Source organism: Salipaludibacillus keqinensis, assembly GCF_003226325.1.
Lineage (GTDB): Bacteria > Bacillota > Bacilli > Bacillales > Salisediminibacteriaceae > Salipaludibacillus > Salipaludibacillus keqinensis.
This window is the reverse complement of the sequence record NZ_PDOD01000001.1, coordinates 519,045-576,715: the sequence shown is the minus strand read 5'-3', so window position 1 is coordinate 576,715 and position 57,671 is coordinate 519,045. Positions and strand designations below refer to the sequence as shown.

The following is a 57,671-nucleotide window of genomic DNA, read 5'->3' as shown; positions in this document are numbered from 1 at the left end:
CTGCTTGCACATACGCGACTTCTTGATCTAGGACAATTGTTCGAATCGCAATACAAGAATCGATGACTTCGTTGTATCCGCAATAGGCAATCGCACCAGCATAAACTCCTCTTCTACTCTGCTCTAACTGTTGAATGATTTCTACCGCTCGAACTTTAGGTGCTCCCGACACAGTACCGGCCGGATGCGTAGAAAACAATGCTTCAAATGGGTGTGCTTTCTTCTTAAGTTGTCCTGTCACTTTTGTCGTTAAATGCATCACATGTGAAAAATATGACACATGCATCATATCTTTAACAGCTACAGAACCATACTCACTGACTCTGCCAATATCATTTCTAGCTAAATCTACCAACATCAAATGTTCTGCCCGTTCTTTTTCATCTGCCAATAGATCAGCTGCCAACGCTTGATCCTCTTTATCATCTTTGCCTCTTTTTCTTGTTCCGGCAATTGGATGAATCTCCAACTCCTTGTCTTCATCTACTTTTACAAGGCGTTCAGGTGAACTTCCGATGATTTCTTGTCCATTGCACCGAATATAATAAAGATATGGAGAAGGGTTGATTTTTCTTAATACGCGATAAAGAGATAAGCCATCTGATTGAACAGGTAGTTCGAATCTTTGTGACAATACAGCTTGAAAAATATCCCCTGCAGCAATGTATTCTTTAATTTTATTAACATCTTCCATATAAGATACTTTTGAGTAATTAGATGTGACATGTTCAAATAAGTCTTCGTCCAATGAATCACTTAATGGTGTCATCGTAACAGGATCAGCTACTTCTTGTTCAATTTTAAGTAAAATCTCATGAATTCTCTTTTTACCGATTTCATAAGCTTCATCAGGTTCTACATCTTGTAAATGAACCACTGTTAATTCTTCTTTCTCATGATGATAAGCCAAGATTGTCTCGCAAAACATAAAGAAAACATCATTATCATTAGTGTTCTGTGAGGCTACTCTAGGCTCATAAAAATGATAAGCTTCAAAACCAAGATAACCAACTGCTCCCCCAGGAAAAGGAAGATCAGGAGTCTTAGGTGAAACATTGATATAGGCTAAAGCTTTCTCCCAAGCTTGTTGGAAGATATTTTCTCTACAGATGATTTCTTTTTGTTGGTTTTTGAAGACAAAGGCTTCGTCTTCATCTTCAATAAAATATTTCGGGTTTAAACCGATGAAAGAATAATTCGACCATGGTGAAAGAGGATCTTTACTTTCCAGTAAAAAAGCGGCCTCTTCGTTAAATAAATGAAAAAGTTGTATAGGGGTTTTTGTATCCGCAAATACTTTTGCAGACATGGAAATTGTATGAAATGCTCTTGCTTCAGCGTCAAACTCTTCTCGTGACATGGTTATCATTTGCTCATCACCTCTCAGTAAAATGAGGAAGACTGAAGTATGAGGAAGAAGGGGGCAAAAAAAGGAATGGAGTCGTTGCTTCGGATAAAAGCAACCTTCATAATATTCCTTCACTAAAAAATCTAAACGTATTCTTGCAACGTCAGTAGAGATCATTAAAATTAAAACGCCTGCCCAAGGGACAGACGTATCCTAATTTTAGATACACTCTTCTCTGCTCTCCTCAACTCCAACTCTTCTCTACTCATCTTTTATTTTCAAAATTTCACGTATACTCAGCTAATGGCTCTACTCTAAACTTATTGAATATACTAACGTGACTTTTGCTCTTTTGTCAAGGATAAGTCGGGGCGAAGGTGAACCGCTCCTTTTAAATAAACATGTTGGATGTCTTTTGGCTTTTTTGATGTATTTACTGTAACCATAAGTCGTATACATTTTGCTAAACTATCTGGTACAGCAATTTCCTGAGCACACATGACAGGAACAAATTGATAACCTGGTAATTCTCTTAAAGCTCTCGCAGGAAACGTGGCATTTAAATCATCGGTCATCGTTATAATAATATGCGAGATATCATCAGGATGAAGACTATTGACCTCTTGAATTTCCTTCATCACTTCAATTGTTGCTTGAAAAATCCGCTCTTTTTCATTTTTATCAACAGTGGTGGCCCCTCTAACTCCTCTAATCATTTATTTCCCACCCCTCCGGTTAGTAATTGTAAAATTACGTGATCATCTACAGGGACAAGCTCAGGCCTTCCTAACTCCTTAAGAAGAACATAATGAACTTTTTGATTATGCGTTTTTTTATCTATTTTCATCCGATTTAATAATTCATGACTGTCGCATTGATTTGGTATCGAAAGATGATACCCAAGGCTTTCCATATAACGGATTGTATCTGCATATTGAAGGTCAATATCATAAACTTGTTCACTCAGCTTCAAAGCAAAGACCATTCCAATAGCTACCGCTTCTCCATGAGTAATCGTACCATAGCCTGATTCAGCTTCAATGCTGTGAGCTAACGTATGACCAAAATTCAGATAAGCACGAACTCCTTGTTCCCTCTCGTCTTCTTGGACAATTTTTGCTTTAACAGCTATAGATCTTTTCAATAACTCATTTATTGTATCTAAAGAGCAGGATGAAAAAGATGGTACATTCTCTTGAAGCCACTGTAAGAATGGAGGGTCAGCAATAAAACCATGCTTTACCACTTCTGCAAATCCAGAGCGCCACTCTTTCTCAGGCATCGTCATCAACATCTCCGAGTCATAAACGACTGCTGACGGTGGATGGAAAGCACCTATTAAATTTTTCCCTAACGGATGGTTAATTCCCGTTTTCCCCCCCACACTGCTGTCATGAGCCAAAAGTGTAGATGGTAGTTGGACAAATCGAATGCCACGCATGTAACTGGCTGCAACAAATCCTGCTAAATCACCTGTCACTCCGCCACCTAAAGCAATAATGACTGATTGACGATCCAACCGTGCTTCAAGAGTTTTTGTAAGAAGCTCTTCATATTTATCAAGCGATTTGGATGCTTCACCACTAGGAACTAAAGCAACTGAAGGTTTCCTATTATCAGGAAAGGACGCCAGCACGTCACGTAAATACAAGTCAGCAACCGTTTCGTCAGCAATAATCATATAAGCACTTGCTGGTTTCATTAAGGACTGCTCAATCAACTCGTATGTGCTGTGACGAAGACCTTGATGAATATAAACTGGATAAGCATGAGATTCACTTGTGATCGTTAAGCTAGGCTTCATGATTAAAACGTTCTCGCTTCTTCAAGATATGCTTCATAATGCTTTTTAATATCTTCCATCGTATCTGAACCAAATTTATCTAAAAAAGCATCGGCTATTTCCCAAGCCACCGCTGCTTCACATACAACAGCAGCTGCTGGGACCGCACAGCTATCTGATCGTTCAATGCTAGCTGTAAATGGTTCTTTAGAGTCTATATCCACACTTTGAAGTGGTTTGTACAACGTAGGGATCGGTTTCATCGCACCATGCACGACTACTGGCATCCCGTTTGTCATCCCACCTTCAAAACCACCTAGCCGGTTAGACTGTCTGTAAAAACCTCGCTCCTCATTATGAGCAATTTCGTCATGGACTTGGCTACCTTTCATTCGAGCAGCCTCAAAACCTAGACCAATTTCCACACCTTTAAATGCATTAATACTTAATACGGATTGAGCTATTTTCCCATCCAATTTACGATCATAATGTACAAAGCTTCCTAATCCTATTGGAACATTTTCAACAATCACTTCGACAATACCACCGATCGAATCTCCATTTTCTTTAGCATGATCGATCGCTTGCTTCATTTTTTCTGAAGCAGCCTTGTCAGCACATCGAACTTCTGATGATTCTGTCACCTCTTTTAAAGCTTTAATAGAATCGAAGGGTTCTTGTTCACTAACGACATCTCCTATTTCAAGGACATGCCCGCATAATTCTATGTTAAATTGTTTTAATAGCGTTTGGGCTACTGCGCCGACTGCCACTCTCACAGTCGTTTCTCTCGCGGAGGACCGCTCTAATACATTTCGCATGTCCCGGTGGCGATACTTGATCGCTCCATTTAAATCTGCGTGACCAGGGCGTGGACGAGTCAGCTTTCTTTTCACTTCTTGCTCTTCGTCTTCTGAAAGCGGTTCTGCTCCCATAATTTTGGTCCAATGAGTCCAATCTTTATTTTCTACATGTAACGTAATGGGTGCACCTGTCGTTCTTCCGTGTCGCACTCCACTTGTAATCCGAACTTGGTCTTTCTCAATTTGCATTCGGCGACCTCTTCCGTAGCCTTTTTGTCTTCTTGCTAGATGTTCGTTTATATCCTCAACCGTTAAAGGAAGTTGACTTGGAACACCTTCTATAATTGCTGTTAATTCCGGACCATGTGACTCTCCAGCTGTCAAAAATCGCATTATCTATCTACCTCAACTTTCTTTATCGCTTTTATGTGTTAAAAAGTTATTAGTTCTATTGTTGATGATTTTTGCTCATTTTTCAAGGGAAATGAGCGAATTTTTACTTTTTAATCGATATTTTTTGTTTTTCTCATTATACACTGATATATCAAACATCGAAAATTTGCTTTTCGATCAACGGTTAGCAGTATATAAAAAAGGCTAATCCTAAGGGATTAACCTTTTTACTTATTGTAGATTTATGAAAATTTGTTGTTCATTTAAAAATAAACCAAGTCATTTTTCCAAGAGGAGTCTCTTTCATTTTCCATATTATCGTGATTCATTAATTTTCTTATAGAAAAAAGTATCTTCCGTCTCAAATCCATATCTTTGTGGATTAAAGATTTGCTCTGTGCTTCCCACAAAAAGGACCCCACCCGGTTTCAAGGCATTGCTAAATTTTTGATAGAGCTCATCTTTCGCTTGTTCCGTAAAATATATCATCACATTCCGACAAATAATTAGATCGAATCCCTTATCAAACGGTTCAGCAAGCAAATTATGGCGTCTAAAAGTAATTGTTTTCTTTAATTCTTCTTTTGCACGATAGCCTACTTGTTCATTTATAAAATACTGTTTAAGCATGTTTGAGTTGACTTCTTTTAATGATCTTTCCGGATAGAACCCTTTCATAGCACGATCCAAAATTGATTGATCCAAATCAGTCGCTAATAAATCAATCTGACGAGGACTTAAATATTTCAAGAGCATCATCATTAATGAATAAGGCTCTTCTCCAGTAGAACAAGCTGCACTCCACGTCTTGATCTTGGTCTGATTGGCTAATAATCTCGGTAAAATTTTTTCTTCGAGCACACTCCACCTTTGTGGATTGCGATAAAACTCCGATACATTGATGGTCATTCTTTGTAAGAATTCTTCGAAAAGGGTCTGATCATTCGTTAGTGCTTTAAAGTAATCATCGAAATTAGAAAATCCTCGTTTTTCCCTTAAAGATGTTAACCGTCTTTTCATTTGAGCTTCTTTATACAGAAACAAATCTATCCCCGTTTTTCTTTTTACTTTATCAATAAATTGCTGATAATCTTCCATTTCCACTTATCTCCTCATTAGGATCACCACGTAATATATGTATATAATTACTTTTACCACACTTTTGTTATTTAGACTAGATGTTAAATAGAAGGCTCATATCTTAAGACATGATTTCATGCATTCTCCCATAAGCCTCAACGATTTCTTTACTTTGACTTAGTGAAAGTAAAGAAAAAGCTGCCAATCATGGCAGCTTTTTAATCATATCCATTTCGTCATTGTTTTTTCGTACGATATTAACTGATCTTCATTAAAGAATAAGTCAATCTCCCTTTTCGCACTTTCTTCTGAATCTGAGCCATGAATGATGTTCATAGAGACTTGAACTCCAAAATCTCCACGAATTGTTCCAGGATCAGCTTCTTTCGGATTCGTTTTTCCCATCATTTTCCTTGCTTCACTAATGACACCGTCACCTTCCCATACCATAGCAAATACAGGACCTGAAGTGATAAAATCCACTAAATCCCCAAAGAATGGGCGTTCTTTATGCTCGCCATAATGGGTTTCGGCTAACTCTTTAGATATGTGCATGATTTTAGCACCTGACAATGTAAACCCTTTCATTTCAAAGCGTGAAATAATCTCCCCAATTAAATTACGTTGAACTCCGTCTGGCTTTACCATTAAAAATGTACGTTGCATGCTGTTTACCCCCAAAATTATGTAGTGTAATAACAAACCTTCATTATTATAGCAAAATTTTGAACTTTTAACAAATAGAATTCCCTGAAAATAACATTGATAGCTTATCCTGTTATGTGAACATCCCCATTCACCAATATATGAGCCTAATTAAAAAACAGATTCTCCCAATATCTAAGAAAATCTGTTTCACACTTCTCTATTCTCTATTAAAATTTTCTGTCTCCGATATAATCAGCTATTTGGATAAGGGCTTTTTTAGCTTGAATATCAGGAAGTGATTCTAGTGCTCCTAAGGCTTTCTTTAAATATTGATCAGCTATTTTTTTAGAATAATCAATAGCTCCTGTTTTTTTAATTCGATCTATAATCTCGGTCATATCTTTTTGTTCTACCCTATCGTCTTTTAAGAGAGAAATAATTTCCTGTTTTAATTTAGGATCTTGATCCATTGCATATAATGCAGGTAACGTCACATTCCCTTGAGCCAAATCGCTTCCAGCCGGCTTACCTAGTTCTTTTTCCGTTCCAACAAAATCTAAAATGTCATCTGTAATTTGAAAAGCCATGCCTACATAATAACCATATCTCTTCAAATGTTCTTGTTCTCTCTTGGGTACATCTGCTATCAAAGCGCCCAATTGGCAGCTTACCGCTATTAATAGGGCTGTTTTACGCTTAATTCTTCGTAAATAAATTCTAAAGTTTTGATACCAATTATATTGATCGCGAATCTGCTCTACTTCGCCTATACACATCTCCACCATGGCATCAGACAATATTCTGTGCAGTTCAGGTTTATCACTGTATGTTGCCATTTCAATTGCCCTGGCAAAAATGTAATCCCCTGTATACATAGCTACACGATTATCCCATTTAGATTTTATCGTCTTTTTACCCCGTCTCAATTCCGCATCGTCTATCACATCGTCATGAACTAACGATCCCATATGTATTAATTCGAGCGGCACAGCCACATGTTTGATATTCTTTAGGTTGTAATCACCAAACTGTGCTGAGAGCAATACAAAAACAGGTCGAATGCGCTTTCCACCTGCTTTTAAAAGATGAGAAGAGGCTTCTTGTAAAATTGGATGATTGGCGTTAATGTTTTTTTCAATGTCTTTTTCTATTTTAATAATATCTGACCTTAAATGCCAGTAAATGTCAGTAAGTTTCATACTAGTCCACCTTGCTAAACAGAGTGAAATTGGCCGGTAGGCTTCCAGATAGATATTTCTCTCACCGGTTCATCTAACAGTTTGAGTTCATTGGCTAGGTCGTAATAATGATACAACCCTTCTAAATGTCGCTCTGTAAGCTGATAGTTTAATCCTGCAAAATATCTACTCCAAAAACGATTGGTTCCACCCAATTGATATTGTATTGATTTAATCATTTCTTGGAAGTCATTGTCAATACAACGAGCCTTACTATTTAAAAATTGACGATGAACCTCTGTTAATAACTGCTTCTCTTTTTCTAACGTCTCATTTCTAAACGCAAAAACCGCATATGTCATTGGAAGATTCGTGAATCTTGCCCAAAGCTCCCCCAAGTCATATTGGTATATATCTGCAGATTTCCCTTTGCTTGCTAAAATTGCATCATCACCTATAAGCAAACAAGCGTCATAGTGGTCCATCATATGTTCATAGTTAGGAAACGTTGTTTCAAATGAAACTCCTAATTCATAAAAACGCTGTAATATAATTTTCAACAGATTAACAGACGTAGCCGAACTTGATGTCAGAGCTATTTTGGCAGCTTCCAATTTTTCAATAGGATATTTGGAAAATAAAAAGATGGACCCTACTTGATTTGTTGAAGAGACCGATAAATCAGATAAAATTTTATACTCACTACTATGCTCTCCATACGAGAAAGAGGATATGCCTCCGACATGTACTTGTCCACTAGCCATATCCTTATTTAACTTGGATGGAATAGCCGGTACAAACTTACAACCGGACTTAATTAACTTTTCTCGATTAATATAATAAAACATTGGTAAGATATTCGTATAGGAAATCTCTCCGATTATCAGACTCATGATCAGTTTCCTCCCCACCGGGTGAACAAATCGTGCTTCACACCTACTTGATCCAGAACTTTACCGACAACAAAGTTAATTAAATCATCCATAGACTCCGGGTTATGATAAAAGCCTGGCATAGCAGGAACAATTAGGGCGCCTAAATCACTTACTCTTTTCATGTTCTCTAAATGAATCGAGCTTAACGGACTTTCTCTCGGAACGATCACTAACTTTCTCCGTTCTTTTAACATGACATCTGCTGCTCTTTCAAGCAAGTTACTCGAAATCCCATGAGAAATCTTCGCAAGCGTCCCCATGGAACAAGGAATAATAATCATTCCATCATTTTGTGCTGAGCCACTAGCGATCGGAGCAGAAAAATCTTGCTGCGAATGATAATGGAAATTTTTATGATCACCAAATAATTCATTAAGGCATTTTTTAGGGTCTTGTGTATCCATATGTAGTTCGTAATAAAGAACTTGCCAAGCTGCCCCCGTAAGAACAAAATGAACCGTATGCCCTTCTTTTAAAAGGGCTTGCACAAATCGCACACCATAAATGGCCCCGCTAGCTCCAGTGATAGCCACAGTAAGTATCTTTTTATCATCATTACTTTTCATAACAACAAATCTCCAATCGTAAAGGCAAGCATAACCATGCTAATGATTCCATTCATTGTAAAGAATGCCACGTTTACTTTAGATAGATCTTTTGGTGACACTAAAGAATGCTCGTAGACCATGATGCCACCTACAATGAAGATTCCTAGTAAGAAAATCCATCCTAAAGGAGTGATAAAAAACAAAGAAACCATAGCAGAAAAGCTAACTAAGTGGAACACTTTAGCAAACCTTAACGCATTTACGATTCCAAAATAACTTGGAATAGAATATAACTTCACTTCTTTATCATACTTAGCATCTTGAGTTGCGTAAATAACATCAAATCCTGCTGTCCAAAGGGCAACAGCTACGAACAAGACAAATGCTTCCCATGTTAACGTCCCCGTAGCTCCTACCCACCCTCCGAGCGGAGCAATACCTATCGTGACACCAAGAAACACATGACAAAGCCATGTAAACCTTTTCGTGTATGAATAGAATACCAGGAAGAAAACGGCAACAGGCAACAAATATACTGCAAGCATGTTTAGCTGGAACGCCGCAATGAATAACAAGGCAAAAGACCCAATAATAAAACTGGCAGTTTCAACTTTGGATAACAACCCTGCTGGGATCGCCCTGTCCTTCGTACGAGGATTAGCTGCATCAATCTTTGAATCAATTAATCTGTTCAGAGACATCGCTGCACTTCTTGCCCCCACCATCGCTAACGTAATCCAAATCCACTCAGATATCGTCGGCCAGTTTCCTTCAATCAATAAACTTCCTAAAACAGCGCCTAGAAAAGCAAATGGCAACGCAAATATTGTATGTTCAAACTTTATCATTTCTAATATAATTTTTATCTTTTTCATATAAAATCCCCACTCTTAACAGAAAAGCACAAGCACCTTGAAATTAACTAGGGCCTGCCGTTATAACTACGATCTTTCTGTCTTATGTCCGACTTCCAATCAAGAAATAAGGGCACCCCAAACGAATCGATAAGGGCTAAAGCTAGACAGCGTTATTAATAATAAATTTTTGATTTTCACTCTCTTCATATGTTTTCTTGTATTGGTCTCATTTATCGGTAAATGTTCTTTTCATAGTAAAAATAGATGAACTAGTAGGAGTCAAGAAGCACATGAACATTCCCTATTTATTTTCTTGCGAAATGAGAAGCGGCCACGCCACCTGAATAAGATTTATACTCAACAGAAGTAAATCCTGCTTGTAAAAAGAGATTCTTCAATTCCTTTTTCCCAGGAAAAGCTTGACTCGATTCTTGTAACCAAGAATATTCATCATAACTCTTTGCAAACAGCTTTCCGAAAAGAGGCATGATGTGTTTGAAATAAATCCAGTACACTTGTTTAAATCCAATCATAGTCGGCTGCGATGTTTCAAGACATACAACCATTCCCTCATCCTTCACAACTCGTCTCATTTCTTTAAGAACTTGCAAATAATCAGGTACATTTCGTAGACCGAAACCTATCGTGACATAATCAAATGTATTATCCTCAAATGGTAAGTCCATGGCATTTCCATGTTTCAAGTGCACATGAGAAAGTTGCTTTTCTTCCACCTTTTCATGTCCGACGGAGAGCATATTTTCACTGAAATCTAATCCGAAGACTTCACCATCAGGACCTACAGCTTCCCCTAAATGGATCGTCCAGTCTGCTGTCCCGCAACACACGTCCAATGCTGTTGCACCTTTTGGCACTGACATTTTTTTCATCGTATCTTTTCTCCAAGACAAGTGTCTTTGGAAGCTAATTATAGCATTCATTTTATCATACTGACCTGAAATAGATTGAAATACTTCGTGTACACGTTCTTCTTTTGATCGAGCCATGTATTATCCTTCCTCTACAGCACATTGTTCTTTAAGTTGGTATTCTAACATGAGGCTTTCTATTCTTAACTTAATATAAGTATCCATGCTTTGCTTATTTATTTTTAAAACATGAAGATTTTGTAGAGAATCTTCAATATATTGATTGAATGTCTCCAAGTAAACACTGTCACTTAAACTGCTCGTTTTCCCACTTTGAGCATTGTGAAAGAAATTCAACGCTTTTCCTTGTTGAGCATACTCTTGAAATAAAAATCGTTCATGAAGTAAAGCTTTCAAGAAAAGGAATTCTTCAATGACTTCTGACCATTCAGAAACATTAAATAAATGAGCAATATTAGTAACGATAGAGGCATAGATAGTTTTTAGGTCTGACACGTTTGGTTGGATTCTTTTTTTGTGATGTTTGTAGATATTCATTTTTGATTCATTAATTTCTTGAATGGATCTTGAAAGAACCCTTATTAGTGATACATCTTCTAATTTGGAAAGCACATAGTAATATAAACTGCTATAGTAATCCCCTGCTAATACAGTTAATTGACGCTTAGTCTTTAACTGTTCAGACCCTAACTCATGTATATTCACTGTTTCATGGGTATCAAGGGCAGCTTGTACGAGCAATACAGTCAGAATACAATCGTGTTTATATTTCTCTGAAAGCTCTTTTTCCTTTAACAAATAAAAAAGGATCGTCGCCTGATCTTTATCAATTACTGGATCTTCAATATATTTCATTAAATAAGGGTGCTTAACACTTCGATAGAAGCTCTCAAACACTTCGCTCAGTTCTTCATTGTAATCATAGAGTGCTGTCATTCCAAAGTCCCCCAGCATTGAAAGTTCTCAAAGTCATTTTGCTCGTGAATCCCTCTACTCATTCATGGTTCTTGAAGTTTCTTGGTTGAAATCTTTTCCTAAGCCTATTTGGAAAAAGTCACTACCTACCACTTTAATATCATAGCTTTATTTACCGCTGTATCTCTTTTTTTCGCACATGTCTAGTATATCACAATTGCTTCAAACCGATAAGCAATCCTGAAATAATTACCTCTCGACTTACAGAGTATTTATAGATTTTCGACCGCCCATTGCAAGCGTTATCAAAAAAATAAAGCAGGAACATCCTGCTTTATCCGTTATTGTTCATTTCCCCATGAGATGTTTGAAGTGTCGCCTTACCTCTGATTTTAATAGCTGACGTATGTTCTGTAAATTGTGCAATCATCATTTCATTTTTATCCAGTTTTTCTGAATGATGGAACCTTGTGTCAGTACCCCTTGTTAATCCAATGACATTTACACCGTCTTCTTCGGCTTTAATTACAATATAATCGTTAGACTCTGCCACTTTCTATCCCCCCATTTAGTAAGTATTAAATCCTGTTAACTACCCTTTACTAGACGAAATGTTCATTTCCCTAGCTGTATGCAGGACTTCAGAAATTATTCTTTGATCAATGACAGCACTTCTGCTCTTGCAGCATCATTTTTTTCAAATGCCCCTCTTACAGCGGAAGTTACAGTTTTAGATCCTGGCTTACGGACACCTCGCATTGTCATACACATGTGCTCGGCCTCAATGACTACCATAACCCCTCTTGGATCAAGGGTATCAACCATCGAATCTGCAATTGTTGAAGTAATTCTCTCTTGTAACTGGGGTCTTCGAGTGACAGCTTCCACTGCTCTAGCTAATTTGCTTAACCCTGTTACTTTTCCTCCTCTAGGAAGATACCCAATATGCGCTTTTCCGAAAAAAGGTACTAAATGATGCTCACACATAGAATAAAAAGGAATATCTTTAACAAGTACCAACTCTTCATGGTCCTCTCCGAATACGGTCTTAAAATGCTCTTTCGGGTCTTGCCTAAGTCCCTGAAAGACTTCATCGTACATTCTTGCCACCCGTTTTGGTGTGTCTAAAAGACCTTCTCTATTTGGATCTTCTCCAATTGCTTCAAGAATCATTGTTACTGCTTGTTCGATTTTTTCATGATCTACAGAACTCATTATAATCCCCTCCATTTCTATTTACTTTTTTTGTTGGGTCGTTAAAATTTTAGCATAGACAATTTATTAAAAACAAGAAATGGGATCTTCTAAATTACAATAGAATAAAAAACAATAGAAAAAGTGTCCCAAAAGCTTCGCTTATGGGACACCTCCAATTAACATATAGCCCTATATGTAATTACTTAACTGCATCTTTAAGGGCTTTACCAGGTTTGAACGCTGGTACATTGCTTGCTGGAATTTCGATTTCTTCACCTGTTTGTGGGTTACGGCCTTTACGAGCCGCACGCTCACGAACTTCAAAGTTACCAAAGCCAATTAATTGGACTTTTTCACTTTTTTGAAGTGAACCAGTGATGACTTCAAAAACTGCATCAACAGCACTCGTAGCATCCTTCTTGGAAAGTTCCGTCTTCTCAGCTACCGCATTGATAAGTTCTGTCTTATTCATACTATTCACCTCCTCCTTTACTTATAGATGTGTTATTCCCTTTCTTTCACAATTATAAGCTTTTTATACTTGCTTCCCTGTATTTCAAGGGATAACAAGGCTTATGTTAAACGAAAAACCTTAATAATTCAACATTTTTTGCTTATTTAATGGTTTTTTTATCTCTTTTTTACCTAAGATGGCAAGATAATGCTCTTTTTTAACCAATATATGTAAAAATAAAAAGCCCTCCGTGAGGAGAGCTATAAAATAATTGCGATCAATCCGCCAGAGCCTTCGTTTATGATTCTTTCCAATGTTTCCTTAAGTTTATAACGAGCATTTTCAGGCATCAATGAAAGTTTAGCTGAAATGCCTTCTCTTACGATTGAATTTAACGACCTTCCAAATATGTCTGAGTTCCATATAGAAAGTGGATTCTCTTCAAAATCTTGCATTAAATAGCGTACCAGTTCTTCACTTTGTTTTTCTGTGCCAATTATGGGAGCAAACTCAGATTCCACATCCACTTTAATCATATGAATCGAAGGTGCGACAGCTTTTAAACGAACTCCAAATCTAGATCCTTGACGAATAATCTCTGGTTCATCCAAACTCATATCCGTGATACTTGGAGCTGCAATACCATACCCTGTTTGCCGGACCATTTTCAAAGCTTCCGACACATGATCATATTCAGATTTAGCATAAGCTAGGTCTTGCATAAGTTCTAGTAAATGATCTTTCCCTCTTATTTCTACGCCAACAACTTCCATTAGTATTTGATCGTACAGATCCTCAGGAGCTTTTAAGTCGATCTCTGCTACCCCTTGCCCCATTTCAATTCCAGCTAAGGCTGCTTTGTCTATAAATTCGTAATTGAAAAATTGTCCAACTACTCGGTCTACATCTCGTAGCCGTTTAATATCTTTCACCGTTTCACGAACAGCATTCTCATAATTTTCTCTGAGCCAATGCTCTTCTTTTAAAACCATTACCCAGCTCGGCAAATTTACATTCACTTCGTGAACTGGAAATTCAAATAGTACTTCTCTCATAACGGTGTGTATATCTTGCTCAGTCATGCCCTCAATATTCATGGCAAGCACAGGCACATCATGATGATCTTCTAATCCAGCCCGAAGGTTCTCCGTTTGCGGATGAGTTGGGTGAACAGAGTTCACTAGAACAATGAACGGTTTCCCAACTTCTTTTAACTCCTCAATGACTCTTTCTTCTGATTCTACATAATCTTGCCGTGGAATTTCTCCAATAGAGCCATCTGTCGTAACAACTACACCCAATGTTGAATGCTCTTGAATCACTTTACGTGTGCCTATCTCCGCTGCTTCTTGAAAAGGAATTGCATCTTCGTACCAAGGTGTGTGAATCATTCTAGGGCCGTTCTCATCTTCATAGCCTTTGGCTCCTGGTACCGCATACCCAACGCAGTCAACAACACGTACATTCACATCTAGTCCTTCATCTACATGAATGGATACAGCTTGATTAGGAATAAATTTAGGTTCGGTCGTCATAATTTGTCTTCCAGCAGCACTCTGTGGGAGTTCATCTTGTGCCCTTGCTCGATCTGATTCCGATTCAATATTCGGGATGATCGCAAGTTCCATAAACTTTTTAATGAATGTAGATTTCCCTGTTCTGACTGAGCCTACAACACCGAGATAAATGTCACCACCCGTTCGTTCTGCAATATCCTTGAAGATATCTACCTTTTCCACACAATCGCCTCCTGCTCAGTTTCTAAGTAAACTCATTCATGCGGGCATGATTGAATTCAAGTCTTTGTCTCTATTACTCTATGATGTTGTCCACTATTTATGACAAGGATGTTTATAGCTTTCACGACATCAATCTCGTCTACTTCGATTCTTATGCCTTATCAATTTAAAATAGAACGTTAAAACTTCTCTGCATCTTTGTGGCAAGACAACAAAAAACACCAGTCACTGTCTAAAGTAACTGGTGTTAAGCGATATACTATTCATTAATAAATTTGACTTCTCCGTCTTCGATTGTTTGAGGAAGGGAATTAACTGGTAAAAAAGGAGATTCTTCTACTAATAACCAGCGCAAATCATCGCCTTCTTCGTAATTCTCCATTCCATGCTCGTCCACATAATGCTGAATGTCCAATGAATAATCAATAATGATACTACCATCCGTACCGAACAAAATTGGGAGGCGATGACTTGGATGAAAAGGACTTTCTACTGTAGGTTGCTCTTCATAATCTAATTGATCAAAATCCAGTTTTAACAATTCGTCACCAATAACTTCTTCAATCGGAGCATATTGATGTTGACTGCGGTATTGGTATAACCGTCTCTCCAAATCCTGGATAACTCTGACAGAGCGTAGGTCAATCAATTTTACCTCAGCCGTTTCCTCAGGATTTACTAATACATATTGATAGATTCCTCCATTTTCAAATGAATTTCCAGGAGGAGACTGCAAATAAGCAGGTACTAACTGAGAGAAATCAACAGGATATTTACGAAAAATAGCTGTTTCCGCTTCTCTCGTTTTTATAGGCAAAACACTTGTATTTTCCCTGAATTGGGTAACTGCTTGTTGAACTGACTGCAATTGATCTTCATAAGGCGCTTGATTTTGTCTGCGCTCTTCTTCTGGATACATGCATCCAGTCAAAATCCCAATAGAAATAACTAGACTAATTATACGGATCTTTATCATCGAAACCTCCTATCTCGTTTAATAATCGAATGACTACTCCATCACAGGACCTGAAAATACGACAAGAAAGATAATCAAACCAGAAATAATTATAAAAATAAAGCTTATTGTCAATAAAATATACCTTAATATGCCAGTGAGCTTCTCTTTAGTAATGATAGTCAGAATAACAGAAAAAAACATTAATCCCATCCCTATAAAAGAAACCCACATTTTAGCTAATGGATCATCAAACATCTTGATTCCTCCTACTATTTCTCCTTATATGTGCTAAAGTTTGTTGTTGATTCAGAAAATTTCTAATCGCTTTACAACGCTTTCTATACCTCGTGAAAATACCCATGCGAACACTTCTTCAGTTCATTTTCCAACAAAAGTCATGAAAATTTCCCAAACTAACATGATTCATTAACAAAGCTTAAAACATATTTATGAAATTAATATTGTTAACTAATTAATCCTGCATCATTATAGCATAGCGGGAGGATCCCTGCATATCATTCTACTTCATTTCTACCGCACAAAAAAAACTGAAGAAAAGGGGCCCTTTCTTCAGTCCTTCACGACTAAACACTGCCTTCAACATAATCTTGACAGCCATGCTTCTGTCCCTACTATATCTATGCCAGATTCCGATTTTTGATAAATATGAACGCCTAAATTTATTCAGGCTTTTGGAACATTTTTGAAAGGGTTCCAAAGTCCATAGGTACTTTATTCGACGTAATTGCTTTGACTAATTCATCTTCTTTTTGTTTGGAAACTGGGACATTAGCCATAAGCGCCACTTGATGAATTAACTGCCTTACGTTCTTTTCATTAGAGAGATCCGTTTGATTCACTGATTGGGCTAACTGTAGTAAATCTTTATGCTTTACATTCGTTTTTTTCTCTAATTGATCAAAAAATGGATTTTTTTTACCTTGCACACTTCATTCCTCCTCATGCTATGATGTGATCATATTTTATGCATAAGTGAGGAAATGGTGAGCAAAGTCATTATCAAGGTTCAAAATGATTTAATGGATCTTTATCTCCAAATTTAAGATCTTCTACTTCATGTTTTTTCACTCGCCCCATAAGCTCAGAAACGGCTTCTTTCGGGGACTTATCATGAAACAAAACTTGATATAGTTCTTCTGTAATCGGCATTTCAACATTCATTTCCTGTGAAACCTGAAAGGCTGCTTTTGTTGTACGGATCCCTTCTACGACCATTCCCATTTCACTTTCCACTTCATCAACAGTTTTTCCTTTTCCAAGCATGTTTCCCGCTCTCCAATTACGGCTGTGAACACTAGTACAAGTCACAATGAGATCCCCAAGACCACTTAGGCCGGCAAATGTAAGGGGATTAGCACCAAGTTTCATACCTAAACGGGCAATTTCAGCTAACCCTCGTGTCATAAGAGCCGCCTTTGCATTATCGCCAAATCCTAAACCACTAGTCATTCCAGCTCCGATAGCAATAATATTTTTCAATGCTCCCCCGATTTCAACACCAATTAAGTCGGGGTTTGTATAAACTCGAAAATGCTGATTCATAAACAAATCTTGAACTTCTTCTGCACTTTCCATTTGAAGAGAAGAACTAGTGACAGTGGTTGGCTGGCGTTTACAGACTTCTTCCGCATGGCTAGGTCCTGAAAGGACAACGACCGAACTTCTCTTCGTCTCAGGTATCACTTCTTCAATAATCTGTGAAACTCGCAAATGAGTCTCTGGTTCAATGCCTTTACTTGCATGGACGAATAACAACGGTTCTGAAATGTGTTCTCTCGCAAGCGATAGGACATCCCTCATGGCTTTTGTCGGCACAACTACTAGCACCGCATCGACAACATTTAGTGCATCAGCTATATTCGTGTATGCATGAATGTTTTCCGGCAAAGTTACATCTGGTAAATAACGAGTGTTTCTTCTATCCTCATTAATGGCATCTACTTGTTCTTTCGACCGACCCCATAGCTGAACTCGATGTCCATTATCTGCCAGTACGATACTTAATGCCGTTCCCCAGCTTCCAGAGCCTAATACTGCAATGTTCGCCATATGTATGCCTCCTATTATTTTACAGATGTTTTTTCTCCAAGTTTACTTTCTTCTCCCTTAACCAATCTCTCTATATTCGTCCGATGTTTCCAGATTGAAAGTCCACTAATGAAAAGTAAAAAATAAACAAAATAAAATGGAACGTTAAAATAATCAGAAAATAAGGCCGTAATTAACGTTGTACCTAAAATAAACAGGAGTGATCCTAATGATACAAATCTAGTAAATACAATCGCCAGTATGGCAACAATCCCTGAAATGAGCGCAGGGAAAAACACTAATGTAGCGACGACACCGATCGTCGTAGCCACACCCTTTCCACCTCTAAAACCATAATAAACTGGCCAATTATGCCCTAAAATCGACGCCAGACCGCTTGCTGCTGCAATAAGAGGATCCCCGCCAGATAGACCATATCCAATCCATACAGCTAAAATCCCTTTACCGCAATCTAGCAATAGCACGGCAACAGCAGGAGCGATGCCCATCACTCTAAGTGTATTAGTTGCTCCTGCATTCCCACTACCATGTTCGCGAATATCCAGTTTTCTAAACCGTTTACCGATTACGTAACTAAAACTAACTGCACCGATAAGGTAGGATAAAATAATTGCGAAAACCGCCGTCATAAAATTCCCCCCAACCTCTTATTCGTATTTAATGACTTTTTTTACGAGCAATAATATGAATAGGTGTACCAACAAAGTTGAATGCTTCTCGAATTTTATTCTCTAAATACCTCTTGTAAGAGAAATGAAGTAGTTCAGGATCGTTGACAAAGATGATAAATGTTGGAGGTGCCACTGAAACTTGAGTGGAGTAATTAATTCTCAATCTTCTTCCCCCATGATCCGTAGGTGTAGGATTCATCGTAACTGCATCCACAATTACATCATTTAGAACATGAGTTTGTACCCGAAGATTATGTGATTCACTAACTTGATTAACAGCCGGCAATAAATGCTGAAGTCTTCTTTTTGTTAAGGCTGATAAAAATATTATTGGAGCGTAATCAAGGAATAAAAAATGATCGCGAATTTTTTGTTCAAATTCTCTCATTGTTTTGTCATCCTTCTCCACAGCATCCCATTTGTTGACCACGATTAAAATAGCCCTACCAGCTTCATGAGCGTATCCAGCAATTTTTTTATCTTGTTCAATGATTCCTTCTTCAGCATTAATAACTACAAGAACAACATCAGACCGTTCAATCGCCTTTAATGCTCTTAACACACTGTATTTTTCTGTAGATTCGTAAACTTTACCGCGCTTTCTCATTCCAGCAGTATCAATGACTACATACTCTTGATCATCCTTCGTAAAAGGAGTATCAATAGCATCACGAGTCGTTCCTGGAATGCTACTGACAATGACTCTCTCTTCGCCTAAAATGGCATTCACTAACGACGATTTACCTACGTTAGGACGTCCAATTAAGCTCATTCGAATCGTATCTTCTCCGTATGCATCTTCCTCTACTTTCGGGAAACTTTCAACTGCATGGTCTAATAAATCCCCTATCCCTAAACCATGAGAACCAGAGATCGGATAAACTTCTCCTACACCTAGACTGTAGAATTCATAAAGTTTCTCATGCATGGAATGGTCGTCCATTTTGTTGACAGCTACTACGACCGGCTTTCTTGAACGCTGAAGAATTTGAGAAACTTCTTCATCGGCTGCTGTCAGTCCTTCACGCCCGTTAACGACGAAACAAATCACATCCGCTTCCTCAATCGCTAACTCGGCTTGAATTCTTACTTGCTCAAATAAAGGCTCGTCCCCTATTTCAATACCGCCTGTATCAATAATATAAAATTCATGTTCTAGCCATTCACCTGAACTGTAAATACGATCTCTCGTCACTCCAGGTTTATCTTCGACGATGGCTACTCGTTCTCCTACTATTCGGTTAAAAATTGTGGATTTTCCTACATTAGGTCTTCCAACAATGGCTAATACTGGTTTTGGCACAGTATGTTCCTCGCTTTCGTTTGTAAATCATACTTTGTTCATTATACGTGGAAGTTCATAGGAAAGAAACCTCCCTTTCATGAATCCACGTCAATTGAAGGTTAATAACTAATATATTATATCAGATTCCAGACCGCTCTCCCACACCTTCAATTATATAGGAATTAAGCATTCATCTTTGTATTTTGCTGGACAGAACGATAAGAAGAATGAATATAATTCTCTTTAAGACTTTTGGCTACTGTTTCTGCTTTCGTCCAACAGATGACTGAGCAAATGGATAAAGAAAGGACATCTAATACAAATAAACTTTCTATACCAGAATATCTTTCTACAGATAAACTTGGGTCGATTAGATTCATCATAGAGGTAAGAATAATACCTTGAAATACACCACCAATCAAAGAATAAATTCTCGTGTGAAAGTGGCGGAAGAAAATAACTAATGATAGGATCGTGATGCTAGATACTAACCATAAGGGGGGCCAAATTAACCACACTGGTTCAATATATGCTGCTCGATGAATAATTAGTAACCAGTTAGCAATAACAAAGCTCACAATCAATCCGAAAGCCAACTGTATTTTTTTTAACCTCATCATTGAAACTAAACAGAGGAGAATAAAAGAAAAGTAAGCAAAATTCCACTCGATGAAAAACCACGTAAAAGAAAAAGAAGAGAGAATAATTGTCACTAAACTAAAAACCAGTAATCTAGTGCGCACAAATGAAGGTTTCATAAAAAAATAGACAATAACGACTGTAACCCAAGATAACCAGTAAAAAATAAAACCATCCATTGATCCATCTTCTCCTTCTTGCTTTTAAAAGCAGTCTTACCTAAGGGCAGTAATTTCATACTCCAGTCTTTTCCTTTTTATTGTTCAATAAGACTTAGTTTTGCTAAGAGACATTGTTAGAAAAGCAAAAATAAAAAACTCAGCATAGAAATGCAGAGTTTTCTTAGTAGTAATATTTCCGATCCAAGCAGAGTCATAAATTATTCTAAATATCTCTCGTTTTTAATGGGAATACCGAGTGGCAAATGTGGAGGTATCAATGCGACGTTCAGTTAACCATTCCTTTGTTTTACCCGTTATTACAAGAGGAACATTCTTTAAAGATTTTATATCTTTTGATCCTAAAGCCGTCATGATCATCTTCAAATCAAGAAGCATATCATCGATATGCTGAATCGTCGCATCCATTCCATCTTCTTGTAACCACCTTAACACCTGTCCAGCCATACCAACTGCATTCGCTCCTAAAGCAATCGCTTTTGCTATGTCATATGCGTTTTGGATTCCTCCTGATGCAAGAAGTGTCATCTCATTAGAAACGGAGTTAGCTTCAGCTATCGACACAGACGTAGGGATCCCCCATTGGTCAAAGAAAGCCATCTGGCGGTCCCGACGTTCATTTTCAACTAGAGAAAAATTCGTACCACCAAACCCACCGATATCAACTATTTTCACACCGATATCTTGAAGTGATATAACCGTTTCACGACTCATGCCGAATCCAACTTCTTTCACTATCACAGGGACATCTAGGTGATGAACAATAGCTTCAATTCTCTTTAGTGCACCCTTAAAGTCTCTATCACCTTCTGGCATAACAAGCTCCTGGATGACATTCATATGTATTTGAAGAGCATTTGCCTCTAGCATGTCAACACAAAATCGTGCCTGCTCCACCGTTGCTTCACTCCCTACATTAGCAAAAACAATACCTCGGGGATGGTATTGTCTAACTACTTTATAAGAAGGTTGTTCTTGTTTATCTCTAATTGCAGACATTTGTGAACCAACAGCCATAGGAATGTTAAAAATGTTTGCCACTTGTGCAAGTTGACGATTAATTCCTTCGGTAGCTTTTCCTCCACCACCCGTCATGGCATTGATATAAATAGGAGAACCTGCATCCAGATTGTCTATTTTAGTATTAAGGACGACGTCATCAACACCAATATTTGGAAAGCTCTGGTGAATAAATTTCAAATCATCTAAACCTGAGGACCGTGATTGACCTGTTTTCAATGCATATTCTATATGATCTAATTTTCTTTTTGAGCGACTCAATGTATCACCTTCGTTTTCTGTGAAGTCCTTGTTTATTTATAAAATGCTGCGAGAATCAACAGGCTTGATTTTCGCAGCATAAGGTGTTCCGTGATTTAAAAGAACAGTTTTATTAAAGACTAGTTTTTATACTTTTTTAATTGGTCTCCAATGACATCTCCTAAAGAGAAACCTGCATGATCTTCTTCTTTTTGGTATTCTTTCTTTGCTGCATTATCAATCTTCTCTTGCTGTTCTTCTTCTAGCGCACGAATACTTAACGAAATTCGCTTATCTTGGACGTTTACGTCTAGAACTTTAGCAGAGACTGTTTCTCCTTCTTTTAGCACTTCTCCCGGAGTCCCAATATGACGATTAGCAATTTGAGAGATGTGAACAAGACCTTCAACTCCTGGTGCCACTTCTATAAATGCTCCAAATGAAACAAGTCTCTTAACAGTCCCTTCAACAACTTCCCCCTGCTTAATCGTACCTTCTATAAGTTCCCACGGGCCAGGAAGGGTATCTTTAATAGATAGAGAGATCCGCTCATTATCTGGATCTACTCCTAAAACTTTAACCTGAACAGAATCACCTTCGCTCACAATATCAGAAGGGGTTTCCACGTGATGATGGGCCATTTGAGAAATATGAACAAGACCGTCCACTCCCCCAATATCAACAAAGGCCCCAAAATCCGTCAATCGTTGAACCGTTCCTTGAATCACTTGCCCTTCAGTGACTTTAGATAATGTTTGCTTCTTTTTCTCTGTTACTTCTTCATCTAACACAGCTCTTTGAGACAAAATAAGCTTATTTCGTTCCTTGTCCATCTCAATTACCTTCAATCGTAACGTTTGACCACGATACTCGGAGAAGTCTTCTACATAGTGCCTTTCTACTAGAGATGCAGGGATAAAACCTCTTACTCCAACATCCACTACAAGTCCACCTTTAACAACCTCAGCAACTTCTGCTTCAAACGTTTCTTTTGTTTCAAGTCTTTCGGCCATGACCTCCCAGGCTTTCTCAGCAACTACTGCACGCTTGGAAAGCACTAGCTCGTCTTCTGAAAGTTTAATGACTTTAAACTCGTGTTCTTCCCCGACGTTCAAAACATCATTCATTTGTTCAACATGAAGGCTGGATAGCTCACTGATTGGCAAGACACCATCCATTTTATAGCCAACATTTACATAAGCTTGTTTTTCTTCTACTTTTGAGATGGTTCCTTTTGTTAAATCACCTACTGCTAAAGAGTTAAACTCGGCCATCTCATTGTTCATTTCCTCTACCATTGACAATTACCTCCCTAAATCCCGGACTTGAAACACCGGGGACATAAATGCTGATTATTTATGATCATCTCTCACAATTTGTGAAAGAGTTAACCTGAAGGATTCATATTAATGATGATTTTCGTCGAGAATACGCTGGATACCCGACATAATTTGTTCAGTCGCCTCTTCTGCTGATATTTTATTTTCTCTTGCAGATTCCATATCTACAGGAGGGCCGTATACTACTTTTAAAGTAGAAAATGGTTTATACGTTCCGATCACTGCGCATGGTACAACGGAAGCATTGGATCGTAAAGCAAAAAATCCAACACCCGTAAGACCTTTTCCTAACTTTCCTGTTTTACTTCTTGTACCTTCTGGAAACAAGCCGATCATTTCAGAGTCCTTTAGCAATTTCAAACCTGTCCTTAATGCTTGGCGATCGCTCATCCCCCTCCGAATTGGGAAAGCTCCTAATTTTGGAAGAAGCCTCTTTAAAATAGGTGCGTCAAACAGTTCAGCTTTCGCCATAAATCTTGTCTGTCTTTTCAAAAATGCACCCACAAAAGGAGGATCTAATAAATGAATGTGATTACTACAAAGAAGAATTCCTCCGTCAGACGGAATGTTCTCCTTCCCTTCCACTTTAATTCGGTAGAAAAGTCGAAAGTAAGTCCTGCAAACGAATTGTCCAACCGAATATAACTTATTACTCAATCGTCCCATTCCTTTCCACGACAATGGCATAAATATGCTCAACGACTTCTTCTATTGTCATTGATGTTGAATCAATTTCAATTGCATCAACTGCTTTTTTAAGAGGTGCAATTTCTCGCTCGGAATCCAGCTGATCCCTTTTCGCTATATCCCTTTTAAGTTGTTCGAAATCAGAGGGCATTCCTTTAGAAAGCTGTTCTTCATGGCGTCTTCTTGCCCTTTCTTCCACCGTTGCAGTTAGAAAGATTTTCACATCTGCATCCGGTAAAACAGCTGTACCTATATCTCTGCCATCCATGACGGTCCCACCTTGTTCAGCAAGCTTCTGTTGTTTAGCTACCATTTCTTTTCTTATAAGAGAATGCTTAGCTACATAAGAAACATGATTGGTAACACGGGCAGAGCGGATCGTCTCAGTCACATCTTGATCATTTAATTTAATTCCTATTACCCCTGACTGGTTAACCAATTGGATGTCCGTTTGTTTAAGTAATTCATTTAATAACTGTTCATTATTTACATCAATATTTTCATCAATCGCTTTCCAAGTTAAGGCTCGGTACATAGCTCCTGTATCGATGTAAACAAATTGTAATTTCTCTGCAAGTAATTTTGCGACTGTACTTTTCCCAGCCCCTGCAGGACCATCAATCGCAATATTGATCTGTGTCGTCATTCTATAACCCTCTCCAAAAAACTTGTTATCATATTGCCAATATACACACATATATTATCACAATTATACAGGGGTGGTCTATTTTTCAGAGCTATCTGCCTATATAATAGGTCACTTAAATGCCTTTTCTTTTTTCTTTAATGTAAGTTGCCTTTCAAAACAATACCTAACGATTTTTTGCCTTTCAATATCATCTAAATCAACAAATTCGAAGGAACCTTTTAATCTTCCACGGTCCTTAAGAATACGTATCGTTTTTGCCTTGACTTCTAAATAAATCATTTCACCTGATTGATATGGTAATGCTAACCAAGTCTTAATGACGTCTTTCTCCTCAACGGAATGTTGTTCAGGAAGAACAAGAGCCATTCCTCCCCCACTGACATCTGCTGTCACGGTTGTAAATGGCTTACATTTATTGTTAAGACAGTGGACAGCCACGTCTATTGTAGTGTCAACTCTGACATATTGCCGCCGTTGTATTCTTACGTAATCACTTACCCCTGGATCTTTCAAAACAAGCATAGGGAATTTCTTGACATCCTTACCTAATACTTCTGATTCAAATAAATATATTGCCTTGTCATTCCCCATAAACCAAACTCGAAATTGCGTCCCCTCAAGGAAGAAATGCGGTTTTTTCGTTTTTTTATCGACTGGATAGTCGATAAATATCTTGGACTCATTATAGTCCAAGATCTTACTTTTGTATCTTCTTTTTTCTTCATCAGAACTCTTCAATTCTAAATGAATCGTATTGCCTACTTTAATCAAGGGAGTCCTCCTCTCTATAACGAGCACTGTGTGTATGTATCATTCGATATATAAGTAAAAAATTCCTTCTTTTATCACAATTAAATCCTAATCTTATTATGAAAAGAACGAAGAGTCTCGTCAAGACTCTTCGTTCTTTTACAATTACTGATATACAGGTTCAGGATTAGAAAGCTTTTCGACTTTTTCTTCTCTTCCGTTTTCAGCATTTATAAATATTCTGTACGTGTCATTTCCTATCGTTCCATAAAACTCATGACACAAAACTTCTTCTTCTAATTGATTTTCTATAACAGCTACATGGTGTTCTTTCACATCAAGATTAGGATTCAATTCATTCTCTGCTTCTTCTTTAGATAAAGTTACGTCCAAATCTCGATCGTTTTTCTGAGTAGCTAAATGAGAAAAACCCTCATAGCCAATCACGTCACCTTCATCTAAGGCTACTTCTAAAACGATCCCGTCAGAATAAATACGGACATCATTTTCTAATGCAGCAAATTGAAAAACCCCGATATTATCGTATTGCTTGCTTTCCACAAGTTGCATATTTGAAAAATCATTATTCTCTAGAAAATCTTTTGCATTTTCAGACGCTTCATTTAAACTAAGAGATTCTTTTTGAACGTCTCTTTCGTTTAACATCCACACTGGATGCCCACCTTTTTTAGTAATATCCATCGTCGTTACCGTATCATGCTTCTTATCAGGAACTGTTAAAGTATAAGCTTCATATGCGAGCCCATCACCGCTTTCAGATATTTGGGCACCTTCGACAGAGTCAAGGTCCAGAAATTTTTTAGCAATTTTCAATGCTTCCTTTTCATTAATCTGATTACCGGTAAGATTTTTTTCAATTTCTTCATCGTTCGTTGAAAGACCGCTTGATTCTGCTCCAAAGTCTACCTCAGCAAATCCACCTACTTTTTCATCAATAATATTAAACCCATTCACTATCGCATTATCTAGTGGTTCATCCTCTGATGCCAGAGCTAATTCAACATCCATCCAACGCAAATGGTCATTTAATACAAGTGATTGAACTTGACGAAGATCTTTTTGGATCTCTTCTGACTGGCTATACAGAGTTTTAAGATTTTCATAATCCTCTTCAGATAGTGGGTCTTGATCTAAGTCTCTAATGGCATGGCGGTAGGAAAAATCCCCCACTTTATATAAAAATTCTTCCGTTTTACTAAATGGCATTAATACTAAAGGAAGTTGACCTAAGTCGTTCTGAGCCTCCGAAGTGATCTTCCATACTTCTGCTAGGGAAGGAGATAACCTCTCTTTAGAATTCATAGCGAGCGTAGATCCAATTTCATCGTGCAGTAAATCAACTTGATAGCTTAAATCGTGAAATGCCCGTTGATAGCTGTTTTCCGATTGTATAAGGATAGCATTTTTTTCTTGATGTTCTCTGTAACCCCATAATCCTGTCCCCACTAGAAATACAGCTAATAATCCAATAACAACATTCCTTACCATGTGCTTCACCTCCAATGAAGTTATTTACAGAAAATATGCTTTCCTATTTGTTTAATTTGAGGTCTTGTCCAGATCCAACCAGAGGTCGCAGTTTGTGGGTTAAAGTAGTAAAGGGCATACCCACTAGGATCTTGTCCATTTATCGCATCAAGTACTGCTTTTCTTGCTGTTTCATCAGGATCCATCCAGATTTGACCGTCGGCCACTGCAGTGAAAGCTCTTGGTTCAAAAATTACTCCTGATGGCGTGTTTGGGAATGTAGGACTTTGTATGCGGTTTAAAATAACTGCAGCAACAGCTACCTGACCAACATAAGGTTCTCCCCTTGCTTCTCCGTATACAGCCTGAGCCATTATACGAATATCATTATCTGAGTATCCTTCTGGAACATTGATAGCTTTCTCAATATTTACTTCATCATCTTGAGGAACAGGTTGTTCTTCTTCAGGTGATGGCGTTTCATCATTCACTTGCGGCTGTTGAACAGGGTCTGGCGGCACCTCACCAGGCTCCTGCTGAGGAGCTGGTTGAACTTCCTCTTGTTCTACTGGTCTTTTTTCTCCTCGACTCTCATCTCTACCTTCCTTTTCAGGAGAAGGTGTTCTTTGTTGTTTTCCTTCTGAAGGCTGTTGTTTACTTCCTTTACTTCCTTTACTTCCTTTTTGAAGTTGCTTATCTACTCCTCCATAGTGAGTAAATTGCCGACCTTCTCTTAACATGCGGTGAACAAATTCCTTATCATATTCAGTTGCTTTTTCAAGCATCTGTTTCATACTTTGGCCTACTAAGCCATCAACTTCTAGCCCGAAATTTTCTTGAAACTCGCGCACAGACCAATAAGTTTGCCACCCGAAAACACCATCGATGGTCCCGTCATAATATCCGTTGTACTGCATTCTTGCTTGAAGTTCTACCACGTCATCCCCCGTGGCCCCTTTTTGAATAACTTGGTCAGAGAATGCCCCAACACCACTTGCGCCCATCATGTTAATCATGAAAAGAAATGTAAACACGATGAAAAATCGTTTGTAGGCAACTCGATTATTTTGATTCATGGAAATCCTCCTCTTCTCATGATGTCTCGTCATAGAACGATGGAATAAGATTAGTTTTATCCAAACTGTTTAATTTATTCCACCTAGAAGATTCATTTATTAGAAAAAAACATAAAAAAGGTACGGAGAACAGTTGTCTCCGTACCTCTACCTGATCTTTAGTTTTATTCTGGTGACACATCCATATCGAAGTTGTTCTCATTGCCACAGACGCACCTTTTAAAGCCAGTATCGAATCCTCCTTCTTCGTTAGGGCGACCACGAAGAATATATTTCTCTTTACACTGCTTGCAACGAATAATTACTTTGTATCTTTGCTTAGTTTCTGGCATGAAAGATCACTCCTTTTCCACCTGCATATTTCTATATTCTTGAAAACAAAGGCGAATTCATACGTCTCGTTGCCTTTTACTATACAACGAATCGATAATAAGATTCAACAATTGAGGTCAATCTAACCTGTACGGTGATTATATAAGAACACTTTTTGTCTTCGATTTGCTTTTTTAACCTTTCTTAAGGCTAACATCCATAGGAAGATCATGAAAGGAATTAGCACATAAATCCACTGATTGAAAGTCAATAATATAAGATTATACAAACTATGCAACAGATAAGGAATGAATAAAGCAAGAAATAAGTAATGATATCGATGCGTTCGATTGAATTTAGCTCTGCCAAAATAATACCCCATCACCACACCAAATAATGCATGGCTAGTGACGGGAAAAACAGCTCTAAAAAAAGCAGTATCAAGTCCATTAACGAAAATATACAAAACATTCTCAACAGAAGCAAATCCAAGTGCCACCGCAGTTGCATAAACAATGCCATCATATCTCTGATTAAAATGAACATGATAAAAAACTGTAATTAATACGATAAACCATTTCATGAATTCCTCTGTTAAAGAAACTTGAATAAATGAAATAAAATACGAGGAAACAACTCCTGCTTCTTCTTGTATAGCAAATTGCACGAACATAACCGGAAACACTAGTAAAGCCCCAAATAAAAAACAACGAACAACCATGATAATTGGTTCTTGTTCGAATTCATCTTTTAAATAAAAAAAGATTAAAAGTGCTATAGCTGGAGCAAAAGCAACTGTTATAATAGAAAGCATAGTTTTTTCCTTTCCGTAGCTTCTATAATGATAAAACAATCCGAACAAACGAACAGAAGCTTCTAAATAATCACCAGCCATTTACTCAACTATTAAAAAATACGGTCCAGGAGGGATAAGATGAAAAAGATTCTGATCATACATACCGGCGGTACTATTGCTATGAGTGAAGATAAGCAAACTGGCGAAGTCAAACCAAACTTGGAAAATCCTTTACATCAATTATTAACAAATTTGGAGGATGTAGAAATTTCTATCGAAGATTTCCTTAATCTTCCCTCTCCTCATATGACAATAGATCATATGGTTTCTTTAGCAAGAAGAATTGATAAAAGGGTTTCCGACCACAAATTTGACGGAGTTGTTGTCACTCACGGAACAGATACCTTAGAAGAAACTGGCTATTTATTAGATCTAATATTAAAGCATTCATGTCCTGTAGTCATTACTGGTGCCATGCGTTCAAGTAATGAATTGGGTTCTGATGGTCCTCATAATTTACTTTCATCCATTCGCACTGCTATGAGCGAGGATGCTGGAGACAAAGGGGTTTTAGTCGTATTAAACGATGAAATTCATACTGCGAAAAATGCAACGAAAACACATACGAGTAATATAGCAACTTTTCAAAGTCCTCAATATGGACCAATCGGTATCGTAACAAAAAGGGGCGTTCACTTTCACCACTCCCCCACCGTTAACGAAACATTTAATATAGACACTTTATCAAAGAAAGTCCTTCTTATCAAAGCGGTAGCAGGTATGGAAAGAGAAATTCTTGATGCTCTGTGTCACATTCAGTTGGACGGGTTAGTTATTGAAGCACTAGGTCAGGGAAACATGCCTCCTGAAACCGTAGAACCAATAAAAAGACTAGTTAAAAAAGGCATTCCTGTCGTTCTTGTTTCAAGGTGTTTCAATGGAATCGTTCAAGATATATACGGATACGACGGTGGAGGTAAGCAATTAAAAGACTTAGGTGTGATCTTCACTAATGGTTTAAATGGTCAAAAAGCTAGAATAAAGTTAATGGTGGCTCTTGAGAAGACAACGGATCTATCTCGTTTGAAACCAATATTTCAACAGTAGCGTAAATGTTTAAAAAGAACCGGACTTTAATTAAAAATCCGGTTCTTTTTATGATTCCTTACTTAGGATGAGTCTGAGCGATCGTACAAAACAATTGGGGGTGACCCTTCTAGGACTCGCTTGCAGTTGACGATCTACCAAAACGACATGGTAATGAAAAGTCTACTTACATCTTTTGTCGAAGAGTAACAAAAAATGAAGTTTATTTATCAATATAATCAGCGATTAACTTGCCATGCCATCGGCCGTTTTCAATAAAGATTTCATTTGCATTATTCCCTGCAGCAATGACCCCAGCAATAAAAATGTTTTTCACATTTGTTTCCATTGTTTCATCATTGAAAAAGGGACGACCTGTTTCGTCATCTACCTCAACTCCCATGCCTTTAATAAATGAGTGATCTGGGTGATAACCTGTCATGGCAAAAACAAATCGGGCAGGATATGAGTGAACTTCACCTTGTTTTCTCACGATCACTTGTTTAGGAGTAATTTCTTCAATGCTTGTCTCAAAGTGCATTTGAATCGCCCCATTTCTTACTAAACCGTCGAACTCAGGCAGAATCCATGGCTTTATGCTGGAAGAATAATCCTCTCCTCGGTAATAAACGGTGACTTTAGCTCCGGCTTTATCTAATTCAAGAGCAGCATCTATGGCTGAGTTCTTTCCCCCGATGACTGCTACTTCTTGATCAAAAAACGAATGGGCTTCATGAAAATAGTGATAGACATGGGGCAAATGTTCTCCCTTTATACCCATATAATTTGGTGAATCATAATATCCAGTTGCGATAACGATATGTTTCGCTTCATAGTCAATTGGTTCATCTGGTTGCTTGACTGTATGAACATGAAAAGAATCGTTAGACAAGCTGTCAACTTGAATTACTTCTTCAAACGCCTGGATCCGTAATTGGTTTTGCTTTACTACTTGTCTGTAATAGACTAGCGCTTCATTTCTTTTAGGCTTTCTTTCTGTACTATAGAAAGGAATATTTCCGATTGAGAGTTTCTCACTAGAACTAAAAAACTGTTGATGAGTCGGGTATTTATATAAAGAATGTACAATATTTCCTCTTTCGATGATCAAAGGATCGTATCCTTTTTTTTGCAGTTCAATGGCGGCTGACAGACCGCATGGGCCAGCTCCCACAATAATAATTTCTTCCTTATGCATGCTTTCCACCTCGCTCAAAGAATCAAAAAGAACCCCTTTAAGGAAATAAAGGGATTCAAATTATATTCTTATCTTAACTCGATATTCTGATTAAATCCAGCCTCGGAACCTACTAGCCTCAGCCATTTTCCTTACACCAACCATGTAAGAAGCTAATCGCATGTCCACATTCCGTGTTGTAGCTACACGATAGACATTATCAAAGGCAGTTACCATTACTTTTTCCAGTTTCTTCTCTACTTCCTCTTCTTCCCAATAAAACCCCTGATTATTTTGTACCCATTCGAAATACGATACGGTTACTCCACCAGCACTAGCTAATACATCTGGAACTAAAAGAACGCCACGATCACTTAACATTTTAGTCGCTTCTATCGTCGTTGGGCCATTTGCTGCTTCAACAATAATCCCAGCTTTTACTTTATCGCAATTATGTTCGGTAATCTGATTTTCTATCGCCGCCGGTACGAGAATATCGCATTCTAGTTCTAGTAATTCTTCATTTGATATCGTATCTTTAAATAATTTAGATACCGTTCCAAAACTATCCCGTCGGTCGAGTAGATAGTCGATATCAAGGCCTTCTGGGTCATGTAACCCGCCATACACATCAGATATACCGACAACTTTTGCTCCAGCATCAAACATGAATTTCGCTAAGAAGCTCCCTGCATTACCGAAACCTTGGATAACAATCCTTGCTCCTTCAAGATTAATTCCTTTCTTTTTTGCTGCTTCCCGAATACAGATTGTCACGCCTTTTGCAGTAGCTGATTCTCTGCCGTGAGAACCTCCTAATACTAAAGGCTTTCCGGTAATAAATCCTGGCGAGTCAAACTCCTTCATTCGGCTATATTCGTCCATCATCCAAGCCATAATTTGTGAGTTCGTAAATACGTCCGGAGCAGGTATATCTTTTGTAGGTCCGACAATTTGGCTGATAGCCCGGACATATCCTCGGCTCAACCGTTCTATTTCAGGAAAAGACATTTCCCGAGGATCACACACAATTCCGCCTTTTCCTCCACCATAGGGAAGATCTACTATCCCTGCTTTAAGACTCATCCAAATTGATAGCGCTTTCACTTCTGTTTCTGAAACATTTGGGTGAAAACGGACTCCCCCTTTTGTGGGTCCTACAGCATCATTATGCTGAGCACGGTACCCAGTAAAAATCTTAGTCGAACCATCGTCCATCTTAACAGGAATGCGAACAGTCATCATTCTTAAAGGTTCTTTCAATAATTCGTATACCTCGTCCGAATAACCCAGCTTTCCTAATGCTTTGTGAATCACGGTTTGAGTTGATTGCAGGACATCTTGCTTCGATTTAGCTTTAGACTGGACAATATTCTTCTTAGTATCTACCTTCTCGCTACCTTCCATTGGTTTCACCCCTGGTCAAATGTCTATAGTCACTGTTAATTATTAATAGGATCCTTCTCCTTATAACTATAAAGAAGTTGATACATTTTTTCCACTGTTCTTTAGAGATTTCCAACATAATTTTATTTGTTCCTTCTCCCAATTATAACCTTAGGAATGAGGTCAATCAAAATACATGAAAAAGAAGCCAATGTGCTATCATTGACCTCTTAACAAAAGGATTCGTACATTTTCTCTATCGCGTTTGATCCAACAACCTCTTTACCATATTCTTTAATACTGAAGATTGTCTTATTTGATTTATGACCAAATTCTTTAATAATAGATACTAATGTGGTTTTTTTTAAGTGAGTGATATCTTCTTCTTCCAGATGTAAATAATATGATCCGTCATAAGCATACAGGCTTCCTCCATAAACATGCTGTCTGTGAACAGCTTTTGCCATTTGGATCACATGTTCTATATTTTCGAATTGAAATACCAATGGCTCGTTTGGAGAAGAATGAAGTTGCCATTCGAGTACAGGCTCTTCAAGATCCTCATAGTCTTCTTCCGTTTTCGTTACTATGACTACGACACCTTGAGCAGGTATGGAAAAGACCTCTACAACAACCGGTCCATCTGCATTGAAATTCAATTCCACACTTGCCTCAGCAATCATTTCTTGAAACATATCATCTATGACAGGGACATCCGTCCACGTTGTATCTGTTGAAATCCCTCTTTCTTCTAAATCATCGTAAGTTAAAAATATTTTCATCTTATCGTAAGCTAGTCTTTCGAGGCGCATGAACATTCCTCCCCTATTCGTGTCATTGAACTTATCCTTAGATATCCTCTTTCACAATGACTTAGTTAATCTAAAATATGTTTGATCCACTTAAAAGGTTCGCTAACCTGCCTAATTTCAGAAAGATTATAAATTTGATTTCAACCACTGCAGCCACTGCTCTTCCGTATGACCTATGAGATATGGTTTATAAATAGCGTGACCAGACTGAGACAAGTTATTTACAGCATGTCCGCCAATCCCAACTTTTAATTCTGAGAAGTTTTCTGTTAATTGATTTGCTACCCTGAGCGTATCTGATAAATGATCCACGATTGTACAAGAGATGACAATTAACTTAGGCATCGTTTCTTCTACTACTAGACAAATATCTTTCTCAGGAATACCAGATCCCAAATAAATCGTTTCATACCCTCTTCTTCGGAGGAAGAAAGTAAAGATGAGCAGCCCTATTTCATGTTGTTCGTTCGGACCACACACACAAACTACTTTAGGAAGGAGCGAATTCACAGGTAATTGATGAAACACCATGCCTATTTTTGTTCTGAGATAAGATGTTACATAGTGCTCGTGTGCAATTGAAATTTCATTTCTTTCCCATTTATCTCCTACATCTATAAGAATGCCACCTAAAACTGATATAACAACTTTCTCAATTGAAAACACATTAAACGCTTGATCAAGCAACCTGTTCGCTTTATGTTCATCAAACTGCAATAATGATTGGAGCAAATCTTGTTGAAAAGCTTCCAATTGAGTTTTATTTATTGCTTCATGATTCATATCCTCAAGAACGTCTTGCTTATCTAATAGTTCAACAGCTTGTCCAATCGTAAATCCTTGGTCAACTTTATCTATGATCCATTTCAGAACTTTCATTTGCTCATCTGTATATAGCCGGTGACCGGCATCATTTCTAACAGGTTCAATAATCTTATATCTTCTTTCCCATGCACGTAATGTTCCTGGGTGAATACCAAGAATATTAGATACAGCTTTAATATTATACTTCCCATTGTGATCGCTCATACCGGTACACCTACTTCTATATGTTTATAAACAGCTTACGTTCTATGAGTTTCATTTCATCCCCATTGGTAAGAACGTCACCTTATACTCTTATTATAATCGATCATAGGAATTGTGCAAATTTTATACAATAGTTGTACAAACTAGTCGTTGGAGATACCCTGAATCGTAATTATATGCATTTCAGGTTTAGCTCCGAACCTTAAAGGAAGTCTGGTTGTACCAAATCCATTACTAATTAACACCTTAATACCGTTTTTTATAGTCCAACCACCTTTTTCTGCAATCGCTAGTGGACCTAACCGAATTTGGCCCCCATGGGTATGGCCCGACAAGATTGCCTGAATATTTATATTCTTGGTGAATATTTCATAAGCAATTTCAGGGTTATGACTAACAAATATCACAGGCCCTTGAGCATTCACAAGAGCTTTATCAACATTGGCACGTTCATAACTTAAATCTTCTACTCCAACGATAGACCAGCTTTTAGCCCCTACTCCTATGATCTTAGCTTCGTTATTTAATGAAATGATCCCGTGTTTCATTAAATATTCATTTAATTCAGTTTCCCCGAACTCATAGTCATTATTTCCCCATACAAAAAACGTTTTACCCAATGACGATAGAGTGGCTAAATTTGCTTCGAGGAAAGTCGGGTTCACTCCTTTCTCACAAATGTCTCCACCAATAATGACATAATCAATCGCAGGGAGTTGATCCAGCAACGACTGGCTAATTTTTCTTTTATGTATATCTGAAATAAATAACAACATTTTTTTATCTATCTCGATTGGGAGGTTTATGGTCTCTTCTTTCACAACAAGTTCTTTTGCTTCACGACTCATAATATTTATAAGAAGTACCCCTATCAGGCATCCTAAAGTCAGCAATAATAGCAATAACATTAAAGTGGACATATGTTTCTCCTTCGAATTGTTCCAACTTTATACTAGGAAATAGTATCGTTCAGTATAACTAATTATTTCTAAAATGACAATAAAGAAACAGGGAGATAATCCCCCTGTATAGTCATAAATTATCTTTGATTTGGGTCTTTCAAATTAATTAAAATAACCCTAATGCTTTACCATTTTCATCTACATCCATCTTCATAGCTGCCGGTTCTTTAGGGAGCCCGGGCATAGTCATCACATTACCCGTCAATGCAACAATGAAACCCGCTCCAACTGAAGGCTTTAACTCTCTAACTGTAATAGTAAAATCTTCTGGTCGTCCTAATCGAGTAGGATCATCTGTTAATGAATATTGTGTTTTAGCCATACATACTGGGAAATCCCCCCAACCATTCTTTTCAAATATGGCCATTTGTTTCTTCGCTTGAGGTGAAAAATCTACTCCTTTAGCTCCATAGATGTTCTTTGCAATTCTATTTATTTTCTCTTCGATAGACGAATCTATTTCATACGTATATTGAAAGTTTCTTTCCCCATGGTCTATTTCATGAATAACTCGTTCGGCTAAAGCTTTACCCCCTTGTCCTCCTTGAGCCCAGACATCAGCAAGTTCTACGTTTATTCCTTTCTGTTCGCACCAAGACGTGAGTGTGGTAATTTCTTCTTCAGAATCGTGAATAAAACGGTTAATTGCTACAACATGTGGTAATCCGAAGTTTCGGATCGTTTCTACATGTTTTTCTAAATTAGCCAGTCCATTTTTCATCGCTTCCACGTTCTCTTCTTTCAGCTGATCTTTAGGAACACCGCCGTGCATTTTAAGAGCTCTGATCGTGGCAACAATGACGACTAAACTAGGATCAATATTCCCTGCTCTTGTCTTTATATCTAGGAACTTTTCAGCCCCTAAATCAGCACCAAAACCTGCTTCGGTAACAACAAAGTCAGCTAACTTTGAAGCCATTTTTGTAGCAATAACACTATTACAACCATGTGCTATATTTGCAAATGGACCGCCATGGATAATGGCTGGGGTATTCTCTAACGTCTGAACTAAATTTGGCTTTATTGCTTCTTTAAGCAATAAAGTTAGAGCACCTTCTGCTTTTAGATCTTTAGCGGTAATAGGTTCTTCATCAGCTGTGTAAGCAACAACCATTTTCGCTAAACGTGCTTTAAGATCTTTCAGGCTTGTTGCTAAACATAAAATCGCCATAATCTCTGATGCGACAGTGATGTCGAAGCCTGACTCACGAGGAACTCCTTGTAACGGTCCACCTAATCCCACAACTACCTGACGGAGCGCTCGGTCATTCATATCCAATACCCGTTTCCAAGTTACTCGCCTAACGTCTACTTTAAGTTCATTGCCTCGATGAACATGATTATCTAGCATGGCGGCTAATGCATTATGTGCCGTAGTTATTGCATGGATGTCTCCAGTAAAATGAAGATTAATATCTTCCATAGGTACTACTTGAGAATAGCCACCTCCTGCAGCCCCACCTTTCAATCCCATCGTTGGACCTAAAGAAGGCTCTCGTAGGGCTATCATTGCTTTTTTATTGATTTTATTCAATGCCTGTCCAAGCCCCACAGTAACTGTTGATTTCCCCTCTCCTGCCGGAGTTGGATTAATCGCTGTGACAAGAATCACTTTTCCCTCTTTCTGATTCTTAAGTCGTTCAAGCACGGATAAAGAAATTTTGGCTTTATAGTGCCCATATGGTTCCCACTCTTCCTCATGAAGTTGAAGTTTCTCTACCATATCTTTCATTTTGATCATTTCGGCCGCTTGAGCAATGTCAATGTCTGACTTGACTTTCTGATCCATCCAATCCACTCCCTCTGCTTCATTTTCACACAAATATTATTTTACCATCTTTTTAGATTTTGTAGAAGAAAGCGCTTTAATTATATGGAATTCCTTCTTTTATAGATGCCTAATTCACAGCTATCAGATGTTATTTCTTATCAACCAATACTTGAATGCTTGCATTAAGTGAAGTCTCCTTCGATGATATATATGTCTTCGTTATGAATGCCCCAGTTAATACGAGCAAATCCGATTACACATTACCCTGCCTTCTGACATCTTTATTATAATTCAATATTGAAAACGCTCTCAATATTTGTGCTAATACTTTCATAAAAAGTTCTAAATATAAATAACCTGTTATCTATCTTCTACAAGACAACGATTCATCTTTCGAGCGATAGTAACAGGTATTTTATTCATCATTGAATTTTTGGAGCATAGATAGCCATTTTTCTACAGGAACGTGATTTAATTGGCACAATAGTTTATTTATCTCTTTACTTTTAAGATTCCCTTGTAATATTACTTCTACATTTTGTTCTACATCCAACACCACCGCTCTTACCTTTAATACTTTTGTTAAAAGGGCAACAATGACTGCCAATTGTTGGGGTGTTAATGATTGGTTGTTTCCATGCTTATTGTTTTGCTGTTGGTCTCCTGCATTCATCCCTTTCTTTCCATTTTTCAATTTAACCACACCTTACTTCGACCCACTTTTTTAACCAGAAATAATGAAAGTTTCTAAAGAATCATCACTACTAACCTCACTTGACCCTATTCCAAAAACAAATGAAAGAATGATCACCAGCAAAACCACTGTTAATATAGGATCTAACTGAATATTTCCGTTGATACTCAACGTCCTCACCTCATTAATATATTCAATACAACAGTATATGTTTTTGTCTGAATACGTTGATATAACTTTCTTAAATCGTCTTCAATCTTTTATTGAAAAGGACAAGCTAGATCATATATAATTAACATATCAGAATATTCTGTCTATTGGAGGTGAAGGATCTGTTGGGGGTTATTAAAAGTAAAAAACAGTTTCTCGTCACTGATGAAGATTTCCTTAAATTTAATAAGTTTGGTTTACCAATTGAGGTTTTCTGTCCTAATCAATGTGAAACGGTAGCTTTCGGTTTTTTACAGCAGTGGGATTATAATCATGCGTTTGTCAGCGGTAGAAAGTTTGAGAGAAGTAAAGTCGTTTTCTTTGGAAAATAAACAATCGAGGTCATGAATATGACCTCGATTTATTTATGGTATAAATTAATATTATATTTCTCTTTTAGATCCCGTAATATTTCGGGTCGGTCTTTCCATCTATTGGAATCTGACCATATCTCTGAAGCTCGTTCAATCATATCTTCTTTTAATTTATCATAATCACTTTCGGCTTTCTCGTACTTAAATTTCATGTTATGCAAATGAACGTAGACTAGACCTGTTAGTAACATGAATAAAAGGACAATTGGATCCGTTGCAATGCCGGCCAAAAAAGAAGAAGATTCCGTTAATACTTTCCAATTAAAAGATAAATATAATGAAAATATTGCTATGATGCCTAACATATATAGGCCTGCTCTAAATAACCTTTTTTCTGCTTTTACTTCTTTCGTTTTAGCTTTTATGATCGCATGTATTAAATACGATTCCACACTCTCCGCACTTGCCTTTTCTTTTCCTTCCACTCTTGTCCACCTCCCTGTTAAGAGCATATGCACAGGGTGGGAATTTTAGGATAACGATTCATGTTTATCCCCAAAGCGGATATGTTGTCATAAGTGTTACTAATAACAAAAAAAGAATAAGCCATACTCTGACTAATGGAAACCTTATACGTCGTTTTCGTTTTCTTTTATCTTGTCTGGATTTTGTATTTGAGAATTTTTTGTGTCCTTCTTTTCTAGGGGGAAGACTTTGTAAACCGTTTGAATATTCATCATGCTCTATTTCATCGGCCCATTGTTTCTCATCATCTGTATTGGTATTTAATCGCTGTGACAATGGAATCACCTCTTCGTTTTCTCGCTAACCATCATGATTAGTTTACGGATATTATCTAATTTACCATTTATCTCCCCTAATCGAAATACTTTTATTTCCTCTTTCCTGAAAATAATCATTGAATAGCTATTTATTTATCCATTTAACCTGTTATTAGGAAAATAGATGCTCTTTTCCAAGGAAGAATCGTCCATCTTAATGAACAAATTTTCTCTTAACTTTACAGCATCATTTATTAACGAACCTCATTTATCTTTTGAAACCGAATGAGTAATCCCAACAGAAAATCGATGATAAAATGAGCCACAATAACGGTTAATAAATTTTCAGTCAATATGAATAACCATCCTAATGAAAAGCTTAATCCTATCGCTAAGAAGAATAAAAAAAGATTGGATAAATAACGAAAATGAATCAAAGCAAACAACAATGAGGCAATCCAAATACCGTACTGTGACTGTAAAACGCCACGAAACAATATTTCCTCACAAATAGCGACTACGAATGATAAAAAGGCAATATGAATCGGATGTCTGTTTGAAAATATCCGCTCATTGATTCCACCATCGTTAAACCACTTTTTCGGAACAAAGATGTGTAACAACCATTCCATTAAAACTACCCCTACTCCAAAAGCTAGGCCGATGAAAAGGTGGTCAACTCTAAAAGTAATATAAGTAAAAGGCTGAAAAATATTCCCTGTCAATAAACCGATGAGCAAAGCGACAGCTAGAATGATCAGTTGAGTCATATATAGATTCAGGAGCAACTCTTTATCAGATAATTCTTTAATTAGATCTCCTTGTCTACTCACCCTAGACGTCTCCATTCTTGCTTATAAGTATCTTTTTTAAGGTGTCTTTCCAATCGTATTTTTCTTCCTTATTTTTAAGGGAGCGATGTATAGAATCAATGTTCTTCTCTGCCCAGGTAATGTATTGACCTGTAGATTGACAAGAAGAACAACACCATTCAGGACGTTCAGCCATTGCATCATTGAAATATACTGTTACGTTCTTTCGGTAACAAGTATCAGTTTGAACGAAACGTTTTAGGCAATCTAACTGATATATTTTTTCTTTTCTTCTCTGATCAAAGTTGCTAATCATTTCGTTTAGTACTTCTTTTCTCCTAGTACCAAACTGAAATTCACCATTTTGAACGACGTTCTCCTTTTCCAAGTAAAAGGTTACCATTCTCCATTGAGTTTCATTTAATGGAAAATGTTGTTTTAAATCGGCGACTTTTTTTCCATCTATGGATTCGTCTGTCATTAATTGCTTAAGGAAATCGTCGTCAGGAAACTCAGTTTCTATAAAAGAAAGAGGTAAGAATAAGTCTTCATCACAATAAATAAGAAGTGCGAGACTCTGTTTACCGTCTCTTCCAGCACGACCTATCTCTTGCACATATTGCTCAATAGTAGAAGGGAGGTGCAGATGAATAACTGACCTTATGTTTGATTTGTTAATTCCCATTCCAAACGCGTTTGTACAACAGATAATGTCAATTTCGTCCCGAATAAACTGTTGCTGAACCAAAATGCGGTCTTCTTTCGTCATCCCTCCATGATAAAAGGCTACTTTCTCAATTCCGGACCTTGATAAAAGCGCTGCATAATTCATTGCCCGTTGCCTGGTTCCTGTATATACGATGGCCGGCCACTGAACCGAATGTATTTTATTTATAAAATATTCTTCTTTCTCTCGAATACTTTCCATTGATTCAACCGCCATAAAAATATTCTCTCTATTGACAGGAAAACGAACAACTACTTCCTTCTTCAATCCTAGGTGAACACAAATATCTTTTTCCACTTCTTTCGTCGCGGTAGCGGTTAAAGCTAAACAAGGAGGATTCCCCAGCTGTTTTCTTACTCCTTTTAAGCGTAAATAATCCGTACGAAATTCATGCCCCCATTGAGAAATGCAATGAGCCTCGTCAACAACGAATAAATCTACCTTTACCTTTGATAGAGTTCGTTGAATGAAAGGTAAAGAAAGCATTTCAGGTGACAAAAAAATCAAATGATAAGAGTGAAGGTTAGCAAGAACTTTTTTCTTTTCAGTATCATTAATTAAGCTACTTAAATGGGCCACTCTCTTATCACCAGAAGCTCTCATTTGGGTTACTTGATCTTCCATTAATGATACAAGTGGAGAAACCACAATTGTTAGTCCATCTAATAGTTTGGCCGGAAGATGGTAACATAAAGTCTTCCCTCGGCCTGTTGGGAGAATGGCTATCACATCAGTTCCCTGAATGACAGATTGAATAATTTCTTCCTGTCCTTCTCGGAATGCATGAAATCCAAACTGTTGTTCCAATGATTGCAGTAAAGAATTAGTCATGATTAATGCACACCTTTTCTAGAAGAGATCGCCAGACGAATCTGAAAATAAGAATATTTATCTCCAACTTTATCTTTAATTAATTTCATTTTACGAGTGTTTAACTTGTCTGCCCACTCCCTTATTTCTGTAAATTCCTGACTAGAAAGAAAAGAGTCAATACTAAAATAAGGATCGTGGATTGCCAATTCCACCATATGATCTTCAATGGTACTCGCTTTTAAGTTTCTTCGCTCTGCTATTTCATTCAATGAAAAACCTTTTTCAATGAATGTTTTTGTCACTGCTGCTGTTTTTGTAATCATGGTGTCCTCCTCTGATTTTGTAAGGAGAGACGCCAAAACCGGGAAATCAACAGGATGGCATTGGGAATGGCTAATCATCTGGTGAATAATTGAGCGAAAAACAATAGATGTATACAATGGATCGTCATGGAAAGTTGATGATAATTGTTCAAAGGTTCGACCGACTCGTTGAAATGACGTTAATTTATTGACGAACACTGCTGCCTCTTGATCAGACCTATCATTGAGTATCTTCTCTAATTCAGCGTATAACTGGCTACCCAAATTCTGATAATTCTTATTAGCACTCAAAATATCTCTCACTGCTCGCTGAACATCTTTGCTATAGCTAACAGGGATAAAAGTAGATTCCCTTTCATTCAAATAAGAAATGGTCTGGATAAGTAAAGCTAATTGCTCCCAAAAAAAAGGCGTTACATTGGTCCAGTCGTACTTTAAACCTTCGTAGGAGTTTGGAATTTGATATTTTTTTGACAAATAATCTAATTTTCTCTTTCCTTCATCGGTTAACTCCACTCCACCTGAACGATTCTCTTCAAGTGTTCTTACTTTGAAGAGAGTGTGGATGACACGATTCACTTCTAAAATGGGTATATTTTTTAATAGTGCTGCCCATTGTTCACAACTATACAACGAGATGTCTTGAATGGTTTGAGCGGATCTCTTACCTCTTAATATATGAATGATTCCATTCATTGTTCGTTCACCTTGCATCTTAGAAACTGAAAACAATATGACGTAATGAAGGCTGTTCATAGGTGATCTCCTTTATGTGTGTCTCCGTAATATTATAAGTGATAACAAGGAATCAATCCAAGTGAATCCCTTTTAAGATAAGCATTCTCAATTATTTTAACTATTGAAATGTATTGTGAGAACCTTTACAATGAAATTAGAAAGAACACCCTTCACTTTGAAGATGTTCTTGAGATTATGCCCTTTATATAGAGATAGAGAATCCTAAAGGGTTTCCATATTATATTTCATTGGGAGGTTTTTTTTATGGCAAAGTACACAATTGTAGACAAAGACACTTGCATTGCTTGTGGTGCATGCGGAGCAGCTGCTCCAGACATTTATGATTACGATGACGATGGTATCGCATGGGTAATTTTAGATGATAACCAAGGTACAAAAGAAGTTCCTGAAGAGCTTCATGAAGATATGGAGGACGCTTTAGACGGTTGTCCAACAGACTCTATTAAAATTGCTGATGAGCCATTTGATGGAGATTCATTGAAATTTGAATAGTACTTAACTTGAAAACCACCGATTACTCGGTGGTTTTTTCCTACTTCATTATGGCTGTTCTTTAAAATATTCTTCTTCCTGAATAATGATTCTGTCTTTTTTTACATCAACGATCCCATCGTGTTCCCACTTCTTCAACTGTCGACTTACCGTCTCTCTTGAAGCACCAATAATGTTTCCAAGCTCCTGATGAGTCAGTTGAATCACTTGACCTTGAACATCTTTCAAATACGAAAAGGTAGATTTAAGACGGGACTCAACATTAAGTGATAATACTTCGTTTAATTTTTTTTGTAAATAAACAATTTTCCCGTCCATTACTTGAATAATTTTAAAAGCTAAGTCGGGTTTTTCTCTGAAAAAGGCTTCAAATCCTTCAATCGGAATAGCCAATACGACTACTTCTTTTTTGGCTGTAGCTGTACCAGGATAAGGAAACTTTTGAAAAAAACCTGTGTGCGGGAAAATTTCGCCTTCACCTAGAACGTTAATGAGACTTTCATCTCCATTTTCTGTTAACTTACTTATTAATATTGTTCCTTTTCCTAGCACATAAAATGATTTTTTTTCGTCGCCTTCCCAGAATAACCTGTCTTTATCTTTTAAATATTGAACCTTACTCATATTTAACACTGGCATTAACTCTGCTTCTGTTAAACCTTCAAATAAAGGAGAGTCTTGTAAATACTGAATCCACTGATTAATAACTCTTCCTCCTTCCTTTCACACTAATACCTTTCTTGAACTATTCCTTGAACAACTCCTTTTCAACTCCAACAATATGATCTTTCATCGCTTGATACGAAGCATCAGCATCTTGATTTTTGATTAAAGTATATATTTTATAATGTTCGTGATAAAGTTGATCCATTTTCTGTGGATTTGTATAAATGAATAATTGACGAGCCTCTTTCATGGATTCTTTCATTGTATCGGAAACCGTTGTCATGAGACGGTACAACATATCGTTTTGAGTTGCACTAACAATAGCCATGTGAAAATCAATATCCGCTTTTTCTCCTAGTTCACCATCACCTTCAGTGCGCTTCATTTCTGCTAATATACGCTCAAGTTCTGCTAAATCCTTCTCCGAGCGATTTAATGCTGCTAGGAAGGCTGCGCCAGTTTCATTCAATTTCCTCACTTCGAAGAGCTCTTGTAAATCTTGTTTAACTAAAACAGATGGGATCATCTTAATAGTTAAATCCAAGTCTGTTTTCTTAACAAACGTCCCTTCACCTTGACGTATTTCGATGAATCCCATAGCTTTCAAGGCACTTAAAGCTTCTCTAATTGCTGATCGCCCGACATCAAAATCAGCAGCAAGCTGTTGTACAGAAGGTAAGCGATCACCGGCGTTAAACTCACCATTCTTGATCATTTCAGTTAATTGTTCTGCAACGATTTCATATATTTTTTTAGTTCGTACTTGTTTAATCACACCCGTTCTCTCCTTTCTGATCTCTAACCGTCATTTTAGGCTAACGAGTTGTGAAGTTGCTACAATTCATTGTTATGTAATAATTATGGTTGAACCATACCTTCACTTACATAAATTGTACCCATAATCCTAGAAAGTTTCAATAAGAGGTACGACTGGTCTCGTAATAAAAAAACAAACTGGAACGGTGTATTTCCCTTTACTAGCATATATTATTACTAAAGTGATTATGCCAGATAACACTTTATCAATTTAATGCAATAAACCAGTAGATAAATAACTGAATTTCGTGTTAATATTGAATAATTAAAAAACTAAAAGTAGGAGATGACTTATGGTACAAGTACAACAGCCTGTAAAAACAAAAAAAGAGACTTTTACGGTTCTCGTGTCAGATGCGATGGATAAAAGTGGTCTTAAGCCTGTATTAGAAAGTTCATTAGTGAACGTAGTGTTTGAGTCTGTTTTAGAAACTAAAGTTCCTCTAGACGAAGTCGATGCCCTCCTTATTCGCAGTGCAACGACGGTTACAAGAGATTTACTAGAGAAGATGACTCGCCTTAAGATTATTGGCCGAGCGGGTGTTGGTGTTGATAATGTTGATATGGACGCAGCTACTTCGCATGGGGTTGTCGTCATTAACGCTCCGGATGGAAATACCATCTCTACGGCAGAGCATACCTTTGCCATGTTAGCTTCTGTCGTAAGAAATATTCCTCAAGCGAACCAATCCATGAAAGAAGGACGCTGGGATCGAAAAGCTTATCAAGGTGCAGAACTCTTTGGTAAAACACTAGGAATTATAGGGTTTGGAAGGATTGGAGCTGAACTTGCTTCACGAGCACGTGCCTTTCGGATGAATGTTGTAGCCTTTGATCCCTTTTTAACGAAAACACGCGCAGAAAAAAACCACGTTACTCTTGCAGACTTTAATGAGTTATTAGAAAAAAGTGACTTTATTACTGTTCATACTCCTTTAACGAAAGAAACAAAAGGATTATTAAATCGGGAAACCCTTCAAAAAACAAAACAGGGTGTTTACCTTTTAAATTGCGCTCGTGGTGGGATTATTGATGAAGTCGCTTTATATGATTCGATAAAAAGTGGCCATGTGAGAGGTGCAGCGATCGATGTATTTGAAGATGAACCGGCAAAAAACCATCCTTTGACGACATTGGACCAAGTCATTACAACTCCTCATATCGCGGCCTCAACATCAGAAGCTCAAAAAAACGTCGCAGAGCAAGTTGCTATTGAAGTATTAGGTTACTTAGAAGGGAAACCCGCTCCACATGCACTAAACTTACCTTATCTTGAAGGCGAGATGTTCGAGAAATTTTCTCCAGTGACTCAATTAACGAAAACCTTAGGAGAAATGGCATCGCAACTTTTCAGAGAACCTGTGAAACAAATCGAGATCAGCTATGCTGGTGAAATCTCTCATCAAGAAACTGGTTTGTTTAACCGAAGTTACTTAGCTGGCTTCTTCAGACATCGCATCGATGGTTACGTGAATGAAGTTAATGCATCATGGATTGCAAAAGAAAGAGACGTACTAGTAGTTGAGAAGCATGAAAGTGAATCACGAGGCTATTCTAATTTCGTAAAGACAACCATACAAGGTGAAAATAACTCGATTGACATTTACGGAACGTTTAGCCAGGAAATCGGTCCTCGGATTGTGCAAATAAATGGATTCACTTTTGATTTCCAACCAGCTAAACACACATTGTATGTTCAGCACAATGATAGACCAGGGGTTATTGGTAAGGTCGGGCAACTGTTAGGAGCACACGATGTAAACATTGCAACCATGCAGGTCGGAAGAAGACAAGAAGGTGGCAAAGCAATTATGCTTCTTTCCACTGATAAAGAATGTGATCAACATGTTCTTGAAGCCTTTGCTAAAATCGATGAAATTGTTTCTGTATCAAGTATAGAGTTATAACATAAAGACAAGGCTGTAAGAGACTGACTTATCTTCCTTAACACAAGTCAGTCTCTTTCGTTTGTACACGAGTATAGATCCTAATGAAAGATTAGTACTTTAGCCACACTTTAATAGAATTAATAAATTGTAATTCATCACTCATTTGTGATAAAGTTGTACTTATGCACATAGTGAACACAGACATAGAAAGGTTGATTTAACTTATGAAGAGATTTAATCGAAAAGCACTTCTTGCTCTACCGTTATCAGCAGCACTAGTACTTGCTGCATGTGGAGACGATAACAACGAAAATGGAAATTCCAACAATGAAGAAGGGGCAGTCAACCAAGAAAACTCAGTTAACAATGACGATACAGAAACTGACAATAATACTGAAACAGACTCAAATGAGAACATTGCCATGAATGGCGAGCAAGACATGGAAAGTGATCCTGATGAAACAATTGCTACAGTAAATGGCGAAGAAATTGTTATGGCTGACATGCAAGCTCAAATGGCTCAATTTGAACAAATGATTGCTCAGTCAGGCGGAGAAATGGAAGATGAAGAAACAGCGGAAATTCTTATGCAAATGCAACAACAAGTGCTTGATAATTTAATCAACCAAGAAGTTTTGACTCAAAAGGCTGATGAGTTGGACATCAATGTAGATGAAGAAGAAATTGAAGAAGCTGTAGACGCAGAATTGGAACAAATTAAAGCTCAATTTGAAGATGAAGAACAACTTGAAGAAATTCTTGAAGCAGAAAATACTTCGATGGAAGAAATCGAAGAAGATATTCGTGAATTCTATACAGAATCCATGAAAATTGAAGAACTCCTAACTCTAAACCATGTAGACGAAGATGAATTGTCTGTATCAGAAGAAGAAGTTCGTGAAAGATATGATCAAATGGCCATGCAAAACCCTGAAATAGGCGAATTTGAAGATATGGAAGATGAATTAGAAGAAGAAGTGAAAGAACAGAAATACGTGGAACAGCTTCGTGAAGAGGCAGATATTGAAATTCTTATTTAATAAGAATTAACAACGAAGGCACCCCGAAAATGATTCGGGGTGCCTTTGGCTTAATACAGATTTTTTAAAAGGCTTTTGAAGCTTTATTCAATCTCTCATCAACCGATCATTTAAACACATCTTTCCCTCTTTCATATAAAATATCTTCTGTTCCAGCTCTGGCATTCACTGCTCTAGCTGCGGCGAAAAAATAATCAGACAACCGATTTAAGTAGGCTATAGCATGAGGAGGTGTTTCTTCTTGGTCAGTTATTTTTACTACAAGTCGCTCCGCTCTTCTTGCAATGGTCCTGCAAACGTGAAGTTGAGCTGCCCCCTGTTCTCCACCTGGTAAAATGAATGTGTGAATCGGAGGTGCTTCTTCCCAATAATTATCGATTCTTTTCTCTAACACATCAATATATTCTTTTTTGACCGCCCAGTCTTGTTTCTTTGAGACATTGGCTAAATCCCCTCCTAAATCAAACAGTTCATGCTGGATCCTTGTTAGATCTTTCAACATATCTTCATGATTACTCTTGTGTAGGAAGGTCATGGCTAGTCCTATAGAGCTGTTTAATTCATCTACCGTCCCATATGCCTCTACCCTATCATGAGTTTTCTTTACTTTCTTACCAATCAGTTGGGTGTCTCCTTGATCGCCATTCTTTGTGTATATTTTCATTTGAACCTCCTTTTTGAATCAACCGAAAATATTCTTAAGTTTCTCATTTATTATACAAACTTTAGATAATAATATCATCTTATGCTGCTTTGTTTCTAATTGATTTGTTTAACTAAACAATAATTAGTAGAATAATAATAGTAGAAGAAACGGAGGGATAACAATGAGTGTAAATGAACATAAGCATGAAGCACCTGATCAAGTAGCTTGTATGATTCTAACTGTCTCAGACACCCGGACCCTTGAAACCGATAAAAGTGGTCAGTTAATGAAAGATCTACTAGAAGATACAAATTATCGTGTGGTAGAGCATAAAATAGTTCAAGATAGTTTAACTGATATACAACAATGTATACGTTACGCTGATCACTCTAATGAGATTGAAGTTTTACTCATAAATGGTGGCACAGGAATTACCTTTAGAGATACTACATACGAAGCTGTATCGCAAATGCTTGATAAAGAACTTCCTGGTTTTGGTGAACTATTTCGGTATTTAAGTTTCGATAGAGACATTGGTTCTGCAGCAATGTTAAGCAGAGCTGTTGCTGGGGTTCGTGGTTATACAGCTATTTTCTCTACACCTGGATCCAGTGGCGCGGTGAAGCTAGCAATGGAACAGTTGATTGTTCCAGAACTTGCTCACGTAATGCGAGAGATATACAAAGATAAGCCTTAATTCTTAGCATGTTCTAGGTATAAACTTCCTTGCAAATGAAATGTCTGCTAGATTAGATACCTCACTCATCCAGCGAGTTTTTCTCGATGTGCTCCTATTACTATCTCTAAACAAGAACAAAGCAGCACCGTTTATTTGGGCTGCTTTGTTACTTGTGGAACAAGATTTTTCTTTGTTTTTTTATTCTTCTGGAGGCTCTCCATAAGGCAAAAACACTGAAAATGTCGTTCCTTCATTCATTCTGCTATGGGCAGATACTTTCCCACGGTGAGCATCGACAATATTCTTCACAATGGCTAGACCTAGTCCAGTCCCTGCCCTTCCTCTTGTTCTTGCCTTGTCTGCTTTATAGAACCGCTCAAATACAAAAGGCAAATCTTCTTCAGGAATCCCAGCTCCTGTATCTTCTACCTCTAATTTCACGCCATTATGATAAGACGCTAGACGAAGTGTCACAACCCCGCCATCTGGAGTATGTCGGATGGCATTGTCAATCAAGTTTGTTAAAATTTGTTCTACCCGATCTTGATCGGCATAAACAGATTGGCCGACCGAGGCAATATCTCCTATGAGATTCACATCATGTTCTTTAGCAACACCTTGAAACTTACGAACAATCCGATTAGAAAACTCTTCAATTTCCAAAGCTTCTATATTCAATTGAATATGGCCTGCTTCCATTCTTGCTAAATCCAGTAATTCATTTACCAGCCTGCCCATTCGTAAAGATTCGTCGTGGATAATTTGAGCCAGTTCTTTCTTTTCTTCTTCACTGCCTGCAATATCATCAACAATGGCTTCACTATATCCCTGAAGCATAGAAATAGGCGTACGTAATTCATGAGAGACATTTGCAATAAAATCTTTCCGTAACTTATCATGCAGCCTCTCTTCTGTCATATCTCTGAGAACGGCTACAGCCCCCCGAACGTGGTCTTGATCATAAAGGGGGGTCATCAAAATTACCCAACTTCTCCCTTGGACATCTACCTCACCCATTTGCTCTCTTTCTTCTGTAACCACTTGTTCAAAAAGGGATTGAAGCTTTTCAGGTAATTGCCCAGATTCTTCTGCTTCATAACCCTGTTCATAAAGCCATGCACCAATAAATTCATTAGCAGGCGGATTTGTTACCATCACCGAACCGTCTCGGTCAAGTGTGATAACCCCATCGGCCATCGAACTTAAAATTCGTGATAGCTGTTCTTTCTCTTGATTTAAAGCATTCAAGTTTGTATTTAACGCACGAGCCATACGATTAAAGGCAATACCTAACAGACCAATCTCGTCATTTGTTAAGATAGGCACTTTTGTATCAAAGTTACCCTTTGCTACTTCTAACGAAGCTTTTCTCATTTTTCTCAAAGGCGCAGTGATCCGAGTAGTAAGAAAGAAAGCGAATACGGTTGTTAAAATAATCGCAATTCCTGCTGATAAATAAATGATGTTTTTTGTTTGGTTAGATGCTTCTTCAACCACGTCATGGGATTGGTATAGAAATAAAGATCCTTCTTCTCCAGTTGCAAATACAACAGGAAGCCCTGCAATCATAACCTCTTCGCTTATCTGTTCTCCACTAATAGGAAAGGTGTAATTTCCTTGAGTGACGACGGTCTCTCCTGCCTGAATAACTTGAGATAATTGTGGATCTTCATAAAAAACGGATAAAGGAATATCATCTAAGTTCTCATCAGATGTGTACCAATATTCTTCTTCATCTAGAAGAATTAACGCTTTTGTTGAGTAGGTCTCTGAAATCATTCCACTTATAGCTAGTGCCGCCTGATCGTCCGTTTCCTCATCTTCTAACAAAGACACAATCAGGTTGGCATGGTTCAATAATTCGCTCTCAGCATGGTCTGTATGAAACCTCTCGAAATATTGTAACAATAGAACCGTTAGGATAAGCAGTACAACTGAAACGAGGAGGAGAATCGTAAACCATAATTTGCCTACGACACTTCGCCAAAACATCATTATTCTTTCACAGCCTCAAATTTATATCCGACTCCCCAAACAGTAGATATCATATTTGCTGCTTCTGGAGTTACTTTATTCAACTTTTCACGAAGTCGTTTAATATGAGTATCGACCGTCCTAAGGTCTCCAAAAAATTCATAATTCCAAACATCTTTTAACAATTGCTCTCTTGCAAAAACTTTATCGGGAGCTTGAGCAAGATAATGTAGTAACTCATATTCTTTAGGAGTTAAATTAATAAGCTTCCCATCAGCAGTGACCCGATGAGCATCATTATCAATTGTTAAGTATGGAAAGACTAGTACATCTTTCGTTGTCGTTTCAGTCTGCAGAAACTTAGTCGAAGAAGATCTTCTCAGTAACGCTTTTACACGAAGGACCACTTCTCTTGGACTAAATGGTTTAACGATATAGTCATCTGTTCCCGCCTCGAACCCCTGAACTCGGTTCGCTTCTTCCCCTTTAGCAGTAAGCATGATAATTGGCGTGGCTTTGTGTTTGCGAATTTCCTCACAGACTTCAATTCCATCAATACCTGGCATCATAAGGTCTAAAACAATTAAATCGTAATCTTCTTCCAAAGCCATCTTAAGTGCCTTTTCCCCATTTTCAGCGTCATCTACATCATATTTTTCTCTCTCTAAATACATTTTCAATAATCGTCTAATTCTTTCCTCATCATCTACTACTAAAATTTTTGCCTCATCCGACATGGCCTTTTCCCCCTTAAGACTCTTTCAAATTAATAACTTTTGACCTTTCATTTCGCTGTGTTAAAGTTCGATGCTGATATTCCAGAGTGACATCGTTCAATTCTCCATTCATCATAAACTCCTAACAGAGATTTTAATGTAAATACGTTTTTCCACACTTATTGTAACATGTTACTAGAATAGAGTGTATAGTCTTTCACGGTAGGTACTTTTGCAATACAACACATACTGTGAAGAAAGGAATCCTTAGAGGCAGAATGGCTAAAAAAAAGGGAATAGGGTATGCAGCATTAGCTAACATGGCCACTCAACTCAATAACCTAATATATTCCATATCACCATATTGAAAAGGGCTGTCTCTAAGCCGATTATTTATCGACTAAAGAGACAACCCTTTGTCATTATGCGTATGAATGCAATCCAGCTATCACTAAATTAACGAAAATTAAGTTGAACATGATTAGCGCAAACCCAATCACGCAAAGCCAAGCACTTTTTTCTCCGTGCCACCCTTTTGATAAACGTAAATGCAAATAAGCTGCATAAAATAGAAATGTAATGAGTGCCCATACTTCTTTAGGGTCCCATCCCCAAAATCTCGTCCAAGCAATTTGCGCCCAAATCATAGCAAAGATTAATCCACCTAGTGTGAAAACAGGAAATCCTATGGCAATTGCTCTATAACTGATTTCATCTACTGTTTGAGGATTTACATTTTTAAGTAGAGGTTGTATAGCTCCTCCAATAGGTTGGCGGAGTATTAATCTAAGGAGCAAAAACAATACTACTCCCCCTAACACTGCCCAAATGACTGTATTCAAATCAGCGCTTTGAATAATGGCAGGTGCATCAATGACCGGTGACATTCCTTGTTCAGAAATAAGTTCCCCTTCATTAGGTCCAATTAAAGGAGGAAATAAATAAATCATTTCTGCTGGGTTTCCTTGTTCATTCACATATTCAAATGTGGCTTCATAGTTACTCGCACCAAAACCGAATCCCATAGCCACGTAGGCTACTGTGCTCAATAATGTAAAAAGAATGAACTCGACGCCCTTCACTTTCTTGGAGCTTTCTTTGAAGTTAATCACACGAATTAAATACAAGAGTCCTCCAACAAAGCCGATAGCTAAAATTCCTTGGCCTATAACGGTTGTAATAACGTGAATCGTTAACCAATGGGATTGCAAAGCTGGTATTAAAGGTTGTACTTCACCAGGAAACATGGAAGCATAAGCAACAATTAGCATAACAATCGGCATGGTAAATAAGCCAAGATAATTGTTACGGTAAAGGGCGTAAATAATCACAAACCCTATAGAAGTAGCCATGCCCAGAGCAACCGTATATTCAAACATATTACTCACAGGTGCGTAACCTACAGCGATCCACCTAGTAGTGAAATAAGCCAACATAGACAGAACAGCTAGTAAGGCACTGATAAAACCAAACATCCCTGCTTTATTTACTTCGTTTCCTTGTTTATTTTTGAATTTTTTTCCTGTTATGGATACAGCAAAAAAAATCGTGGCCGCAAGATATAAGAAGAAAGCGGCATACATGAAATTACTGCTTAGTTGGATCATTATTTTGACTCACTCCTTCATCTTCCTTTTCAGTTTGGTCTTTAGGTGAAGGAATATGAGTGTTATCTGATATCAACTGAAAATCATTTTTCAGTGCTTGCCAATTTTTATTTGCGTGGCCAGCCAATAACAATGTTCCTTCACGATTTTGGATCCAAATACGTCTGTGGTGCCAATAAGATCCTTGTATTAGTCCTATCATAAAGATAATACCACCTATAGAGATGATCGGAAGCGTATGATCTTTTCGGATTGTTAAACCTGTGACATCAACCATTTCCACATCCAACATCCGAATCGTATGATCATTTTCCCCATTTAGAGCTTCGTTTACTTGAATGCCAATTAAACTAATCTCGCCTGACTCTTCTTCATGATTAACGTCTGGCGGAAACACTTCAAAAATGATCCTCGGATTATCCGGGATTCTATTCAATGTAGAAGGTTCCCGATTATCATCTAAAACAAAATTAGGAAAGTACTCCATGATTTCAATCCTGTAGCCGTTATCAAATTCATACAATTTTTGCGGATCGTTTAAATCAACTTGAAACTGGATCTCATCTGACAGATTTTCATCTGATTCGTTTTCAAGTGTGAATGTAAATTGAGATAATTCATTCAATTTGTAGTCTACTTGGTATAAGGAAAAACCTTCAAAAGTAAGTGGATCATTCACTCTAATATCATAATCTTTTACTTCTTCTAGTTCCGTTTCACTGCCTACTGTTCCTTCATTAGACCTCTTTAACAATGTTGCTGATGTTTGGTATGTTTTTACGACAGGTGAACCGGTTCTTTGTAATGCTTCTCGGTACTTCTCATCTTCCTCATCATATAACTCTATAAGAAATTCATTGTTGCGTAAGAAATATTCTCCATTTGTTCCGCTAATAACTTCTTGCTCCCCTTCACGTACCCAGACATGCGCGTCTAAATACATACCCGGAAAAAACCTTAGCATTCCACCAATAAGAAAAATGATTAACCCAACATGGTTTACATATGGACCCCATCTTGCGAAACGCCCTTTTTCAGCAAGGATATTACCGTTTTCTCTTCTAACATTGTAGCGTTTCTCTTTCAAGATTTCTTCTGCTTTCGCCATCTCACTATCCGGGTCAGTTATTCCAGTAGCTTCCCCAAAAATCCTCTGTCGCTTTAGAAAACCTTCATGGCGAGTAACTCTTTGAGTTTTCAATGCTCTATATAGAGGAACGACTCTGTCCAGACTAGCTATGACTAGTGAGACACCCAAAGAAGCGATTAATAGCATGTACCACCATGAGCTGTATAAGTTGTGAAAGCCAAGTTGATAATAAAGTTTTCCCGCTAAACCATATTCCTGTTCATAATATAGAGTAGGATTTTCACCAGGCGGGATATACATTTCTTGTGGAAATAATGTTCCAAGAGAAGATGTTAAAAGCAACAATACAATGATCCAAATTCCTACTTTAACAGAAGAGAAAAAGTTCCATATCTTATCTATTGGCGTTTGTTTATACGTTTGTGAACGTCTTGCTACACCTTCGTACCGCATATTGGCAACTTTGCCTTTTTCTTCTTTAAGCGGTTTCCCACATGACTCGCATAAATAAGTCCCGTATGGATTCAAATGACCGCATTCACATTTCACTTTCTCCATGTTGAACCCCCACTAACTTCCCGGAATAAGTTCGTTTAACGATTCCAGGACTTGTTCTTCTGATTTAGCCCCTATTTGTCGCTCTATCACTTGTCCGTTCTCATCAATCAGAAATGTAGCCGGTAGACTACTTACTCCATAAGCATTGCTAACAAGCATATTCCGATCAATAAATAAAGGATAGCTTAAACCTTGCCGTTGCTGATGTCTTTCCACTTGAAGAGTGGTCTCGTTCACATTAATCGATACAATCTTGACTCCTTCTTGTTCATACTCTTCATAATACTCTTGTAAATAAGCCATTTTATCTCTGCAGTACGTACAGTACGTTGCCCAAAAATTCACATAAACACCTTCACCTTGCAAATCAGCAAGCTCTAAACGATTGCCTTCCATGTCTTCTAAGACAAAGTTAGGAGCGATATCACCTTGATCTACTAAACCTCTCTCAGTAGAGAAATGGTTATAAAATGTATAGCCAATCGCTGCAAGCATCACTATTAATATAACCGACCGTATGATGAGTCTTCGTTGTTTCATATTGCTCCCCCATTACCCATTCGATTGTCTTTCCTCTCTATATTAACACTACCTAAATAGTGTTAATATATACGATCCATTGAATTTATGAACATTATGTGACAGCTAATTCTCTGAGTTGTTTCACTTCATGTGGTTTTAATTCTCGAAACTCACCAGCATTTAACCCACGTAAATGAAGGAAAGCATATTGCTCTCTCTTAAGCTTTAGTACAGGGTGCCCGATTGCTTCCAACATTCTGCGGACTTGACGGTTTTTTCCTTCATGAATCGTTATTTCGACGATCGATGTATTCTTTTTCTTATCTGATTTTGTTACTTTCACTTGTGCAGGGGCAGTTTTACCATCTTCAAGGGTAATCCCACGTTCAAGTTTCTTTACATTCTCACGTAACGGCATACCTTCAACTTTGGCAATATATGTTTTTTTAATTTTATACTTCGGATGCATCAGTAAATTTGCAAAATCACCGTCATTTGTAAGTAAGAGCAGACCAGAAGTATCATAATCTAACCGACCAATTGGATAAATTCGCTGTTCGGTCGGGATATAATCAGTCACAACTTTTCTATCGAATTCATCGGATACTGCTGAAATAACACTAGCTGGTTTATACAGCAAAAAATAGACAGGTTCTTCCTTGTTAATTGGAACCCCATCTACTACCACTTCATCGTTTGATGGATCTACTTTCGTTCCTAATTCCGTTACTTTACTTCCATTTACATAAACTTTTCCACTCGTAATTAACCCTTCTGCTTTTCTTCTTGATGTTATTCCTGCTTGCGCTATCACTTTTTGTAATCGTTCCATTACTTTCACCTCAGCCTAATCATATCATTATCTGTATTGTCGTCGACACTAAATTGATTTCAAACGTTAATTTTAGCTTTTTTTTCACGAATACACAACTTTTACCCCTTAAAGTATGCTCTTCAAGGGGGATTTCTTATAAAAATACCAGTCTCACGATGATAATAGAAGCAATGATACCGATTACATCCGCAGATAAACCGACTTTCAAAGCATCACCCATTTTTTTAATGCCAATAGCTCCAAAATAAACCGTTAATACATAGAAAGTTGTATCTGTGCTTCCCTGCATCGTGGAAGCTAGCCGACCTATAAAAGAATCTGGTCCGTAAGTAGCGATGAGGTCGCTTGTCATTCCTAATGCTCCAGTACCAGAAAGAGGTCTAATAAGTGCAAGAGGTATTATTTCTACTGGAATATAAAACATTGAAAATAATGGTCTGAATAAATCAATGAAAAATTCCAATGCCCCTGACTCACGAAAAACTTTGATTGATACAAGCATGCCAACTAAATAGGGGATAATGGAAAAGGATATTTGTACACCCTCTTTAGCCCCTTCAGTGAAAGCTTCATAGGTGGGTACTCTTTTCCAAGTAGCGGTTATTAATATGACCATGATAAAAGATGGAATAATCCAGATTGAGATCGTTGATAACCAAGTCAATAGCTACCACGTCCTTTGCTAATCCTCTTATAATAAAAGAAACGATCAATGAGAATTGCACCAATTGTTGAACAAGCTGTCGCAAGAATGGTTGTAATGACTATTTCTGTGGGGGCTATAGAATGATATTCTATCCTCAAAGCAATAACGGTGGTAGGAATGAGAGTAATGCTAGCTGTATTAATTGCAAGTAAAGTGACCATTGAACGACTGGCTTCGTCCTTATCGTTGTTCAACTTTTTTAATTCTTTCATTGCTTTGATCCCCATAGGTGTTGCAGCATTCCCGAGCCCAAACATATTCGCACTCATATTAGACACAATGTAACCAATGGCTGGATGACCTTTAGGTATGTCTGGGAAAAGTTTTGTAATTAATGGTTGCAACCATTGACTCATTTTTTTCAATATGCCTGCTAACTCTGCAATTCGCATCATTCCTAACCAAAACGTTACTACGCTGATCAAACCAATACAAATGACTACTGCTTCCTTTGCCCCGGTGAAGATTGCCTCATTAACAGCTGTCATATTCCCTTGAAAAGCGGCAAATATATAACCGATAAAAAATAAACCGGCCCAAATGAGATTAACCATGGGGGACAATCCCATTCATTTGAAACCATTGATTGATCCACCTTCTATAAAAAGGATCACGAGGTGAATCCTTCTCAATATAGCTTAAAGGAACAACACCAATAATTTCATTGTCTAACTCCAGTTGAATCGTTCCAATAGGATAAGGATACCCTTCTCTCTTCCACCTTTCATGATTGGCAGGTTGAGGTACCACAATTCTTGGCACAAGCTTTTGCTTGTCTTCTTCCGTTATTGGGTATTGAAATGAAAATTCTGCTTTTAACCGATCTTTATAATAGGGATCCTCTACTCTA

The 57,671-nt window shown here is 37.6% G+C and carries 62 protein-coding genes (2 of these 62 cut by a window edge); 6 read left to right on the top strand and 56 right to left on the bottom strand.

Annotation, left to right across the window (positions count from 1 at the left end):
• The 32 genes from trpE to prsW form a co-directional block, all read right to left on the bottom strand.
• On the bottom strand, positions 1–1,369 hold the 5' portion of the coding sequence (gene trpE, locus CR194_RS03000; protein WP_110608148.1) for an anthranilate synthase component I. Its footprint begins 131 nt before the window's first position; the window shows 1,369 of its 1,500 coding nt (coding positions 1–1,369); its start codon is at positions 1,367–1,369; its stop codon lies beyond the left edge, outside the window.
• Positions 1,370–1,680: 311 nt separating this feature from the next.
• On the bottom strand, positions 1,681–2,064 hold the full coding sequence (gene aroH, locus CR194_RS02995) for a chorismate mutase (protein WP_110608147.1): 384 nt from the start codon (positions 2,062–2,064) through the stop codon (positions 1,681–1,683).
• Positions 2,061–3,152, bottom strand: coding sequence for a 3-dehydroquinate synthase (gene aroB, locus CR194_RS02990; protein ID WP_110608146.1), 1,092 nt, complete (start codon positions 3,150–3,152; stop codon positions 2,061–2,063). The genes aroH and aroB overlap by 4 nt, the downstream gene beginning before the upstream one ends.
• Positions 3,153–3,154: 2 nt before the next feature.
• Positions 3,155–4,327, bottom strand: a complete 1,173-nt coding sequence (aroC, locus tag CR194_RS02985; RefSeq protein WP_110608145.1) for a chorismate synthase — start codon at positions 4,325–4,327, stop codon at positions 3,155–3,157.
• 315 nt (positions 4,328–4,642) lie between these two features.
• Positions 4,643–5,425, bottom strand: coding sequence for a CheR family methyltransferase (locus CR194_RS02980; RefSeq protein ID WP_110608144.1), 783 nt, complete (start codon positions 5,423–5,425; stop codon positions 4,643–4,645).
• A 204-nt stretch (positions 5,426–5,629) separates the two neighbouring features.
• Positions 5,630–6,073: a nucleoside-diphosphate kinase gene (gene ndk / locus CR194_RS02975; RefSeq protein WP_110608143.1), complete on the bottom strand. Its 444-nt coding sequence runs from the start codon at positions 6,071–6,073 to the stop codon at positions 5,630–5,632.
• A 209-nt stretch (positions 6,074–6,282) separates the two neighbouring features.
• Positions 6,283–7,254, bottom strand: a complete 972-nt coding sequence (gene hepT / locus CR194_RS02970) for a heptaprenyl diphosphate synthase component II (RefSeq protein ID WP_110608142.1) — start codon at positions 7,252–7,254, stop codon at positions 6,283–6,285.
• A 14-nt stretch (positions 7,255–7,268) separates the two neighbouring features.
• Positions 7,269–8,126: a menaquinone biosynthesis protein gene (locus CR194_RS02965; protein WP_110608141.1), complete on the bottom strand. Its 858-nt coding sequence runs from the start codon at positions 8,124–8,126 to the stop codon at positions 7,269–7,271.
• Between the two features lie 2 nt (positions 8,127–8,128).
• Positions 8,129–8,734, bottom strand: coding sequence for a UbiX family flavin prenyltransferase (locus CR194_RS02960; RefSeq protein ID WP_110608140.1), 606 nt, complete (start codon positions 8,732–8,734; stop codon positions 8,129–8,131).
• Positions 8,731–9,591 (bottom strand): UbiA-like polyprenyltransferase, encoded by an 861-nt coding sequence (locus CR194_RS02955; RefSeq protein ID WP_110608139.1) that lies wholly within the window; start codon positions 9,589–9,591, stop codon positions 8,731–8,733. The genes CR194_RS02960 and CR194_RS02955 overlap by 4 nt, the downstream gene beginning before the upstream one ends.
• Before the next feature lie 287 nt (positions 9,592–9,878).
• A complete protein-coding gene (locus CR194_RS02950) occupies positions 9,879–10,580 on the bottom strand; it encodes a demethylmenaquinone methyltransferase (RefSeq protein WP_110608138.1) in 702 nt (233 codons plus the stop codon).
• A gap of 3 nt (positions 10,581–10,583) precedes the next feature.
• Positions 10,584–11,399 (bottom strand): heptaprenyl diphosphate synthase component 1, encoded by an 816-nt coding sequence (locus CR194_RS02945; protein WP_158282152.1) that lies wholly within the window; start codon positions 11,397–11,399, stop codon positions 10,584–10,586.
• A 313-nt stretch (positions 11,400–11,712) separates the two neighbouring features.
• Positions 11,713–11,931: a trp RNA-binding attenuation protein MtrB gene (gene mtrB, locus CR194_RS02940; RefSeq protein WP_110608136.1), complete on the bottom strand. Its 219-nt coding sequence runs from the start codon at positions 11,929–11,931 to the stop codon at positions 11,713–11,715.
• A 95-nt stretch (positions 11,932–12,026) separates the two neighbouring features.
• A complete protein-coding gene (folE, locus tag CR194_RS02935; RefSeq protein WP_110608135.1) occupies positions 12,027–12,593 on the bottom strand; it encodes a GTP cyclohydrolase I FolE in 567 nt (188 codons plus the stop codon).
• A 181-nt stretch (positions 12,594–12,774) separates the two neighbouring features.
• Positions 12,775–13,047 carry an HU family DNA-binding protein gene (locus CR194_RS02930; RefSeq protein WP_110608134.1) on the bottom strand — a complete coding sequence of 91 codons (273 nt, stop codon included), beginning with the start codon at positions 13,045–13,047 and terminating at the stop codon, positions 12,775–12,777.
• Positions 13,048–13,289: 242 nt separating this feature from the next.
• The gene (gene spoIVA, locus CR194_RS02925) at positions 13,290–14,768 is read right to left on the bottom strand and encodes a stage IV sporulation protein A (RefSeq protein ID WP_110608133.1); all 1,479 of its coding nucleotides are present in this window, start codon (positions 14,766–14,768) and stop codon (positions 13,290–13,292) included.
• A 259-nt stretch (positions 14,769–15,027) separates the two neighbouring features.
• Positions 15,028–15,744 carry a hypothetical protein gene (locus CR194_RS02920; RefSeq protein ID WP_110608132.1) on the bottom strand — a complete coding sequence of 239 codons (717 nt, stop codon included), beginning with the start codon at positions 15,742–15,744 and terminating at the stop codon, positions 15,028–15,030.
• A gap of 33 nt (positions 15,745–15,777) precedes the next feature.
• Entirely contained in the window at positions 15,778–15,981 is a 204-nt protein-coding gene (locus CR194_RS02915; RefSeq protein WP_110608131.1) for a DUF2768 domain-containing protein, read from the bottom strand.
• A gap of 425 nt (positions 15,982–16,406) precedes the next feature.
• Positions 16,407–16,673, bottom strand: a complete 267-nt coding sequence (locus CR194_RS02910; RefSeq protein WP_110608130.1) for a stage VI sporulation protein F — start codon at positions 16,671–16,673, stop codon at positions 16,407–16,409.
• Positions 16,674–16,746: 73 nt separating this feature from the next.
• A complete protein-coding gene (locus CR194_RS02905) occupies positions 16,747–17,796 on the bottom strand; it encodes an NAD(P)H-dependent glycerol-3-phosphate dehydrogenase (RefSeq protein ID WP_110608129.1) in 1,050 nt (349 codons plus the stop codon).
• A 14-nt stretch (positions 17,797–17,810) separates the two neighbouring features.
• Positions 17,811–18,425 (bottom strand): glycerol-3-phosphate 1-O-acyltransferase PlsY, encoded by a 615-nt coding sequence (gene plsY, locus CR194_RS02900; protein WP_110608128.1) that lies wholly within the window; start codon positions 18,423–18,425, stop codon positions 17,811–17,813.
• Positions 18,426–18,453: 28 nt separating this feature from the next.
• Positions 18,454–19,770 (bottom strand): ribosome biogenesis GTPase Der, encoded by a 1,317-nt coding sequence (gene der, locus CR194_RS02895; protein ID WP_110608127.1) that lies wholly within the window; start codon positions 19,768–19,770, stop codon positions 18,454–18,456.
• Between the two features lie 164 nt (positions 19,771–19,934).
• The gene (locus CR194_RS02890) at positions 19,935–20,570 is read right to left on the bottom strand and encodes a YphA family membrane protein (RefSeq protein ID WP_110608126.1); all 636 of its coding nucleotides are present in this window, start codon (positions 20,568–20,570) and stop codon (positions 19,935–19,937) included.
• Between the two features lie 222 nt (positions 20,571–20,792).
• Positions 20,793–21,851 (bottom strand): type 2 isopentenyl-diphosphate Delta-isomerase, encoded by a 1,059-nt coding sequence (gene fni / locus CR194_RS02885; RefSeq protein WP_110608125.1) that lies wholly within the window; start codon positions 21,849–21,851, stop codon positions 20,793–20,795.
• A gap of 119 nt (positions 21,852–21,970) precedes the next feature.
• Positions 21,971–23,128: a 30S ribosomal protein S1 gene (gene rpsA, locus CR194_RS02880; protein ID WP_110608124.1), complete on the bottom strand. Its 1,158-nt coding sequence runs from the start codon at positions 23,126–23,128 to the stop codon at positions 21,971–21,973.
• 108 nt (positions 23,129–23,236) lie between these two features.
• On the bottom strand, positions 23,237–23,827 hold the full coding sequence (locus CR194_RS02875) for a lysophospholipid acyltransferase family protein (protein ID WP_233254206.1): 591 nt from the start codon (positions 23,825–23,827) through the stop codon (positions 23,237–23,239).
• Positions 23,820–24,503 carry a (d)CMP kinase gene (gene cmk, locus CR194_RS02870; RefSeq protein WP_110608122.1) on the bottom strand — a complete coding sequence of 228 codons (684 nt, stop codon included), beginning with the start codon at positions 24,501–24,503 and terminating at the stop codon, positions 23,820–23,822. Before cmk ends, CR194_RS02875 begins: the two co-directional genes overlap by 8 nt.
• 111 nt (positions 24,504–24,614) lie before the next feature.
• Positions 24,615–25,277: a flagellar brake protein gene (locus CR194_RS02865; RefSeq protein WP_110608121.1), complete on the bottom strand. Its 663-nt coding sequence runs from the start codon at positions 25,275–25,277 to the stop codon at positions 24,615–24,617.
• Between the two features lie 144 nt (positions 25,278–25,421).
• A complete protein-coding gene (gene ypeB, locus CR194_RS02860; RefSeq protein ID WP_110608120.1) occupies positions 25,422–26,765 on the bottom strand; it encodes a germination protein YpeB in 1,344 nt (447 codons plus the stop codon).
• A 20-nt stretch (positions 26,766–26,785) separates the two neighbouring features.
• Positions 26,786–27,820: a cell wall hydrolase gene (locus tag CR194_RS02855; RefSeq protein WP_408640719.1), complete on the bottom strand. Its 1,035-nt coding sequence runs from the start codon at positions 27,818–27,820 to the stop codon at positions 26,786–26,788.
• A gap of 164 nt (positions 27,821–27,984) precedes the next feature.
• Positions 27,985–28,152: a hypothetical protein gene (locus tag CR194_RS20370; RefSeq protein WP_199228113.1), complete on the bottom strand. Its 168-nt coding sequence runs from the start codon at positions 28,150–28,152 to the stop codon at positions 27,985–27,987.
• A gap of 122 nt (positions 28,153–28,274) precedes the next feature.
• Entirely contained in the window at positions 28,275–29,027 is a 753-nt protein-coding gene (gene prsW / locus CR194_RS02850) for a glutamic-type intramembrane protease PrsW (RefSeq protein ID WP_332888654.1), read from the bottom strand.
• A 39-nt stretch (positions 29,028–29,066) separates the two neighbouring features.
• On the opposite strand from prsW, the gene CR194_RS02845 reads away from it, so the two are divergent.
• Complete coding sequence (locus CR194_RS02845) at positions 29,067–30,035, top strand: asparaginase (RefSeq protein ID WP_110608119.1); 969 nt, start codon at positions 29,067–29,069, stop codon at positions 30,033–30,035.
• A 202-nt stretch (positions 30,036–30,237) separates the two neighbouring features.
• Here CR194_RS02845 and CR194_RS02840 read toward each other — a convergent pair whose 3' ends face one another.
• The 7 genes from CR194_RS02840 to CR194_RS02810 all read right to left on the bottom strand — a co-directional run bounded on the left by CR194_RS02840 (position 30,238) and on the right by CR194_RS02810 (position 37,845).
• Entirely contained in the window at positions 30,238–31,212 is a 975-nt protein-coding gene (locus CR194_RS02840; RefSeq protein WP_110608118.1) for a YpdA family putative bacillithiol disulfide reductase, read from the bottom strand.
• Between the two features lie 90 nt (positions 31,213–31,302).
• Positions 31,303–32,598, bottom strand: coding sequence for a Glu/Leu/Phe/Val family dehydrogenase (locus tag CR194_RS02835; RefSeq protein WP_110608117.1), 1,296 nt, complete (start codon positions 32,596–32,598; stop codon positions 31,303–31,305).
• Positions 32,599–32,807: 209 nt separating this feature from the next.
• Positions 32,808–33,389, bottom strand: a complete 582-nt coding sequence (locus tag CR194_RS02830) for an adaptor protein MecA (protein ID WP_158282151.1) — start codon at positions 33,387–33,389, stop codon at positions 32,808–32,810.
• A gap of 126 nt (positions 33,390–33,515) precedes the next feature.
• On the bottom strand, positions 33,516–34,418 hold the full coding sequence (locus CR194_RS02825) for a MerR family transcriptional regulator (protein WP_110608115.1): 903 nt from the start codon (positions 34,416–34,418) through the stop codon (positions 33,516–33,518).
• A 143-nt stretch (positions 34,419–34,561) separates the two neighbouring features.
• Complete coding sequence (locus CR194_RS02820; protein ID WP_233254205.1) at positions 34,562–35,266, bottom strand: metallophosphoesterase; 705 nt, start codon at positions 35,264–35,266, stop codon at positions 34,562–34,564.
• A 220-nt stretch (positions 35,267–35,486) separates the two neighbouring features.
• On the bottom strand, positions 35,487–37,169 hold the full coding sequence (locus tag CR194_RS02815; RefSeq protein ID WP_110608113.1) for a formate--tetrahydrofolate ligase: 1,683 nt from the start codon (positions 37,167–37,169) through the stop codon (positions 35,487–35,489).
• Between the two features lie 397 nt (positions 37,170–37,566).
• Complete coding sequence (locus CR194_RS02810) at positions 37,567–37,845, bottom strand: hypothetical protein (protein ID WP_110608112.1); 279 nt, start codon at positions 37,843–37,845, stop codon at positions 37,567–37,569.
• Between the two features lie 335 nt (positions 37,846–38,180).
• On the opposite strand from CR194_RS02810, the gene CR194_RS02805 reads away from it, so the two are divergent.
• Positions 38,181–38,387, top strand: coding sequence for a hypothetical protein (locus CR194_RS02805; protein WP_110608111.1), 207 nt, complete (start codon positions 38,181–38,183; stop codon positions 38,385–38,387).
• A 29-nt stretch (positions 38,388–38,416) separates the two neighbouring features.
• Here the strand turns inward: CR194_RS02805 and CR194_RS02800 are convergent, their stop codons facing one another.
• The 5 genes from CR194_RS02800 to CR194_RS02780 all read right to left on the bottom strand — a co-directional run bounded on the left by CR194_RS02800 (position 38,417) and on the right by CR194_RS02780 (position 42,582).
• On the bottom strand, positions 38,417–38,854 hold the full coding sequence (locus CR194_RS02800) for a DUF2663 family protein (protein WP_158282150.1): 438 nt from the start codon (positions 38,852–38,854) through the stop codon (positions 38,417–38,419).
• Between the two features lie 64 nt (positions 38,855–38,918).
• Entirely contained in the window at positions 38,919–39,170 is a 252-nt protein-coding gene (locus CR194_RS02795; RefSeq protein ID WP_110608109.1) for a hypothetical protein, read from the bottom strand.
• A gap of 235 nt (positions 39,171–39,405) precedes the next feature.
• Positions 39,406–39,984, bottom strand: a complete 579-nt coding sequence (locus CR194_RS02790) for a type II CAAX endopeptidase family protein (protein ID WP_110608108.1) — start codon at positions 39,982–39,984, stop codon at positions 39,406–39,408.
• 1 nt (position 39,985) lies between these two features.
• Entirely contained in the window at positions 39,986–41,521 is a 1,536-nt protein-coding gene (locus tag CR194_RS02785; protein WP_110608107.1) for a RecQ family ATP-dependent DNA helicase, read from the bottom strand.
• Between the two features lie 2 nt (positions 41,522–41,523).
• Positions 41,524–42,582 carry a helix-turn-helix domain-containing protein gene (locus CR194_RS02780; protein WP_110608106.1) on the bottom strand — a complete coding sequence of 353 codons (1,059 nt, stop codon included), beginning with the start codon at positions 42,580–42,582 and terminating at the stop codon, positions 41,524–41,526.
• A gap of 246 nt (positions 42,583–42,828) precedes the next feature.
• On the opposite strand from CR194_RS02780, the gene CR194_RS02775 reads away from it, so the two are divergent.
• Positions 42,829–43,077 (top strand): ferredoxin, encoded by a 249-nt coding sequence (locus tag CR194_RS02775; protein WP_110608105.1) that lies wholly within the window; start codon positions 42,829–42,831, stop codon positions 43,075–43,077.
• 48 nt (positions 43,078–43,125) lie between these two features.
• On the opposite strand, the gene CR194_RS02770 is transcribed toward CR194_RS02775, so the two are convergent.
• Positions 43,126–43,701, bottom strand: a complete 576-nt coding sequence (locus CR194_RS02770) for a Crp/Fnr family transcriptional regulator (protein ID WP_233254204.1) — start codon at positions 43,699–43,701, stop codon at positions 43,126–43,128.
• A 121-nt stretch (positions 43,702–43,822) separates the two neighbouring features.
• Positions 43,823–44,518, bottom strand: a complete 696-nt coding sequence (locus tag CR194_RS02765; RefSeq protein WP_233254203.1) for a FadR/GntR family transcriptional regulator — start codon at positions 44,516–44,518, stop codon at positions 43,823–43,825.
• A 334-nt stretch (positions 44,519–44,852) separates the two neighbouring features.
• Here CR194_RS02765 and serA point away from each other — a divergent pair, with 334 nt between their 5' ends.
• Positions 44,853–46,466: a phosphoglycerate dehydrogenase gene (gene serA / locus CR194_RS02760; RefSeq protein WP_110608103.1), complete on the top strand. Its 1,614-nt coding sequence runs from the start codon at positions 44,853–44,855 to the stop codon at positions 46,464–46,466.
• A gap of 206 nt (positions 46,467–46,672) precedes the next feature.
• The gene (locus CR194_RS02755; RefSeq protein ID WP_110608102.1) at positions 46,673–47,488 is read left to right on the top strand and encodes a SurA N-terminal domain-containing protein; all 816 of its coding nucleotides are present in this window, start codon (positions 46,673–46,675) and stop codon (positions 47,486–47,488) included.
• Positions 47,489–47,594: 106 nt separating this feature from the next.
• Here the strand turns inward: CR194_RS02755 and CR194_RS02750 are convergent, their stop codons facing one another.
• Positions 47,595–48,152 (bottom strand): cob(I)yrinic acid a,c-diamide adenosyltransferase, encoded by a 558-nt coding sequence (locus tag CR194_RS02750; protein ID WP_110608101.1) that lies wholly within the window; start codon positions 48,150–48,152, stop codon positions 47,595–47,597.
• Positions 48,153–48,315: 163 nt separating this feature from the next.
• Between CR194_RS02750 and CR194_RS02745 the strand changes: the two genes are divergently transcribed.
• Positions 48,316–48,831, top strand: coding sequence for a MogA/MoaB family molybdenum cofactor biosynthesis protein (locus tag CR194_RS02745; protein WP_110608100.1), 516 nt, complete (start codon positions 48,316–48,318; stop codon positions 48,829–48,831).
• Positions 48,832–49,011: 180 nt separating this feature from the next.
• Here the strand turns inward: CR194_RS02745 and CR194_RS02740 are convergent, their stop codons facing one another.
• The 9 genes from CR194_RS02740 to CR194_RS02700 form a co-directional block, all read right to left on the bottom strand.
• Complete coding sequence (locus CR194_RS02740) at positions 49,012–50,808, bottom strand: ATP-binding protein (RefSeq protein ID WP_110608099.1); 1,797 nt, start codon at positions 50,806–50,808, stop codon at positions 49,012–49,014.
• Positions 50,808–51,524: a response regulator transcription factor gene (locus CR194_RS02735; RefSeq protein ID WP_110608098.1), complete on the bottom strand. Its 717-nt coding sequence runs from the start codon at positions 51,522–51,524 to the stop codon at positions 50,808–50,810. Before CR194_RS02735 ends, CR194_RS02740 begins: the two co-directional genes overlap by 1 nt.
• Before the next feature lie 401 nt (positions 51,525–51,925).
• Positions 51,926–53,110 carry a c-type cytochrome biogenesis protein CcsB gene (gene ccsB, locus CR194_RS02730; RefSeq protein ID WP_110608097.1) on the bottom strand — a complete coding sequence of 395 codons (1,185 nt, stop codon included), beginning with the start codon at positions 53,108–53,110 and terminating at the stop codon, positions 51,926–51,928.
• Positions 53,091–54,758, bottom strand: coding sequence for a cytochrome c biogenesis protein ResB (resB, locus tag CR194_RS02725; protein WP_110608096.1), 1,668 nt, complete (start codon positions 54,756–54,758; stop codon positions 53,091–53,093). The genes ccsB and resB overlap by 20 nt, the downstream gene beginning before the upstream one ends.
• A gap of 12 nt (positions 54,759–54,770) precedes the next feature.
• Entirely contained in the window at positions 54,771–55,298 is a 528-nt protein-coding gene (gene resA, locus CR194_RS02720) for a thiol-disulfide oxidoreductase ResA (protein ID WP_110608095.1), read from the bottom strand.
• Positions 55,299–55,392: 94 nt separating this feature from the next.
• A complete protein-coding gene (locus tag CR194_RS02715) occupies positions 55,393–56,112 on the bottom strand; it encodes a pseudouridine synthase (RefSeq protein ID WP_110608094.1) in 720 nt (239 codons plus the stop codon).
• A gap of 136 nt (positions 56,113–56,248) precedes the next feature.
• Positions 56,249–56,779, bottom strand: a complete 531-nt coding sequence (locus tag CR194_RS02710; RefSeq protein ID WP_110608093.1) for a spore maturation protein — start codon at positions 56,777–56,779, stop codon at positions 56,249–56,251.
• Positions 56,776–57,375 (bottom strand): nucleoside recognition domain-containing protein, encoded by a 600-nt coding sequence (locus CR194_RS02705; protein WP_110608092.1) that lies wholly within the window; start codon positions 57,373–57,375, stop codon positions 56,776–56,778. Before CR194_RS02705 ends, CR194_RS02710 begins: the two co-directional genes overlap by 4 nt.
• On the bottom strand, positions 57,368–57,671 hold the end of the coding sequence (locus CR194_RS02700) for a D-alanyl-D-alanine carboxypeptidase family protein (protein WP_110608091.1). It continues 845 nt past the right edge of the window; only the last 304 of its 1,149 coding nucleotides appear in the window; its start codon lies beyond the right edge, outside the window — the gene reads right to left on this strand; it ends in the stop codon at positions 57,368–57,370. The genes CR194_RS02705 and CR194_RS02700 overlap by 8 nt, the downstream gene beginning before the upstream one ends.

Excerpts from the sequence above, each read along its gene's own strand:
- ndk (WP_110608143.1), bottom strand. The coding sequence starts at position 6,073 with ATGCAACGTACATTTTTAATGGTAAAGCCAGACGGAGTTCAACGTAAT.
- CR194_RS02890 (WP_110608126.1), bottom strand. The coding sequence starts at position 20,570 with ATGGATGGTTTTATTTTTTACTGGTTATCTTGGGTTACAGTCGTTATT.
- CR194_RS02960 (WP_110608140.1), bottom strand. The coding sequence starts at position 8,734 with ATGAAAAGTAATGATGATAAAAAGATACTTACTGTGGCTATCACTGGA.
- CR194_RS02930 (WP_110608134.1), bottom strand. The coding sequence starts at position 13,047 with ATGAATAAGACAGAACTTATCAATGCGGTAGCTGAGAAGACGGAACTT.
- CR194_RS02745 (WP_110608100.1), top strand. The coding sequence starts at position 48,316 with ATGAGTGTAAATGAACATAAGCATGAAGCACCTGATCAAGTAGCTTGT.
- aroB (WP_110608146.1), bottom strand. The coding sequence starts at position 3,152 with ATGAAGCCTAGCTTAACGATCACAAGTGAATCTCATGCTTATCCAGTT.
- CR194_RS02855 (WP_408640719.1), bottom strand. The coding sequence starts at position 27,820 with ATGAATCAAAATAATCGAGTTGCCTACAAACGATTTTTCATCGTGTTT.
- prsW (WP_332888654.1), bottom strand. The coding sequence starts at position 29,027 with ATGGCTGGTGATTATTTAGAAGCTTCTGTTCGTTTGTTCGGATTGTTT.
- resA (WP_110608095.1), bottom strand. The coding sequence starts at position 55,298 with ATGAAACAACGAAGACTCATCATACGGTCGGTTATATTAATAGTGATG.
- folE (WP_110608135.1), bottom strand. The coding sequence starts at position 12,593 with ATGAGTTCTGTAGATCATGAAAAAATCGAACAAGCAGTAACAATGATT.
- CR194_RS02835 (WP_110608117.1), bottom strand. The coding sequence starts at position 32,598 with ATGGAAGGTAGCGAGAAGGTAGATACTAAGAAGAATATTGTCCAGTCT.
- ypeB (WP_110608120.1), bottom strand. The coding sequence starts at position 26,765 with ATGGTAAGGAATGTTGTTATTGGATTATTAGCTGTATTTCTAGTGGGG.
- CR194_RS02770 (WP_233254204.1), bottom strand. The coding sequence starts at position 43,701 with ATGAGTAAGGTTCAATATTTAAAAGATAAAGACAGGTTATTCTGGGAA.
- CR194_RS02920 (WP_110608132.1), bottom strand. The coding sequence starts at position 15,744 with ATGATAAAGATCCGTATAATTAGTCTAGTTATTTCTATTGGGATTTTG.
- CR194_RS02905 (WP_110608129.1), bottom strand. The coding sequence starts at position 17,796 with ATGGCGAACATTGCAGTATTAGGCTCTGGAAGCTGGGGAACGGCATTA.
- ccsB (WP_110608097.1), bottom strand. The coding sequence starts at position 53,110 with ATGATCCAACTAAGCAGTAATTTCATGTATGCCGCTTTCTTCTTATAT.
- cmk (WP_110608122.1), bottom strand. The coding sequence starts at position 24,503 with ATGACGACACAGATCAATATTGCGATTGATGGTCCTGCAGGGGCTGGG.
- resB (WP_110608096.1), bottom strand. The coding sequence starts at position 54,758 with ATGGAGAAAGTGAAATGTGAATGCGGTCATTTGAATCCATACGGGACT.
- CR194_RS20370 (WP_199228113.1), bottom strand. The coding sequence starts at position 28,152 with ATGCCAGAAACTAAGCAAAGATACAAAGTAATTATTCGTTGCAAGCAG.
- aroH (WP_110608147.1), bottom strand. The coding sequence starts at position 2,064 with ATGATTAGAGGAGTTAGAGGGGCCACCACTGTTGATAAAAATGAAAAA.
- CR194_RS02820 (WP_233254205.1), bottom strand. The coding sequence starts at position 35,266 with ATGAGTCGTGAAGCAAAAGAACTTGTTGTGAAAGAAGAGACCATAAAC.
- aroC (WP_110608145.1), bottom strand. The coding sequence starts at position 4,327 with ATGCGATTTTTGACAGCTGGAGAGTCACATGGTCCGGAATTAACAGCA.
- hepT (WP_110608142.1), bottom strand. The coding sequence starts at position 7,254 with ATGAAACTTACTGACATTTACTGGCATTTAAGGTCAGATATTATTAAA.
- CR194_RS02705 (WP_110608092.1), bottom strand. The coding sequence starts at position 57,375 with ATGGTTAATCTCATTTGGGCCGGTTTATTTTTTATCGGTTATATATTT.
- CR194_RS02950 (WP_110608138.1), bottom strand. The coding sequence starts at position 10,580 with ATGGCTCGATCAAAAGAAGAACGTGTACACGAAGTATTTCAATCTATT.
- CR194_RS02715 (WP_110608094.1), bottom strand. The coding sequence starts at position 56,112 with ATGGAACGATTACAAAAAGTGATAGCGCAAGCAGGAATAACATCAAGA.
- CR194_RS02915 (WP_110608131.1), bottom strand. The coding sequence starts at position 15,981 with ATGTTTGATGATCCATTAGCTAAAATGTGGGTTTCTTTTATAGGGATG.
- CR194_RS02775 (WP_110608105.1), top strand. The coding sequence starts at position 42,829 with ATGGCAAAGTACACAATTGTAGACAAAGACACTTGCATTGCTTGTGGT.
- CR194_RS02735 (WP_110608098.1), bottom strand. The coding sequence starts at position 51,524 with ATGTCGGATGAGGCAAAAATTTTAGTAGTAGATGATGAGGAAAGAATT.
- CR194_RS02740 (WP_110608099.1), bottom strand. The coding sequence starts at position 50,808 with ATGATGTTTTGGCGAAGTGTCGTAGGCAAATTATGGTTTACGATTCTC.
- CR194_RS02755 (WP_110608102.1), top strand. The coding sequence starts at position 46,673 with ATGAAGAGATTTAATCGAAAAGCACTTCTTGCTCTACCGTTATCAGCA.
- CR194_RS02955 (WP_110608139.1), bottom strand. The coding sequence starts at position 9,591 with ATGAAAAAGATAAAAATTATATTAGAAATGATAAAGTTTGAACATACA.
- CR194_RS02830 (WP_158282151.1), bottom strand. The coding sequence starts at position 33,389 with ATGCGCCTCGAAAGACTAGCTTACGATAAGATGAAAATATTTTTAACT.
- CR194_RS02845 (WP_110608119.1), top strand. The coding sequence starts at position 29,067 with ATGAAAAAGATTCTGATCATACATACCGGCGGTACTATTGCTATGAGT.
- CR194_RS02815 (WP_110608113.1), bottom strand. The coding sequence starts at position 37,169 with ATGGATCAGAAAGTCAAGTCAGACATTGACATTGCTCAAGCGGCCGAA.
- CR194_RS02980 (WP_110608144.1), bottom strand. The coding sequence starts at position 5,425 with ATGGAAGATTATCAGCAATTTATTGATAAAGTAAAAAGAAAAACGGGG.
- CR194_RS02780 (WP_110608106.1), bottom strand. The coding sequence starts at position 42,582 with ATGAACAGCCTTCATTACGTCATATTGTTTTCAGTTTCTAAGATGCAA.
- CR194_RS02785 (WP_110608107.1), bottom strand. The coding sequence starts at position 41,521 with ATGACTAATTCTTTACTGCAATCATTGGAACAACAGTTTGGATTTCAT.
- plsY (WP_110608128.1), bottom strand. The coding sequence starts at position 18,425 with ATGACGGCGGTTTTCGCAATTATTTTATCCTACCTTATCGGTGCAGTT.
- CR194_RS02945 (WP_158282152.1), bottom strand. The coding sequence starts at position 11,399 with ATGACAGCACTCTATGATTACAATGAAGAACTGAGCGAAGTGTTTGAG.
- rpsA (WP_110608124.1), bottom strand. The coding sequence starts at position 23,128 with ATGGTAGAGGAAATGAACAATGAGATGGCCGAGTTTAACTCTTTAGCA.
- CR194_RS02750 (WP_110608101.1), bottom strand. The coding sequence starts at position 48,152 with ATGAAAATATACACAAAGAATGGCGATCAAGGAGACACCCAACTGATT.
- CR194_RS02965 (WP_110608141.1), bottom strand. The coding sequence starts at position 8,126 with ATGAGTCTGATAATCGGAGAGATTTCCTATACGAATATCTTACCAATG.
- serA (WP_110608103.1), top strand. The coding sequence starts at position 44,853 with ATGGTACAAGTACAACAGCCTGTAAAAACAAAAAAAGAGACTTTTACG.
- CR194_RS02840 (WP_110608118.1), bottom strand. The coding sequence starts at position 31,212 with ATGCATAAGGAAGAAATTATTATTGTGGGAGCTGGCCCATGCGGTCTG.
- CR194_RS02825 (WP_110608115.1), bottom strand. The coding sequence starts at position 34,418 with ATGAGCGATCACAATGGGAAGTATAATATTAAAGCTGTATCTAATATT.